51 protein-coding genes and 3 pseudogenes (1 of these 54 running past the window's edge) are annotated in these 55,763 nt (G+C 70.5%); 36 read left to right on the top strand and 18 right to left on the bottom strand.

The features are described 5' to 3' along the window. Positions 1-270 (top strand): annotated as a pseudogene (locus ACZ4RZ_RS34955) (glycine betaine ABC transporter substrate-binding protein) (its annotated part extends 228 nt beyond the left edge of the window); the annotation flags it as partial. Between the two features lie 330 nt (positions 271-600). Continuing rightward, positions 601-2,004, top strand: a complete 1,404-nt coding sequence (locus tag ACZ4RZ_RS34950; RefSeq protein WP_467750834.1) for a hypothetical protein — start codon at positions 601-603, stop codon at positions 2,002-2,004. Positions 2,005-2,272: 268 nt separating this feature from the next. Here the strand turns inward: ACZ4RZ_RS34950 and ACZ4RZ_RS34945 are convergent, their stop codons facing one another. Both ACZ4RZ_RS34945 and ACZ4RZ_RS34940 read right to left on the bottom strand, forming a co-directional pair. Then, positions 2,273-3,619, bottom strand: a complete 1,347-nt coding sequence (locus ACZ4RZ_RS34945; RefSeq protein ID WP_467750832.1) for a PH domain-containing protein — start codon at positions 3,617-3,619, stop codon at positions 2,273-2,275. Then, positions 3,616-4,110: a PH domain-containing protein gene (locus ACZ4RZ_RS34940; RefSeq protein ID WP_467750831.1), complete on the bottom strand. Its 495-nt coding sequence runs from the start codon at positions 4,108-4,110 to the stop codon at positions 3,616-3,618. Before ACZ4RZ_RS34940 ends, ACZ4RZ_RS34945 begins: the two co-directional genes overlap by 4 nt. Before the next feature lie 31 nt (positions 4,111-4,141). Here ACZ4RZ_RS34940 and ACZ4RZ_RS34935 point away from each other — a divergent pair, with 31 nt between their 5' ends. Then, the gene (locus tag ACZ4RZ_RS34935) at positions 4,142-5,293 is read left to right on the top strand and encodes an NADH-quinone oxidoreductase subunit D (RefSeq protein WP_467750830.1); all 1,152 of its coding nucleotides are present in this window, start codon (positions 4,142-4,144) and stop codon (positions 5,291-5,293) included. Here ACZ4RZ_RS34935 and ACZ4RZ_RS34930 read toward each other — a convergent pair. Beyond that, on the bottom strand, positions 5,258-6,313 hold the full coding sequence (locus tag ACZ4RZ_RS34930) for an SAM-dependent methyltransferase (RefSeq protein ID WP_467750828.1): 1,056 nt from the start codon (positions 6,311-6,313) through the stop codon (positions 5,258-5,260). The two genes, ACZ4RZ_RS34935 and ACZ4RZ_RS34930, sit on opposite strands and share 36 nt — an antisense overlap. A gap of 118 nt (positions 6,314-6,431) precedes the next feature. Here ACZ4RZ_RS34930 and ACZ4RZ_RS34925 point away from each other — a divergent pair, with 118 nt between their 5' ends. From ACZ4RZ_RS34925 to ACZ4RZ_RS34915, 3 genes are all read left to right on the top strand, one after another. Then, entirely contained in the window at positions 6,432-7,637 is a 1,206-nt protein-coding gene (locus ACZ4RZ_RS34925; protein ID WP_467750827.1) for a sensor histidine kinase, read from the top strand. Between the two features lie 94 nt (positions 7,638-7,731). Then, positions 7,732-8,403, top strand: a complete 672-nt coding sequence (locus ACZ4RZ_RS34920) for a response regulator transcription factor (protein WP_467750825.1) — start codon at positions 7,732-7,734, stop codon at positions 8,401-8,403. A 79-nt stretch (positions 8,404-8,482) separates the two neighbouring features. Next, positions 8,483-9,115: an AAA family ATPase gene (locus ACZ4RZ_RS34915; RefSeq protein ID WP_467750823.1), complete on the top strand. Its 633-nt coding sequence runs from the start codon at positions 8,483-8,485 to the stop codon at positions 9,113-9,115. A gap of 115 nt (positions 9,116-9,230) precedes the next feature. On the opposite strand, the pseudogene ACZ4RZ_RS34910 reads toward ACZ4RZ_RS34915, so the two are convergent. Continuing rightward, positions 9,231-9,433 (bottom strand): annotated as a pseudogene (locus ACZ4RZ_RS34910) (DUF5937 family protein); the annotation flags it as partial. Between the two features lie 191 nt (positions 9,434-9,624). On the opposite strand from ACZ4RZ_RS34910, the gene ACZ4RZ_RS34905 reads away from it, so the two are divergent. Then, positions 9,625-9,837: a hypothetical protein gene (locus ACZ4RZ_RS34905; protein WP_467750821.1), complete on the top strand. Its 213-nt coding sequence runs from the start codon at positions 9,625-9,627 to the stop codon at positions 9,835-9,837. Here the strand turns inward: ACZ4RZ_RS34905 and ACZ4RZ_RS34900 are convergent. Continuing rightward, positions 9,827-11,059 (bottom strand): threonine aldolase family protein, encoded by a 1,233-nt coding sequence (locus tag ACZ4RZ_RS34900; protein WP_467750819.1) that lies wholly within the window; start codon positions 11,057-11,059, stop codon positions 9,827-9,829. The two genes, ACZ4RZ_RS34905 and ACZ4RZ_RS34900, sit on opposite strands and share 11 nt — an antisense overlap. 171 nt (positions 11,060-11,230) lie before the next feature. Between ACZ4RZ_RS34900 and ACZ4RZ_RS34895 the strand changes: the two genes are divergently transcribed. The 10 genes and pseudogenes from ACZ4RZ_RS34895 (at position 11,231) to ACZ4RZ_RS34850 (ending at position 19,707) form a co-directional block, all read left to right on the top strand. Beyond that, positions 11,231-12,151, top strand: coding sequence for a Rossmann-like and DUF2520 domain-containing protein (locus tag ACZ4RZ_RS34895; protein ID WP_467750817.1), 921 nt, complete (start codon positions 11,231-11,233; stop codon positions 12,149-12,151). Next, positions 12,148-13,140, top strand: a complete 993-nt coding sequence (gene panC, locus ACZ4RZ_RS34890; protein ID WP_467750815.1) for a pantoate--beta-alanine ligase — start codon at positions 12,148-12,150, stop codon at positions 13,138-13,140. Before ACZ4RZ_RS34895 ends, panC begins: the two co-directional genes overlap by 4 nt. Continuing rightward, on the top strand, positions 13,137-14,930 hold the full coding sequence (locus ACZ4RZ_RS34885) for an L-aspartate oxidase (protein WP_467750813.1): 1,794 nt from the start codon (positions 13,137-13,139) through the stop codon (positions 14,928-14,930). The genes panC and ACZ4RZ_RS34885 overlap by 4 nt, the downstream gene beginning before the upstream one ends. A 5-nt stretch (positions 14,931-14,935) precedes the next feature. Beyond that, a pseudogene (gene nadC, locus ACZ4RZ_RS34880) lies at positions 14,936-15,907 on the top strand (carboxylating nicotinate-nucleotide diphosphorylase); the annotation flags it as partial. Between the two features lie 101 nt (positions 15,908-16,008). Beyond that, complete coding sequence (locus tag ACZ4RZ_RS34875; protein WP_189188525.1) at positions 16,009-16,806, top strand: type III pantothenate kinase; 798 nt, start codon at positions 16,009-16,011, stop codon at positions 16,804-16,806. A gap of 323 nt (positions 16,807-17,129) precedes the next feature. Then, positions 17,130-17,738: a hypothetical protein gene (locus ACZ4RZ_RS34870; protein ID WP_467750954.1), complete on the top strand. Its 609-nt coding sequence runs from the start codon at positions 17,130-17,132 to the stop codon at positions 17,736-17,738. Between the two features lie 14 nt (positions 17,739-17,752). Beyond that, complete coding sequence (locus ACZ4RZ_RS34865; RefSeq protein WP_467750812.1) at positions 17,753-17,932, top strand: hypothetical protein; 180 nt, start codon at positions 17,753-17,755, stop codon at positions 17,930-17,932. Positions 17,933-18,116: 184 nt separating this feature from the next. Next, positions 18,117-18,572 carry a BlaI/MecI/CopY family transcriptional regulator gene (locus ACZ4RZ_RS34860; RefSeq protein WP_467750810.1) on the top strand — a complete coding sequence of 152 codons (456 nt, stop codon included), beginning with the start codon at positions 18,117-18,119 and terminating at the stop codon, positions 18,570-18,572. Between the two features lie 9 nt (positions 18,573-18,581). After that, positions 18,582-19,145, top strand: coding sequence for an amino-acid N-acetyltransferase (locus ACZ4RZ_RS34855; RefSeq protein WP_467750808.1), 564 nt, complete (start codon positions 18,582-18,584; stop codon positions 19,143-19,145). Positions 19,146-19,371: 226 nt separating this feature from the next. Beyond that, the gene (locus ACZ4RZ_RS34850) at positions 19,372-19,707 is read left to right on the top strand and encodes a histone-like nucleoid-structuring protein Lsr2 (RefSeq protein WP_168529346.1); all 336 of its coding nucleotides are present in this window, start codon (positions 19,372-19,374) and stop codon (positions 19,705-19,707) included. On the opposite strand, the gene ACZ4RZ_RS34845 is transcribed toward ACZ4RZ_RS34850, so the two are convergent. Beyond that, positions 19,686-20,297, bottom strand: a complete 612-nt coding sequence (locus ACZ4RZ_RS34845) for an SCO3374 family protein (RefSeq protein ID WP_467750806.1) — start codon at positions 20,295-20,297, stop codon at positions 19,686-19,688. The two genes, ACZ4RZ_RS34850 and ACZ4RZ_RS34845, sit on opposite strands and share 22 nt — an antisense overlap. 430 nt (positions 20,298-20,727) lie before the next feature. On the opposite strand from ACZ4RZ_RS34845, the gene ACZ4RZ_RS34840 reads away from it, so the two are divergent. Together ACZ4RZ_RS34840 and ACZ4RZ_RS34835 are read left to right on the top strand one after the other, a co-directional pair. Continuing rightward, positions 20,728-23,253 (top strand): ATP-dependent Clp protease ATP-binding subunit, encoded by a 2,526-nt coding sequence (locus ACZ4RZ_RS34840; protein WP_467750804.1) that lies wholly within the window; start codon positions 20,728-20,730, stop codon positions 23,251-23,253. A 518-nt stretch (positions 23,254-23,771) separates the two neighbouring features. Beyond that, on the top strand, positions 23,772-24,398 hold the full coding sequence (locus ACZ4RZ_RS34835) for a M23 family metallopeptidase (RefSeq protein WP_467750802.1): 627 nt from the start codon (positions 23,772-23,774) through the stop codon (positions 24,396-24,398). Here ACZ4RZ_RS34835 and ACZ4RZ_RS34830 read toward each other — a convergent pair. Beyond that, complete coding sequence (locus tag ACZ4RZ_RS34830) at positions 24,395-24,991, bottom strand: TetR/AcrR family transcriptional regulator (protein WP_467750801.1); 597 nt, start codon at positions 24,989-24,991, stop codon at positions 24,395-24,397. The two genes, ACZ4RZ_RS34835 and ACZ4RZ_RS34830, sit on opposite strands and share 4 nt — an antisense overlap. 169 nt (positions 24,992-25,160) lie before the next feature. Between ACZ4RZ_RS34830 and ACZ4RZ_RS34825 the strand changes: the two genes are divergently transcribed. From ACZ4RZ_RS34825 to ACZ4RZ_RS34810, 4 genes are all read left to right on the top strand, one after another. After that, positions 25,161-26,762, top strand: a complete 1,602-nt coding sequence (locus ACZ4RZ_RS34825; protein WP_467750799.1) for an MDR family MFS transporter — start codon at positions 25,161-25,163, stop codon at positions 26,760-26,762. Positions 26,763-26,980: 218 nt separating this feature from the next. Next, a complete protein-coding gene (locus tag ACZ4RZ_RS34820; RefSeq protein WP_467750953.1) occupies positions 26,981-27,403 on the top strand; it encodes a helix-turn-helix transcriptional regulator in 423 nt (140 codons plus the stop codon). A 91-nt stretch (positions 27,404-27,494) separates the two neighbouring features. Continuing rightward, entirely contained in the window at positions 27,495-27,941 is a 447-nt protein-coding gene (locus ACZ4RZ_RS34815; RefSeq protein ID WP_467750797.1) for a VOC family protein, read from the top strand. A 145-nt stretch (positions 27,942-28,086) separates the two neighbouring features. Beyond that, complete coding sequence (locus ACZ4RZ_RS34810; RefSeq protein ID WP_467750796.1) at positions 28,087-28,503, top strand: glycosyl hydrolase; 417 nt, start codon at positions 28,087-28,089, stop codon at positions 28,501-28,503. Between the two features lie 115 nt (positions 28,504-28,618). On the opposite strand, the gene cseC is transcribed toward ACZ4RZ_RS34810, so the two are convergent. The 5 genes from cseC to ACZ4RZ_RS34785 all read right to left on the bottom strand — a co-directional run bounded on the left by cseC (position 28,619) and on the right by ACZ4RZ_RS34785 (position 33,065). Then, positions 28,619-30,118 (bottom strand): two-component system sensor histidine kinase CseC, encoded by a 1,500-nt coding sequence (gene cseC, locus ACZ4RZ_RS34805; RefSeq protein WP_467750952.1) that lies wholly within the window; start codon positions 30,116-30,118, stop codon positions 28,619-28,621. Continuing rightward, on the bottom strand, positions 30,007-30,711 hold the full coding sequence (gene cseB / locus ACZ4RZ_RS34800; protein WP_467750795.1) for a two-component system response regulator CseB: 705 nt from the start codon (positions 30,709-30,711) through the stop codon (positions 30,007-30,009). Before cseB ends, cseC begins: the two co-directional genes overlap by 112 nt. Positions 30,712-30,730: 19 nt before the next feature. After that, positions 30,731-31,378, bottom strand: coding sequence for a hypothetical protein (locus ACZ4RZ_RS34795; RefSeq protein WP_467750794.1), 648 nt, complete (start codon positions 31,376-31,378; stop codon positions 30,731-30,733). Further along, positions 31,366-31,917: a SigE family RNA polymerase sigma factor gene (locus tag ACZ4RZ_RS34790; protein WP_369248271.1), complete on the bottom strand. Its 552-nt coding sequence runs from the start codon at positions 31,915-31,917 to the stop codon at positions 31,366-31,368. Before ACZ4RZ_RS34790 ends, ACZ4RZ_RS34795 begins: the two co-directional genes overlap by 13 nt. Positions 31,918-32,156: 239 nt before the next feature. Further along, positions 32,157-33,065 (bottom strand): HhH-GPD family protein, encoded by a 909-nt coding sequence (locus ACZ4RZ_RS34785; RefSeq protein WP_467750793.1) that lies wholly within the window; start codon positions 33,063-33,065, stop codon positions 32,157-32,159. 297 nt (positions 33,066-33,362) lie between these two features. Here ACZ4RZ_RS34785 and ACZ4RZ_RS34780 point away from each other — a divergent pair, with 297 nt between their 5' ends. Continuing rightward, on the top strand, positions 33,363-34,178 hold the full coding sequence (locus tag ACZ4RZ_RS34780) for a hypothetical protein (RefSeq protein WP_467750792.1): 816 nt from the start codon (positions 33,363-33,365) through the stop codon (positions 34,176-34,178). A gap of 152 nt (positions 34,179-34,330) precedes the next feature. Here ACZ4RZ_RS34780 and disA read toward each other — a convergent pair whose 3' ends face one another. Next, positions 34,331-35,455 carry a DNA integrity scanning diadenylate cyclase DisA gene (gene disA / locus ACZ4RZ_RS34775; protein WP_467750791.1) on the bottom strand — a complete coding sequence of 375 codons (1,125 nt, stop codon included), beginning with the start codon at positions 35,453-35,455 and terminating at the stop codon, positions 34,331-34,333. Between the two features lie 68 nt (positions 35,456-35,523). Continuing rightward, a complete protein-coding gene (gene radA / locus ACZ4RZ_RS34770; RefSeq protein ID WP_467750789.1) occupies positions 35,524-36,933 on the bottom strand; it encodes a DNA repair protein RadA in 1,410 nt (469 codons plus the stop codon). Positions 36,934-37,556: 623 nt separating this feature from the next. Between radA and ACZ4RZ_RS34765 the strand changes: the two genes are divergently transcribed. Further along, positions 37,557-39,332 carry a BACON domain-containing protein gene (locus tag ACZ4RZ_RS34765; RefSeq protein ID WP_467750787.1) on the top strand — a complete coding sequence of 592 codons (1,776 nt, stop codon included), beginning with the start codon at positions 37,557-37,559 and terminating at the stop codon, positions 39,330-39,332. Between the two features lie 108 nt (positions 39,333-39,440). Here the strand turns inward: ACZ4RZ_RS34765 and ACZ4RZ_RS34760 are convergent, their stop codons facing one another. Beyond that, the gene (locus ACZ4RZ_RS34760; protein WP_467750786.1) at positions 39,441-40,289 is read right to left on the bottom strand and encodes a DUF3109 family protein; all 849 of its coding nucleotides are present in this window, start codon (positions 40,287-40,289) and stop codon (positions 39,441-39,443) included. Positions 40,290-40,360: 71 nt separating this feature from the next. On the opposite strand from ACZ4RZ_RS34760, the gene ACZ4RZ_RS34755 reads away from it, so the two are divergent. The 4 genes from ACZ4RZ_RS34755 to ilvD all read left to right on the top strand — a co-directional run bounded on the left by ACZ4RZ_RS34755 (position 40,361) and on the right by ilvD (position 44,992). After that, entirely contained in the window at positions 40,361-41,293 is a 933-nt protein-coding gene (locus ACZ4RZ_RS34755) for a Ppx/GppA family phosphatase (protein WP_467750785.1), read from the top strand. Positions 41,294-41,506: 213 nt separating this feature from the next. Beyond that, complete coding sequence (locus ACZ4RZ_RS34750) at positions 41,507-42,331, top strand: sugar phosphate isomerase/epimerase family protein (protein WP_467750783.1); 825 nt, start codon at positions 41,507-41,509, stop codon at positions 42,329-42,331. Then, positions 42,328-42,945, top strand: coding sequence for a TetR/AcrR family transcriptional regulator (locus ACZ4RZ_RS34745; RefSeq protein WP_467750781.1), 618 nt, complete (start codon positions 42,328-42,330; stop codon positions 42,943-42,945). Before ACZ4RZ_RS34750 ends, ACZ4RZ_RS34745 begins: the two co-directional genes overlap by 4 nt. A 193-nt stretch (positions 42,946-43,138) precedes the next feature. Beyond that, a complete protein-coding gene (gene ilvD / locus ACZ4RZ_RS34740) occupies positions 43,139-44,992 on the top strand; it encodes a dihydroxy-acid dehydratase (RefSeq protein ID WP_467750780.1) in 1,854 nt (617 codons plus the stop codon). A gap of 54 nt (positions 44,993-45,046) precedes the next feature. Here ilvD and ACZ4RZ_RS34735 read toward each other — a convergent pair whose 3' ends face one another. Beyond that, positions 45,047-47,182 carry a protein kinase domain-containing protein gene (locus tag ACZ4RZ_RS34735; protein WP_467750779.1) on the bottom strand — a complete coding sequence of 712 codons (2,136 nt, stop codon included), beginning with the start codon at positions 47,180-47,182 and terminating at the stop codon, positions 45,047-45,049. A 135-nt stretch (positions 47,183-47,317) separates the two neighbouring features. Between ACZ4RZ_RS34735 and ACZ4RZ_RS34730 the strand changes: the two genes are divergently transcribed. The 4 genes from ACZ4RZ_RS34730 (at position 47,318) to ACZ4RZ_RS34715 (ending at position 49,496) form a co-directional block, all read left to right on the top strand. Next, positions 47,318-47,638 (top strand): peptidase, encoded by a 321-nt coding sequence (locus tag ACZ4RZ_RS34730; RefSeq protein WP_467750778.1) that lies wholly within the window; start codon positions 47,318-47,320, stop codon positions 47,636-47,638. An 82-nt stretch (positions 47,639-47,720) separates the two neighbouring features. Then, positions 47,721-48,002 carry a peptidase gene (locus ACZ4RZ_RS34725; protein ID WP_467750950.1) on the top strand — a complete coding sequence of 94 codons (282 nt, stop codon included), beginning with the start codon at positions 47,721-47,723 and terminating at the stop codon, positions 48,000-48,002. Positions 48,003-48,056: 54 nt separating this feature from the next. Then, positions 48,057-48,557 carry an EamA/RhaT family transporter gene (locus tag ACZ4RZ_RS34720; RefSeq protein WP_467750777.1) on the top strand — a complete coding sequence of 167 codons (501 nt, stop codon included), beginning with the start codon at positions 48,057-48,059 and terminating at the stop codon, positions 48,555-48,557. A 147-nt stretch (positions 48,558-48,704) separates the two neighbouring features. Then, positions 48,705-49,496, top strand: coding sequence for a class I SAM-dependent methyltransferase (locus ACZ4RZ_RS34715; protein ID WP_467750775.1), 792 nt, complete (start codon positions 48,705-48,707; stop codon positions 49,494-49,496). On the opposite strand, the gene ACZ4RZ_RS34710 is transcribed toward ACZ4RZ_RS34715, so the two are convergent. Further along, the gene (locus tag ACZ4RZ_RS34710; protein ID WP_467750773.1) at positions 49,460-50,881 is read right to left on the bottom strand and encodes a SulP family inorganic anion transporter; all 1,422 of its coding nucleotides are present in this window, start codon (positions 50,879-50,881) and stop codon (positions 49,460-49,462) included. The two genes, ACZ4RZ_RS34715 and ACZ4RZ_RS34710, sit on opposite strands and share 37 nt — an antisense overlap. A 250-nt stretch (positions 50,882-51,131) precedes the next feature. Here ACZ4RZ_RS34710 and ACZ4RZ_RS34705 point away from each other — a divergent pair, with 250 nt between their 5' ends. From ACZ4RZ_RS34705 to proC, 3 genes are all read left to right on the top strand, one after another. Then, positions 51,132-52,052, top strand: coding sequence for an ABC transporter ATP-binding protein (locus tag ACZ4RZ_RS34705; RefSeq protein ID WP_467750771.1), 921 nt, complete (start codon positions 51,132-51,134; stop codon positions 52,050-52,052). Continuing rightward, the gene (locus ACZ4RZ_RS34700; protein ID WP_467750770.1) at positions 52,049-52,855 is read left to right on the top strand and encodes an ABC transporter permease; all 807 of its coding nucleotides are present in this window, start codon (positions 52,049-52,051) and stop codon (positions 52,853-52,855) included. Before ACZ4RZ_RS34705 ends, ACZ4RZ_RS34700 begins: the two co-directional genes overlap by 4 nt. A 300-nt stretch (positions 52,856-53,155) precedes the next feature. Beyond that, positions 53,156-53,965, top strand: coding sequence for a pyrroline-5-carboxylate reductase (gene proC / locus ACZ4RZ_RS34695; protein WP_467750768.1), 810 nt, complete (start codon positions 53,156-53,158; stop codon positions 53,963-53,965). A 209-nt stretch (positions 53,966-54,174) separates the two neighbouring features. Here the strand turns inward: proC and trpS are convergent, their stop codons facing one another. Further along, positions 54,175-55,176, bottom strand: a complete 1,002-nt coding sequence (trpS, locus tag ACZ4RZ_RS34690; RefSeq protein ID WP_467750767.1) for a tryptophan--tRNA ligase — start codon at positions 55,174-55,176, stop codon at positions 54,175-54,177. Between the last annotated feature and the right edge of the window lie 587 nt (positions 55,177-55,763).

Raw genomic sequence — 55,763 nt, 5'->3', positions numbered from 1 at the left:
GCCGAGCCGAAGGGCCTGAAGGTGCTGCCCGCCGGCGACGCGGTGACCAGAACGCGTTCGCGGTGAGCTCCGAATTCGCGAAGAAGCACAACCTCGAGGCCCTTTCGGATCTCGGGAAGTCGGGCCTCAAGGTCAAGATTCGCGGCCGGGGACGAATGCGAGACGAGGCCCTTGTGCGCGCCGGCTCTGAAGACGACGTACGGAATCGGTATCTCCGGAATCGACCTCACGGGTGTCGGTACGACGCAGGCCAAGCGGGCGGTCAAGAACCGCAGGGGCCGCGAGTGATCTTGTGGAACTCAACCGGAAGGTCGATCCGGAAGGTCGATCCGGAGCGCCAGAAGGAGGCGGATGTCGTCAAGGAGTATCCGCAGTCGCAGGGTTTGATCAAGGAGTGGCCGCACGTGGAAGGAGAAGTGGCCGCGTGTCGGGAGAAGGGGTCGACCATGTGGGAAGTGGTGACCGATGAGGGAAGAAGCGACCCTTCTGGGACGAGCGGCGGGCCTTGTGGACGGCCGGGGCGGTGTGAAGGCTGCGGGATGGCTGTGTTTTTACCGGGCGGGACACCAAGATTCGCCTACGCGCGGTAAGTTTCTGGCCATGCCACGTGGACGTCACCGCCATTCCCCGCCCTTGCACAGGCTGCTGCCTCCTTCGGCGATCGCAGGCGTCTCGCTCGTCTGCGCCGTGGGGCCCTGGCTTTTCACGGAGCCGCTGGTGCTCCGTGGGCTGGCCGCGGGTGCCGCGGTGACAGCGGTCGTCGGCGCGGTCGTCATGCGCCGCTGGGACACCGCGGCGGGCAAACGCGTCGCGGACCTCACGCGCGCGCGGGCGAGTGACGAGTGGCGTCACGAGGAGCGCGTCGCCGAGCTGGAGACCGACCTCGACGAGTCGCGCGAGCTGCGCACCAAGCTGGAGCACAAACTGCGCGCGAAGCGCGCGGAGTTGGCGGGCCTGCGCAACGAACACGCGGCGCTGCTGCGGCGGTATGCCACGGCGGAGACGGAGCGGGCGAGCGCCCTGGAAGGGCGTCGGCAGCTCGCGATAGGGGCGTCGACTCCGGCCCGTGCGCTGCCCGCCGCGCGGACGGCGTCGGCGGAGCCGGAGACTCCGGAAGCGTCGGCCTCTTCGGAGCCGGTGGCTTCTGCGAAGGCGGCCGAGGCGTCGCAGGGGTCCGAGGACACGGCCGCCGCGAGCGCGTCGACGGCCGCAGAAGCGGAGGCTGCCGCAGAAGCGGACGCTGCCGCCTCCGAGTCCTCGGAAGCCTCCGAGTCCGTGGCGACGGACGCTTCTGAGTCTCCCGAGGTCTTCTCCCCGGCCGGGTCGTCGCTCTTCCTGCGGGCCAACGCGGCGCTGAACCGGATCGTGACCGGCGCTGCGGGGGAGGAGGCCGCGGAGGCCTCGGTACCGGCCGGGGCGGTCGAGGCCGCCCCGGCGAAGTCCCACTCGGTGATGGACGAGTCCGTGAGTGGTGAGTTCGCGGAGGCCGAGGCCCCGAAGGGCGGTTCCGCCGAGGCGGGCCCCTCCTCGGACGCCACCGCGGAGGAGGGTGAGGCGCAGGGGAAGCCCGAGGCGGCCGGCGGGCATCAGCGCGCGGCCGCCGAGGCGAAGCCCTCCCTGCCGTCGCAGCCGTCTCGGTCCTCCAAGTCGCCGCAGGGTGCGAAGCCCGCGGCGTCCGCGACGCCGTCCGGGCACTTCACGGTGCCGACCGCGGTGGCCGTCGTACCGGCGGCGCCCGTGCGGCGGCCGTCGGTCGAGGGCGGGTTCGACTTCTTCGGTACACAGAAGGAGTCGTCCGCGGCAGCGCTGGAGGCCGTGCAGAACGAGGACCTCGCGGACGTGGTCGGCCAGGAGGCGCTCGCCCTCCACAAGGCCGAGGCCGAGGCCGGGTTCAAGCCCGCGGACGAGGGCTCCCGCGGCGTGGGCCACCAGGTCATCGACCTGACCGCCCATGACGAGACGGAACAGATCGACGTGGCGGGTTTGCGCAGCGCGGCTTCCTGACGGACTGACGGGGCGACAGCCGGCCCCCTAGCCGTCACAGCTGTGGGCAATCGTGCCGCTGGGGCGGCGCCCGTCCCGCGGAGAGCGGCACCTCGCGACCGCCGAGCGGCGGACGCACCCCGAGCTCAGCCCGCAACCCGGGCAACGGGGAAACGGGCGGCACCCGTCCCATAACGGAGCGGCACGCGTCCCACAGCGAGCGGCACCCGACAAGCGCCGTCGAGGGACCCGACCCGAGCCCCCACCCCAGGCGCCCGGGAATCACGCGTCACGCCATCCACCGATCGGGCCGGGCCTCCCGCCGCCCCGTACGGGACCGGTCGGCCTGGGCCCGAAGAAGCTCCGCCGCCTCGGAGGCGTCCCGCAGCCGCGCCGTCACCGTCTTGTCCGCACCCGTGTCGACATGCACGTCGGCGACCCCCTTGAACCGTGCCCAGGGCCCCTGCGTCAGCCGCACGCTCTGCACCTTCGCGTGCGGCACGAGCGAGAGGCTGCGGCGCAGCAGGCCGTGCCGCGCCGCGAAGACGGTGTCGGTTACGGCGAGCCCGTACCCCCGCCACCAGAACGGCACGCACCAGCCCGCCCGCCGCGGCGGGCGGGACAAGGACGCCGGCAAGGACGCCGGCACCGTCACTCCCGGCAGCACCCCCGCGATCACCGACTCGGCGACCTCGCGCGGAGCGACGGGCACGAGCACGGAGTTCGACGACCCGGCCACGTCCAGCTCGACGCGCACCCACCCGCGCCGCCGCCACAGCAGCGGCTCCACGATCCGTACGGTCTGCACGCGTCCGGGCGGCACCGTCTCGTGCGTACGGTCGAGAAGCCCGTGGTCGATGCGCAGCCCGTCCGGCGATTCGCCCACCGTCCAGTCGTACTCGCCGACGAACCGCCCCACACTGCTCGCGCCCGCCGCGCCGAGCAGCGGCACTCCGGTCGCGAGGACCGTCCACACGCTGTGGGTGGCGAGCCACAGAACCGGCGGCACCACGAGCGCGGCGGCCAGGGAGCCCCAGGTGGCGCCGGTGAGCACCAGGGAAACGGCCAGCACGCGCGCGGGGACGTGCAGCAGCTGCCGTACCGGCGCCTCGCCGACCTCGTGCGCGGTCTCCGGCGCGAAACCTGCCGCGCGGGCGAGGAGTTCGGCGCGCAGCGCGCGGGCCTCACCCTCACCCAAGTACGCCAGTTCGTCCTTCTTGTCCGTTCCTATGACGTCGAGTTTGAGCTTGGCGACACCCGCGACACGGGCCAGCAGCGGCTGGGTGACGTCGACGGCCTGGAGCCGGTCGAGCCGGATGTGCGCGGTGCGGCGGAACAACAGGCCGGTACGGATGCGCAGTTCGGTGTCGGTCACCGCGAAGTGCGTGAACCACCAGCTCAGGAAGCCGTAGACGGCGGCACCCGGGACGAACACGGCGAGCCCGACGAGCAGCGCGGTCGTCGTGAGCCTGGTGAGCTGCTCCTGCGCCTGGTTGGGGTCGTGCACCGCCCATCCGGCGATCACGGCGACGGGCGCCCAGGCGCGCCGGAACGGCGTCACCGGGTGCAGCCGCCGCTCCACCAGCGGCTTCTTCACCCGTATCGCGTCCTCGGCGCCCGGCGCCGGCGTCGTCACAGCCCCGCCGATCGTGCCTCGCCCAGCTCGGTCAGCCGGTCCCGCAGCCGCTCGGCCTCGGCCGGGTCGAGACCCGGGATGCACGCGTCGGTGGCCGCGGCAGCCGTGTGCAGCTGCACGCTCGCGAGCCCGAAGTGCCGCTCGACGGGCCCGGAGGTCACCTCGACCAGCTGCATCCGTCCGTACGGCACCACGGTCTCCTCGCGCCACAGCACACCCCGGCTGATCAGCAGGTCGTCCGCGCGCTCGGCATACCGCCAGGAGCGCCAGTTGCGCCCCAGCATGCGCCAGCCCCAGGCCATCAGGGCGAGCGGCAGCAGGGCGAAGGCCGCCCAGACCGGCCCCGCGAGCAGTCCGAGCACCAGCCCCACGGCGATCACCAGCAACCCCAGCCACACCACCAGCAACAGCCGTCGCATCCGCAGCAGCCCCGGGGGCAGTCCGCTCCAGACCGGCCCGGCGTCGGCGTTTTCCATGGTCCCCGTCTCCATGTGGCAAGCGTACGTACGAGAGACTGTCCCCATGACTCCTACGACGGAGACCATGGTCGGTATCGGCGGCGCCGCGGAGAACACCGACATGGTGCTCAACATCGGTCCCCAGCACCCGTCCACGCACGGCGTGCTGCGGCTGCGACTCGTGCTCGACGGCGAGCGGATCCAGCACGCGGAGCCGGTCATCGGCTATATGCACCGCGGCGCGGAGAAGCTCTTCGAAGCGCGCGACTACCGCCAGATCATCATGCTCGCCAACCGCCACGACTGGCTGTCCGCCTTCTCGAACGAGCTGGGTGTGGTCCTCGCCGTGGAGCGGATGCTCGGCATGGAGGTCCCCGAACGCGCGGTGTGGATGCGCACGCTGCTCGCGGAGCTCAACCGGGTCCTGAACCACCTGATGTTCCTGGGTTCATACCCCCTGGAGCTGGGTGGGATCACCCCAATCTTCTACGCCTTCACGGAGCGCGAGGAGCTCCAGCACGTCATGGAGGAGATCTCCGGCGGGCGCATGCACTACATGTTCAACCGGGTCGGCGGCCTCAAGGAGGACCTTCCGGCCGGATGGACCTCACGCGCGCGTGCCTCCGTCGCCGCCCTGCGCTCGCGGTTGGACGTCTACGACGACCTGGTGCTCGGCAACGAGATCTTCCGGGGGCGTACGCGGGGCGTGGGCGTCCTCGCACCGGAGACCGTGCACGCGTACGGCGTGAGCGGGCCCATCGCGCGCGCCTCCGGCGTCGACTTCGACCTGCGCCGTGACGAGCCGTATCTCGCGTACGGGGAGCTCCAGGACACCCTGAAGGTGGTCACCCGCCAGGAGGGCGACTGTCTGTCCCGCTTCGAATGCCTCCTGGAGCAGACGCACAACTCGCTCGACCTCGCGGACGCCTGCCTCGACCGGCTCGCCGGGCTGCCGCCGGGGCCGATCAACCAGCGCCTTCCCAAGGTCCTGAAGGCACCCGAGGGCCACACATACACGTGGACCGAGAATCCCCTCGGCATCAACGGCTACTACCTGGTCAGCAAGGGCGAGAAGACCCCGTACCGGCTGAAGCTGCGCTCGGCCTCGTACAACAACATCCAGGCGCTCACCGAGCTGCTGCCGGGCACGCTGGTCGCGGACATGGTGGCGATCCTGGGGTCACTGTTCTTCGTGGTCGGGGACATCGACAAGTAGCCCCCCAAGGGAAGCGTTCGGAATTCCAACCGGCTGGAGCAGCCAGCCGAAGTCGCCGAGGCCGCCGGGCGCGGTGAGTTCCGCCGCCGCGCCCGCGTTCGCGAGGGCGCGTACGTAGGCGCCGGGGTCCGTGGACGCGAGCGCGAGCGGAGGGCGTGCGCCGCTCACCCCCAGCGTGCGCAGTGCGGCGCGCTGGGTCATCACGCGCCCCCCGGGCAGCGTGCACGCGTCGAGCGCCACGTGCGCGGTGATGTCGCACGACCCGTCCGGCACCGGCACCGTCTCCCGGCCCGCCCGGAAGCCCGTGAGCGTCCCGAAGGGCGGCCGGGCGGCGGCGAAGTGCGCGTAGTCGACGGCGACGGCGAGCCCCCGGTCGAGCGTGGACACGGCGGAGGTCCAAGCGGTGTCCCTGGGGAGCCCGATTTCGGCGCGGGTCCCTTCGGACGGCACAGCCACGGTTGCCGAGGCCTCGGACGGCAGCGGCCACCACCTCCGCAGCCACTCCGCGTCCGCCCCCGCCACGGGCTCCCCGAGGCGTTCGGTCCCGTCCCCTCGTACGAGAACCAGACGTCGTACGCCGTCGGAGTCCACCTCGGCGACATCCACCGGCACGTTGTCCAGCCACTCGTTGGCGAACAGCAGGCCGGTGATCCCCTTCGGGGGCTCGGCGAGCCACTCGATCCGGTGATCAAGGCCGGCGGGGCGCTCGGCGCGCTCGACCGCGTACCCGCGCGCGCGGGAGGCCACAGCCGCGGGAAGCGCGGCGAGGACGCCGGTCACCAGCTCGCCGCGGCCCGCCGCCATGTCGACGAAGGCGAGCGAGGCGGGGCGGTCGAGCGCCTCGTCGAGGCGGCACAGCAGCCGGGCCACGGCCTGCGCGAAGAGGGGCGACGCGTGCACCGAGGTGCGGAAGTGGCCCGCGGGCCCCTCGGGCCTGCGGTAGAAGCCGGAAGGCCCGTACAGCGCCTCCTCCGTCGCCTCACGCCAACCCCGCCACTCGCCCGTCGCCTCACGTCTCACCGGGCCAGGCTAAGCGTCACGGAGTGCGCAGCCTCCACCTTGGGGAGTACGAGTGCCGGTTACGGATCGGCCCTCCGGTTGACCCCTGCACACTGCACGCTTCCCTACTCTGGGTTACGTGCAGCGCCTCTATGACTTTCTCCGCAGACACCCGACGTGGGTCGACACCGCCTGGGCCGTCGTCCTGCTCGGGCTCGCCGGCGTGAGTGCCTCGAGTGTCAACGGGGCCCCGGACCACCACGGATCGTTCGCCGAGGCGTTCGCGCTCTCCGCCGTCCTGTGCGTCGTCGTCGCGCTGCGCCGCCGTATGCCGGAGAAGATGCTCCTGCTGACCTGCGCGGTCGGGGCGGTCCAGCTGGTCCTGGACGTCGAGACGATGGTCGCCGACTTCGCCATGCTGGTGATCGTCTACACGGTCGCCGCGAACGGCGCGCGCTGGGCCTCCAGGCTCGCGCTGGCCGTCGGCCTGTGCGCGGCGACCCTCGCGGAGGTGCGCTGGCCGCAGGGGGGCACGAGCGCCCTGGGCCATGTCGCGATAGCGGTCTTCCAGACGGTGCCGTTCGCTCTCGCCTGGGTGCTCGGCGACTCCCTGCGCACGCGCCGCGCCTACTTCGCCCAGCTGGAGGAGCGCGCCGCCCGCCTGGAGAAGGAGCGCGAGGCGCAGGCCAAGGTCGCGGTCGCCGCCGAGCGCGCCCGGATCGCGCGCGAGCTGCACGACGTCGTCGCGCACAACGTCTCCGTGATGGTGGTCCAGGCCGACGGTGCCGCGTACGTCATGGACACCGCGCCGGACCAGGCCAAGAAGGCCCTGGAGACGATTTCCGGAACCGGCCGTCAGGCCCTGGCCGAGATGCGCCGCCTGCTCGGAGTACTGCGCACCGGCGAGCACCAGGAGAGCGGCGAGTACGTGCCGCAGCCCGATGTCGAGCAGCTCGACGACCTCATCGAGCAGTGCCGCACCTCGGGCCTCCCCGTCGACTTCAAGGTGGAGGGCACCCCGCGCCCCCTCCCCAGCGGCGTAGAACTCACGGCGTACCGCATCGTGCAGGAGGCGCTCACCAACACGCGCAAGCACGGGGGGCCGAACGCGGGCGCGAGCGTGCGCCTGGTCTACTTCGACGACGGCCTCGGGCTCCTCGTCGAGGACGACGGCAAGGGCGCACCCCACGAGCTGTACGAGGAGGGGGGCGCCGACGGCCAGGGGCACGGCCTGATCGGCATGCGCGAGCGCGTCGGCATGGTCGGCGGCACCCTGGACGCGGGGCCCCGGCCCGGTGGAGGCTTCCGCATCAGTGCCCTGCTGCCGCTGAAGCCCGCCCACTGACACCTGTAACGACACCTTTTGGCCGCTTTTACAGCTTTTTGACTTCTGGCAGAGCTTTACACAGAGCTTGTGACAGAGAGGGAAGAGGACCCCGATGGCGATCCGAGTCATGCTCGTCGACGACCAGGTGCTGCTGCGCACCGGTTTCCGGATGGTGCTCGCCGCCCAGCCGGACATGGAGGTCGTGGCCGAGGCGGGCGACGGCGTCGAGGCCCTCCAGGTGCTGCGCGCCACCGCGGTCGACGTCGTGCTGATGGACGTCCGCATGCCGAAGCTGGACGGCGTCGAAACCACCCGGCGCATCTGCTCCGAGCCCAACCCGCCCAAGGTGCTGATCCTCACCACCTTCGACCTCGACGAGTACGCCTTCTCCGGGCTGAAGGCGGGCGCCTCCGGCTTCATGCTCAAGGACGTGCCGCCCGGCGAGCTGCTCACCGCCATCCGCTCCGTGCACAGCGGTGACGCCGTGGTCGCGCCGTCCACCACCCGACGCCTGCTGGACCGTTTCGCGCCGATGCTGCCCAGCGCCGGCAAGGAGCCCCAGCACAAGGAGCTGGAGCGGCTCACCGGCCGTGAGCGCGAGGTCATGGTGCTGGTCGCGCAGGGCCTGTCGAACGGGGAGATCGCCGCGCGCCTCGTCCTGTCCGAGGCGACCGTGAAGACCCATGTCGGGCGCATCCTGACCAAGCTGGGGCTGCGGGACCGGGTGCAGGTGGTCGTGCTCGCGTACGAGACGGGGCTGGTGCGGGCGGGCGGCCACGGCTGACTCCGCGGCCCGGCACGGCGCGGGCGTGGAGCACCGGGGGCGTGACCGCGGCGTAACCGGCGCCCACTAGGGTCTGCGCATGCTCCTGTGGATCAACGGCCCCTTCGGGGGCGGCAAGACACAGACCGCACACGAGATCCAGCGGCGGCTGCCCGGCAGCGTCGTCTGCGACCCGGAACACGCCGGTTTCGGCCTGCGCCGCATGCTGCCGCCCGAACTGCGCGGAGATTTCCAGGACTTGGAGTCCTGGCGGCGGGGTGTCGTCGAGGTGCTCGACCTCGCCCTCGGCAAGCACGACGGCGTCGTCATCGCGCCCATGACGGTCACGAACCCGCGCTACTTCGAGGAGACCGTCGGGCGGCTGCGCGAACTGGGCCACGATGTACGGCACTTCGCGCTCCTCGCCGAGCGCGAGACCGTGCTGAAGCGGCTGCGCGAGCGTGGCTTCGGGCACCTCCTGCAGTACGTCGCCGGCAAGGACGCCCCGCTGCGGCGCGAGAGTTGGGCCGTGCAGCAGCTCGACCACTGCCTGGAGCGGCTGCGCGAACCGGAGTTCGCCGAGCATCTGTGGACGGACCACACGACGGTCGCCAAGACAGCCGACCGCATCGCTGTGTTGGCGGGTCTGACGCTCACGCCGAACAAGGACGGCGTGCTGCGCGGGCGCCTGCGGCGGGCGTGGACGGGTGCGAAGCACATTCGCTTCGACTGACGGCTTGGCTTGGGGCTGGCGATATAACTCGATCGTGTGATCGTCGCTCTCCGGCCTTGTGGTGCCCAGCGCAGGAGGCCGCCGCCGTGGCGGTTCGGCCGTCGGCCTATTCGCCGACGCTGATCCGTCCGGTGGCCTCGTCCAAGTCGCGCAGCGGCACCGTACTCAGTGCTGGACGAGGCCCTCGTGCCGGAGCGGGTCCGTCTTGCGGCGGGCCTCCGCGGCGAGCTGGTGACGCAGCCGGGACCAGGAACCGGCGAAGAAGGCCTCGTCGCAGTCCTCCAGGAACTGCCTCAGCCAGGCCCGCACGCGCGGCGGATGTGCACGCTCATGTCCCCCATGGTGCACTCCACCACTGACAACGCCGCCCCGATTGACGTCGGCCGTCAATCGGGGCGACAGGCGCCGTGAGCAGGCGCAACCTGGGATGACCGGTCCGCGGCGGAGCCGCTGACGGATGAGGCCGCGGGCCCACCGGATCCCATCCCCGTCCCGAGAGGCGAACCGCCATGAGCATCACCCAGCAGTACTTCCTCGACGCCTACCGGGCCGCGCAGCACGGCGAGCCCGCCCCGCCCACACCCGGAAGCCGCGACTGGCAGCTCGCGCGCGAACTGCGTGACCACCGGCAGTTCCGGGCGGTCGTGGCGGGGCACCCGGCCCACGGCCGGATACGGGAGGCCCTGGGCGGGTGGCTGCACGGGCGCCGTGTCAGCTGCTGACGTCGGGCAGCCGCGCCACGAAGTCCCGTACCGCCGCCTTGACGTCGTCGGCCGTCCACTCCAGGCCGGGCGCCGCCACCGTGACCTCGGTGAAGGCCAGCCCCGGGCCGCCACGGACCCAGCTCTGCGCGAACAGGCCGGTCTTCGTCTCCTCGGCCTGCCGCAGCCCCGCGTTCGTGAGGGCGTCGGGGTCGTACGGCAGCCAGACCTGGAACTGGTGGGTGTGCGGCTCCTCGGGGTGGACGCGCGCCCACGGGACTCCGGCCTCCGCGAGCCCCTCACGCAGCGCGGCGGCGACCACGCGCGCGTGGGCCACATATTCCGGCAGCCGGGGCAGCTCCTGCTCCAGGCCGATGAGCGCGGCCAGGGCCGTCGGGAACTGCTGGAGGATCATGCCGCCGTACCGGTGCCGCCAGGCCTTCGCCTCGTCGATGAGGGTCTTCGGGCCCACGATCGCCGCCCCGCCGAAGCCGCCGAGCGACTTGTAGAACGACACGTAGACGCTGTCGGCGAGACCCGCGATCTCATCCAGGGAGCGGCCGAAGTGCGTGGAGCAGTCCCACAGCCGGGCCCCGTCGAAGTGGACCACCGCGTCGCGTTCCCGGGCGGCCTCCGTGACCTCGGAGAGCTCCTCCCAGGAAGGCAGAACGAAACCGGCGTCCCTGAGCGGCAGTTCCAGCATCAGTGCCCCGAAGGGCTCGTCGAAGTCCCGTATCTCCTCGGCGGTCGGGAGCCGGGGCAGGTCGGTCACACGGACCGGACGCAAGCCGCTGACCTGGCTGAACGCATGACGCTCATGGACCTCGGGATGGCCGAGCGCATGCACCGCGACGGTCGCGTTCCCGGTGCGCCCCGCCCAGCAGCGCAGGGCGACCTGCTGGGCCATGGTGCCGGTGGGGAAGAAGGCGGCGGCCTCCTTGCCCAGCAGATCCGCGACCCGCTCCTCCAGCGTCTCGACGATCCCGTCGCCGTACATGTCCGCCCGCCGGTCGAGGTCGTACACGCCCTCGGCGCTCTCGTTCAGCCAGGCCAGACGCTCGCGGATCGTCTGCTGGTAGCTGGGCCTCCACAGCACCCGTTCCGCTGCCCTCCAGACGACAGCACGCCGTTCGAATCGCTGCTCCGGGGACAGCTGCGCCGTCTCCTGCGTGACCTGCTCGGCCGTCCCGCCCACGGGCTGTTCCGCGGGCTCTTTCTCGGTCTCTGCCGCCCTGTCGCTCATCCCTGGATGATGTCGCGAGCCCACCCGACCGGTCACCCCGATTTCCGCACCCCCACGACCTGCGGAAACCCACAGCCTGTGGACAGCACAACTGCCGTCGAACCAATCGCGTTAACATGACGAGAAATCGTCCGGTACCCCGAGCGGACTGGAACGGAAGGCCGCCGTCGAGTGAGTACATTCCCACCGCCAGACCCCAAGGACCGCCCCGCGCGGCTCACCGTCGGCGTTGTCGGCGCCGGCCGTGTCGGCCCCGCGCTCGCCGCGGCCCTCCAGCTGGCCGGGCACCGCCCGGTGGCCGTCTCCGGGGTCTCCGACGCCTCCAGGCGGCGGGCCGCGGAGCTGCTGCCCGACGTGCCGCTGGTGTCACCGGCACAGGTCCTGGAGCGCGCGGATCTGGTGCTGCTGACCGTCCCGGACGACGCCCTGCCCGGGCTCGTCGAGGGACTCGCCGAGACGGGGGCCGTGCGGCCCGGCCAACTGCTGGTGCACACCTCCGGGCGCTACGGCGCGCGCGTGCTCGACCCGGCGCTCAGGGCGGGCGCGCTGCCCCTCGCGCTGCACCCCGCGATGACCTTCACCGGCACCCCCGTGGACGTACAGCGGCTTGCCGGATGCTCCTTCGGGGTCACGGCGCCCGAGGAGCTGCGGCTGGCCGCCGAGGCTCTGGTGATCGAGATGGGCGGCGAGCCCGAGTGGATCGCCGAGGAGAGCCGGCCGCTCTACCACGCGGCACTCGCGCTCGGCGCCAACCATCTGGTGACCCTGGTCGCCGAATCCATGGAGCTGCTGCGCGTCGCGGGCGTGGAGGCCCCCGACCGGATGCTGGGCCCGCTGCTCGGCGCCGCCCTGGACAACGCCCTCAGGTCGGGCGACGCGGCCCTCACCGGGCCCGTCGCGCGCGGGGACGCGGGCACGGTCGCCGCGCACATCGCCGAGTTGCGCAGGCATGCCCCGCAGACCGTCGCCGGCTATCTCGCGATGGCCCGGGCGACCGCCGATCGCGCGCTCGCCCACGGACTGCTCAAGCCGGAACTCGCCGAGGACCTGCTCGGGGTACTCGCCAACGGCACCGAGGGAGATGCCGGATGACCACCGCCCTGCTGCGCACCGCCGACGAACTGCACGCCCGCACGCGTGCGGGCCGCCGCGCCGCCGTGATGACCATGGGCGCCCTCCACGAGGGTCACGCCACGCTGATCCGCACCGCCCGCGAGATCGCCGGGGACCAGGGCGAGGTGGTCGTCACGGTCTTTGTGAACCCGCTTCAGTTCGGCAAGGGCGAGGACCTCGACCGCTATCCGCGCACTCTCGACGCCGACCTCAAGATCGCCGAACAGGCGGGCGCGGATGTCGTGTTCGCCCCTTCCGTGGACGAGGTCTACCCGGGCGGCGAGCCCCAGGTCCGCATCTCAGCGGGCCCCATGGGCGAGCGTCTGGAGGGGGCCGTGCGCCCCGGCCACTTCGACGGCATGCTCACCGTCGTCGCCAAGCTGCTGCACCTCACCCGCCCCGACGTGGCGCTGTACGGGCAGAAGGACGCCCAGCAGCTCGCCCTGATCCGGCGCATGGTGCGCGACCTGAACTTCGGCGTGGAGATCGTCGGCGTGCCCACCGTGCGCGAGGAGGACGGACTCGCCCTCTCCAGCCGCAACCGCTACCTCTCGACCGAGGAGCGGCGCACGGCTCTGGCCCTCTCGCAGGCCCTGTTCGCCGGCCGCGACCGGCACGCCGCGCAGGAGGCACTTCGCGCGCGTGCCCGCGAAGTGCCCGCCACGCGCGCGCGTGCCGAGGCCCTCAGCGCCATAGGCGAATCCCGCGCGGCGGCCGACGCGCACGCGGTCGCCAAGGCCGCCCCCGGCGGCCCCACGGGCGTACGCGCGGCCGCCCGGCTGATCCTCGACGAGGCGGCCCGTATGCAGCCGCCGCTGGTCCTGGACTACCTGACGCTGGTCGACCCGTCCGACTTCACGGAGGTCGAGGACGACTTCACCGGCGAGGCGGTTCTCGCCGTCGCCGCCCGGGTCGGGACGACCCGGCTGATCGACAACATCCCCCTCACCTTCGGAGCCGCCTCGTGACCGGCAATGGCACAGGTACAGGTACTGGCATACGACTGCACGCGCCCGCCCCCGGCTGGGCCCTCACCGCGGATGTCGTGGTCGTCGGCTCCGGGGTCGCGGGACTCACCGCGGCCCTGCGCTGCGAGGCCGCGGGCCTGAAAACGGTCGTGGTCACCAAGGCGCGCCTCGACGACGGCTCCACGCGCTGGGCGCAGGGCGGCATCGCCGCGGCCCTGGGCGACGGCGACACCCCCGAGCAGCACCTCGACGACACCTTGGTGGCGGGCGCGGGCCTGTGCGACGAGGAGGCCGTACGCATCCTCGTCACCGAGGGCCCCGACGCGGTCCGCCGCCTGATCGCGACCGGCGCCCACTTCGACGAGTCCACCGAGGGCGAGCTGGCACTCACCCGCGAGGGCGGCCACCACCGCCGCCGCATCGCGCACGCGGGCGGCGACGCGACAGGGGCCGAGATCTCCCGCGCCCTGGTCGAGGCGGTACGCGCGCGTGGCTTGCGCACGGTGGAGAACGCGCTCGTCCTGGACCTCCTCACGGACGCCGACGGCCGCACCGCGGGCGTGACCCTGCACGTCATGGGAGAGGGCCAGCACGACGGCGTGGGAGCCGTACACGCCCCCGCCGTGGTCCTCGCGACCGGCGGCATGGGCCAGGTCTTCTCGGCGACCACCAACCCGTCGGTCTCCACGGGCGACGGCGTGGCGCTCGCCCTGCGCGCGGGCGCCGAGGTCTCCGACCTCGAATTCGTGCAGTTCCACCCGACGGTGCTGTTCCTGGGCCCGGACGCGGAGGGCCAGCAGCCGCTGGTCTCCGAGGCGGTGCGCGGCGAGGGCGCCCACCTGGTCGACGCGGACGGCGTGCGCTTCATGGTCGGGCAGCACGAGCTGGCCGAGCTGGCGCCCCGGGACATCGTCGCCAAGGGCATCATGCGCCGCATGCAGGAGCGGGACGCCGAGCACATGTTCCTCGACGCCCGGCACTTCGGCGCCGACATGTGGGAGCACCGTTTCCCGACGATCCTGGCCGCCTGCCGCGCCCACGGCATCGACCCGGTCACCGAGCCCGTCCCGGTCGCCCCGGCCGCGCACTACGCCTCCGGAGGCGTCCGCACGGACGCGCGGGGCCGCACCACGGTGCCGGGCCTGTACGCGTGCGGCGAGGTCGCCTGCACCGGCGTCCACGGCGCCAACCGGCTCGCTTCGAACTCCCTCCTGGAAGGCCTCGTCTACGCCGAGCGCATCGCCGTCGACATCGCGGAGAGCCAGGCGGAGAACGGCCTTCACGCGCGCGTGCCCGTACCGGTCCCGCACCCCGAGAAGCCCGCGCACCCGTTGCTCGCCCCCGAGTCCCGGTTCACGATCCAGCGGATCATGACGGACGGCGCGGGCGTGCTGCGGTCGGCCGAGTCCCTCGCTCAGGCGGCCGACCGCCTCCAGCAACTGCACACCGACGCGCGCGACGCCCTCGACGAGAACGGCAAGACCTCCGAGCCCGGCGTCGACACCTGGGAGGCCACCAACCTTCTGTGCGTGGCCCGGGTCCTGGTCGCCGCCGCCCGCCGGCGTGAGGAAACCCGCGGCTGCCACTGGCGCGAGGACCACGCCGACCGGGACGACACCGACTGGCGCCGCCACATCGTCGTACGGCTGAATCCCGACCGGACGCTCGCCGTACACACCACCGACACAGCAGACTTCCCCCCGACCGTCCCCCAAGGCCTCGGCTTCGCTCGAGCAGGGGGGACCCCCATGCCCCAGCCGGCGCTCGAGCCCCGTCCCCAGGAGCAGTGACAGCAGTGAGCACCCCCGACCTTCCCCTCGCCCAGAGCGACGGCTGCGGCGACGGCTGCGGCTGCGGCGCCGACATGGACGACGCGTACATGGAGTGCGGCCTCGACCCCGCGCTCGCCCAGCTCCTCGCCGACGCCGGTCTCGACCCCCTCGAGGTCGAGGACATCGCCAACGTGGCCATTCAGGAGGACCTCGACCACGGCGTGGACGTGACGACCGTCGCGACCATCCCCGAGGACGCCGTCTCCACCGCCGACTTCACCGCCCGGGACGCGGGCGTCGTCGCGGGGCTGCGGGTGGCCGAGGCGGTCATCTCCGTGGTCTGCACCGATGAGTTCGCGGTCGAGCGGCACGTCGACGACGGCGACCGCGTCGAGGCGGGCCAGAAGCTCCTCAGCGTCACCACCCGCACCCGCGACCTGCTGACGGCCGAGCGCAGCGCGCTGAACCTGCTCTGCCGCCTGTCCGGCATCGCGACCGCCACGCGCGCGTGGGCGGACGCTCTGGAGGGCACCAAGGCCCGCGTGCGCGACACCCGCAAGACGACGCCGGGCCTGCGCTCCCTGGAGAAGTTCGCGGTGCGCTGCGGCGGCGGCGTCAACCACCGCATGTCCCTCTCGGACGCCGCGCTGGTGAAGGACAACCACGTGGTCGCCGCGGGCGGCGTGGCGCAGGCCTTCAAGGCCGTACGGGAGTCCTTCCCGGAGGTTCCGATCGAGGTCGAGGTCGACACCCTGCACCAGCTGCGCGAGGTCGTGGACGCGGGCGCCGACCTGATCCTTCTGGACAACTTCACACCCGTCGAGTGCGAGGAGGCCGTCGCCCTCGTCGACGGCCGCGCCCTCCTGGAGGCCTCGGGCCGCCTCACCCTGAGCAATGCGGCGGCGTACGCCGCGACGGGCGTCGACTACCTGGCCGTGGGCGCCCTCACGCACTCCTCGCCGATCCTGGACATCGGCCTCGACCTGCGTGAGGCCGCGCCGGACGAGGTATCGGCGCACGACGCATCGGCGCACGACGCATCGGCGCACGACGCATCGGCGGACGTGGCCTCGACGAACGAGGCGGAGTAGGGCAGATGCTGCTCACGATCGACGTCGGCAACACCCACACCGTCCTCGGCCTCTTCGACGGGGAGGAGATCGTCGAGCACTGGCGCATCTCCACGGACGCCCGCCGCACGGCCGACGAACTCGCCGTGCTCCTCCAGGGCCTCATGGGCATGCACCCGCTGCTCGGCGAGGAGCTCGGCGACGGCATCGACGGCATCGCCATCTGCTCGACGGTCCCGTCCGTCCTGCACGAGCTGCGCGAGGTCACGCGTCGCTACTACGGCGACGTCCCCGCCGTACTGGTCGAACCCGGCATCAAGACCGGCGTACCGATCCTGATGGACAACCCCAAGGAGGTCGGCGCCGACCGCATCATCAACGCCGTGGCCGCCGTCGAGCTCTACGGGGGCCCCGCCATCGTCGTCGACTTCGGTACGGCGACGACGTTCGACGCGGTGTCCGCGCGCGGGGAGTACGCGGGTGGTGTCATCGCGCCCGGTATCGAGATCTCCGTGGAGGCGCTCGGTGTGCGGGGTGCTCAGCTTCGCAAGATCGAGCTGGCCCGGCCGCGGGCGGTGATCGGGAAGAACACCGTCGAGGCGATGCAGGCCGGCATCGTGTACGGGTTCGCCGGGCAGGTCGACGGGGTCGTCAACCGGATGGCCCGCGAGCTCGCCGACGATCCCGACGACGTCACCGTCATCGCCACGGGCGGCTTGGCCCCGATGGTCCTCGGCGAGGCCTCGGTCATCGACGAACACGAGCCGTGGCTGACGCTGATCGGGCTGCGGCTGGTGTACGAGCGGAACGTGTCGCGTACGTAGGGTTTTCGCCCCTCCGCCCCTGCCCGTCCCGTACCTGGGGGCTTCGCCCCCAGACCCCCTATCGCGCTGACGCGCTCGTCCTCAAACGCCGGACGGGCTGAAAATCTCCAGCCCCGGCCGGCAAAAGTTCAGCCACTTTGGCGTTTGAGGAGCGGGGGTTCGCGGGCGGAGCCGCCGAGGTCGGGAATGGGTGGGGGCGGCGGGGGCGAAAACCCTTCCGCGCCGCCCGATGGGAGACGCGCCACGCTCGCTGGCTATGCGGATTTTGTCTGATTAGCGCGTATCGTCGGCGCATGCCCACGCCATACGGATCCCGCGGCGGCATGGCGTTCGGTGCGGAGGAGCTGCGTGTGCTCCGTCGCGCTCTCGCCCTCGCCCTGCACCCCAGCCCCGCCTCGGCCGAGGACGTCCAGGAATGCCTCCGTCTCGCCGAGTCCGTCGACGAGGCGTCCCGCGAGGGAGCCAGGCTCCGGGCCTTCCTGCTGGCCGACCTCGCCCGGTACCGCGCCGCCCTGCCGGGTGCCACCGGCGGCTACCTCGCCCTCCTGGAGGAGGCGCTCGGCGTCGGCTACCGGCCGCACCCCGACGACCTCGCCGCGCTCCGGGCCCTGCGCGGAAACCCCACCGCGGCCGCACTCCTGGACCGCTGCAGGGCCCTCGCCGAACGAGACGTACGCGCCCGCCTGGCGGGCCGCACGACCCAGATGATGCCCCCGTCCCGCACCCGGCTGCTGGCCCTCCCCGGGGGTCTGGCCTCCGAGGAGCCCGCCAAGAAGCCGGCGGAGAAGCCTGCCGCCGAGCCGAAGCCGCAGCCTCCGGTCAAGACCCCGCGCCCGGACCGGCCCATCCCCACACCGGGCGAGGTGTTCCCGCCGAAGCGCAAGGCCGCGCCGCCACCGGCGAACCCCCCTCAGCAGCTCGCGGCGGGCTAGCTACTCTGGAGGGCATGGACTATGTCTCCGCGCTCGTGCCCCCCGTAGTGATGGCCGTGTTCTTCATCGGGCTGATCGTGACGATCGTGAAGACCCAGGGCGGGGCCAACAAGGCCAAGGAGGACGCGGTCGTCGACGCCGCCCTGGCGCGCGCGGAGAGCGCCCGCCAGGCCTCCCGCGACACCGAGGCCTGAGCCCGGCCGGCAGACCCGCAGGCGGACAGACCCGCAGGCGGACGGGCAGGCAGGCCGACCGGGACCGCGGGGGCGGCCCCACTGGCCCTTCCGCACCCTCATCCGCGTAAGACAGCGTACGACTCATATGTTTTTCGAGTCGTACGCCCTTTTTGTTGGTGATCTCCCACTATTGTTCTGAGCTGTGCCTCGCCCATTGGGAGAACTCGAAGACGCGGTCATGACGCGGGTGTGGAAGTGGAACCGCCCGGTGACCGTTCGAGAAGTCCTGGAAGACCTTCAACAGGAACGGTCCATCGCATACACCACGGTGATGACCGTTTTGGACAATCTCCATCAGAAGGGCTGGGTGCGCCGTGAGGCGGAAGGCCGGGCCTATCGATATGAGGCGGTCTCCACACGTGCCGCCTACGCGGCCGCACTGATGAACGATGCCTGGTCGCAGAGTGACAACCCCGCCGCCGCTCTCGTCGCCTTCTTCGGCATGATGTCCCCGGAACAGCGCGAAGCTCTGCGCGATGCCGTACGTATGGTCCAGGGACCGGAAACCCCCGCTGCCGAAACGCCCGCGTCGGAGAACCCGAACGGGAACCCGGTGGACGAGAACCCCGCCGCCGCCGAGGGTGACGCCGGGCGATAGCGTCCGCTCATGCCAGCAGAGCATCCCGCAGAGGTTCCCTCAGAGCATCCCGAAGTCGCCGCAAAAGCCATCACCGTCCGCCGGGCCAGGACCAGCGATGTCCCGGACGTACGCCGCCTCCTTGATGCGAACGTCCGGCGCCGCATCCTGCTCGACAAAGCGACGGTGACGCTTTACGAGGACATCCAGGAGTTCTGGGTCGCGGAACGCGGCGTCGGCTCAAGTACTGAGGTGGTCGGCTGCGGTGCGCTGCACGTGATGTGGGAAGACCTCGCGGAAGTCCGCACGCTCGCGGTGAACCCCGTGGTCCAGGGCCTCGGTGTCGGTCATCAGTTGCTGGAGAAGTTGCTGGAGACCGCCCGTTGGCTCGGTGTTCGACGAGTTTTCTGTCTGACCTTCGAAGTCGAGTTCTTCGCGAAGCACGGCTTCGTGGAGATCGGCGAGACACCCGTCGACACCGATGTCTACGCCGAGCTCCTGCGTTCCTATGACGAGGGCGTGGCGGAGTTCCTCGGTCTCGAACGAGTGAAACCGAACACCTTGGGCAACAGCCGGATGCTTCTGCATCTGTGATCGCCGACAACTATTCCGGCGGACCGCCTTGCCCAGGTTCCCTATGTCCGAAACGCGTACGTTTCCGGTCGGCCAGTGCCCTGTGAGTCTCCCCCAGGGGTTTGTGTTTTTCCAGCAAAAGCGGTTTGCTTTCCGACGTACTGCAGTACTGCATATAACAGGGGACGGCGAAACGGCAGACGCCGCAGACCTCCCGGCCCTGAAGTTATCGATGAAAGGAAATCCGGTGGCACAGAAGGTTCAGGTCCTTCTTGTCGACGACCTCGACGGTGGCGAGGCGGACGAGACCGTGACGTTCGCGCTGGACGGCAAGACGTACGAAATCGATCTCACGACCGCCAATGCGGACAAGCTCCGTGGCCTTCTCGACGCCTACGTGAAGGGTGGTCGTCGTACTGGAGGCCGCGCTTCGGGCGGACGCGGAAAGGCACGCGTCGCTTCCGGTGGCAGCCAGGACACCGCGCAGATCCGCGCGTGGGCTAAGGAGAACGGCTACGAGGTCAACGACCGTGGTCGAGTTCCCGCGTCCATTCGTGAGGCCTACGAGAAGGCCAACGGCTGAGCGCACGCACGCCGCAGCCTCACTCGATGGCACTGCGTTGCCATCGTGTCCACGAGGCGTACGAGATCGGGGGCGCCCCCACCGCCCCCCACGGCCGACAGTGTCGGCAGCGAGGCTTCGACCTCGCGCCCGAATTCGGGGGGCCGCAGCCACACGGCGGCCCCCTGTGAGTTTTCCGGAACCGTCGACAGTGCGGGCATTCCCGAAGGGCGGGGAGCCCCGGCGGTTCCCGGTGGCGGCGGAGCCTCGATGCTCCCGCCCGCGCCGATCGCCGTGAGATCCAGTGCGAGGGCGCCCCACTCCAGCCAGTCGAGCAGCCCCGGCAGTTCGTCCGCGCTGCCCGTGGCCACGAGGAGCCGCATCCGGTTCCCCTGCAGGGCCACCGGAGACGCCGGGCCCAGATGCCGCAGCGCCGCGCGTCCCGCCTCCTCCGGCACCTCCAGCACGTCGAAGCGCAGGCCTGTGACGAGCCGCAACGGCGGCCCGGGCACTGCCGCCCAGCCCAGTTCGTTCTCGTACCACCGCTGTACCGGATCACTCGAGTCGAGCGGCCGACGTGGGAGAGGGACGATGGGAACTGTGGGAACCATGCCAGGAGCAACAGCCGGAAGAGCTCCAGAGTTACGCTGAGTATTCCGGCGATTGCACAGAGTGCCGAAAAGGGGGGCGTGCGGAGGTGTTCAGCGGCGCAAGGATGTTCGCCCATAGCGGAGGGAACCGGTGCGCGCCGCATGGAGTGTCAGTGCGTACGGGTAAGACATCCCTAGTGGGAGGGGCGACACGCATGGATCGGGCATCTCACGTTCGCCATCGGCGTACAGATGGTGAGGGTATCTGCCTGGCCTGCGGGAACATCGTCTCGCACCATCAGGTTGGAGCAGATGTCGGCGTTCGGGGTCAGGAGGCCAAGGACGGTGTCGGCAGTTGGAATGAGCGGTCCCCGCTTGCGGGACTAAGCTGCGGAAGGACAGCGAGGGGAGCGTCCCCTCACTGCCTGACCGCTCTGAGGAGCGATTAACGATGTTCGAGAGGTTCACCGACCGCGCGCGGCGGGTTGTCGTCCTGGCTCAGGAAGAAGCCCGGATGCTCAACCACAACTACATCGGCACCGAGCACATCCTCCTGGGCCTGATCCACGAGGGTGAGGGTGTCGCCGCTAAGGCCCTGGAGAGCCTCGGGATTTCGCTCGAGGCGGTCCGCCAGCAGGTGGAGGAGATCATCGGCCAGGGCCAGCAGGCGCCCTCGGGCCACATTCCCTTCACCCCTCGTGCCAAGAAGGTCCTGGAGCTGTCGCTCCGCGAGGCCCTTCAGCTGGGCCACAACTACATCGGCACGGAGCACATCCTGCTCGGCCTGATCCGTGAGGGCGAGGGCGTCGCCGCCCAGGTCCTGGTCAAGCTGGGCGCAGACCTCAACCGGGTGCGGCAGCAGGTGATCCAGCTGCTCTCCGGATACCAGGGCAAGGAGACCGCCGCCGCCGGCGGTCCTGCCGAGGGCACCCCCTCCACGTCCCTGGTCCTCGATCAGTTCGGCCGGAACCTCACCCAGGCCGCTCGTGAGTCCAAGCTCGACCCCGTCATCGGGCGCGAGAAGGAGATCGAGCGGGTCATGCAGGTGCTGTCCCGCCGGACGAAGAACAACCCGGTCCTGATCGGTGAGCCCGGCGTCGGCAAGACCGCCGTCGTCGAGGGCCTCGCTCAGGCCATCGTCAAGGGCGAGGTGCCCGAGACCCTGAAGGACAAGCACCTCTACACCCTGGACCTCGGCGCACTGGTCGCCGGCTCCCGCTACCGCGGTGACTTCGAGGAGCGCCTGAAGAAGGTGCTCAAGGAGATCCGCACCCGCGGCGACATCATCCTGTTCATCGACGAGCTCCACACGCTGGTCGGTGCGGGTGCCGCCGAGGGCGCCATCGACGCGGCTTCGATCCTGAAGCCGATGCTGGCCCGTGGCGAGCTGCAGACCATCGGTGCGACGACGCTCGACGAGTACCGCAAGCACCTCGAGAAGGACGCGGCCCTCGAGCGCCGCTTCCAGCCGATCCAGGTGGCGGAGCCCTCGCTCCCGCACACGATCGAGATCCTCAAGGGCCTGCGCGACCGCTACGAGGCACACCACCGCGTCTCCATCACGGACGAGGCTCTGGTCCAGGCCGCGACGCTCGCGGACCGCTACATCTCGGACCGGTTCCTCCCCGACAAGGCGATCGACCTGATCGACGAGGCGGGCTCCCGGATGCGCATCCGTCGGATGACCGCTCCGCCGGACCTCCGCGAGTTCGACGAGAAGATCGCGGGTGTGCGCCGCGACAAGGAGTCCGCGATCGACTCGCAGGACTTCGAGAAGGCCGCCTCCCTCCGCGACAAGGAGAAGCAGCTCCTGGCCGCGAAGGCCAAGCGGGAGAAGGAGTGGAAGGCCGGCGACATGGACGTCGTCGCCGAGGTCGACGGCGAGCTGATCGCCGAGGTGCTCGCGACCGCCACCGGCATCCCGGTCTTCAAGCTGACCGAGGAGGAGTCCTCGCGTCTGCTGCGCATGGAGGACGAGCTCCACAAGCGGGTCATCGGCCAGAAGGACGCCATCAAGGCGCTCTCGCAGGCGATCCGTCGTACGCGAGCGGGTCTGAAGGACCCGAAGCGCCCCGGTGGTTCGTTCATCTTCGCGGGCCCGTCGGGTGTCGGTAAGACCGAGCTGTCGAAGACCCTCGCCGAGTTCCTCTTCGGTGACGAGGACGCGCTGATCGCCCTCGACATGTCGGAGTTCAGCGAGAAGCACACGGTGTCGCGTCTCTTCGGTAGCCCGCCCGGATACGTGGGTTACGAGGAGGGCGGCCAGCTGACCGAGAAGGTGCGCCGCAAGCCGTTCTCCGTCGTCCTCTTCGACGAGGTCGAGAAGGCCCACCCGGACATCTTCAACTCGCTGCTGCAGATCCTGGAGGACGGTCGTCTGACCGACTCCCAGGGCCGGGTCGTGGACTTCAAGAACACGGTCATCATCATGACGACCAACCTCGGCACCCGGGACATCTCCAAGGGCTTCAACCTCGGCTTCGCCGCCGCGGGTGACACGAAGTCCAGCTACGAGCGGATGAAGAACAAGGTCAACGACGAGCTGAAGCAGCACTTCCGCCCGGAGTTCCTGAACCGTGTCGACGACACGGTGGTCTTCCACCAGCTCACCGAGGAAGACATCATCCAGATCGTCGACCTCATGATCGCCAAGGTGGACGAGCGCCTGAAGGACCGCGACATGGGCCTGGAGCTCAGCCCGAGCGCCAAGTCGCTGCTCGCGAAGAAGGGTTACGACCCCGTCCTGGGTGCCCGGCCGCTGCGCCGGACCATCCAGCGCGAGATCGAGGACGCGCTCTCGGAGAAGATCCTCTTCAGCGAGCTGCGTCCGGGCCACATCGTGGTCGTCGACACGGAGGGCGAGGGCGAGGCCAAGACCTTCACCTTCCGGGGTGAGGAGAAGTCGGCACTCCCCGACGTCCCGCCGGTCGAGCAGGCCGCGGGTGGGGCCGGTCCCAACCTGAGCAAGGAGGCGTAGGCGCCACGGCGCTCGCCTGAACAACAGAGGGGCTGCCCCAGGACTTCGGTCCTGGGGCAGCCCCTTTTTTGGGTTGGGAGAGGTCCTGGTTTCACGTAGCCCGCGTCACATTCCCGGGGGCCCGGATCCGTCCCGTCGGTGACATGACGCACAGGCGTTTTGTCCGGTACTAGGCTGAATAGTGGACTGGCAAGAACGGGCAAAAGGGACCTTTGACCCGTAACCCTCAGGGCGGCTTCAGCGTCGCGGGGGCGGGGAGGTCGATGCGGCGTTTCCCAAGGGGGTTGATGCCCCGAAGTGCGGCTAAACCTGGGTTCTCGCAATAAATCCGGAAGATCCCTTATGAGGATGTCGGCGCTGTCAAGGTTCGCCAAATTTTGGGGTGAAGTACGACCGAACGTCGTAGATGGCTGTTTTGGGCGTTTGTGGGGTTGCGGGTTACCAAGGTATGGCCCACTCGGTGGCCGGCTGTGTGCCGGGTGGTGATTGGCCCTTGTCTCCGTCCCCGTGAGGTCCCTATGTCGAAGCGCGTCACGTTCCGTCTCTCCCGTACGTCCATCCGCTCACGGGCGGCCGTTCTGGCCGTCGGTCTCGGCGCCTCGGTCGTGCTGGGCGCCGGAGTCGCGACCGCCGACACCCTCGCCACCGGCGGAGCCGTCACCGCGGCGAACGCCGTGCAGACGCAGGCCGCCGCTCAGGCCAAGGCCGCCGCCGCCAAGACGGCCGCCTCCTGGGTCGACCCGGTGAAGAAGTACACGCTGTCCGCCAGCTTCAACCAGGCCGGTGGCATGTGGGCCCACAAGCACTCCGGCCAGGACTTCGCCGTGCCGCAGGGCACCGAGGTCCTCGCCGCGCACGGCGGCACCGTGGTGAAGGCCGGCGGCAATGGGGCCGGCGACGGTCCCGCCTACGGCAACGCCGTCGTCATCAAGCACGGCAACGGGACCTACTCGCAGTACGCCCACCTGTCGCGGATAGACGTCAGGGCCGGCCAGGTCGTCGCCACCGGCCAGCACATCGCGCTGTCCGGCAACACCGGCAACTCCAGCGGGCCGCACCTGCACTTCGAGATCCGTACGACCCCCAACTACGGGTCCGCCATCGACCCCGTCGCCTTCCTGCGCACCAAGGGCGTGACCGTCTAAGACGGCGTCGCGCCTCCGTGCGCCTGCGTCACCAGATCGATCGCGACCTCCAGGACCGCCTTGCGCTTGTCCTCGGGGTCGCCTTCGACGTCTTTGAGGACGAACATCCCGGCGTGCATCGTGAAGAGCGCGCTGATGCAGCGGACCTGGTCGGTCAGCGGCGCCTCCGGCTCCTTGATGATGTCGAGCATGCTGAGCATGCGGTCCTTGAAGGTCTCGCCGATGCTCAGCTCTCGCACCGTCGCCTGGTTCTCCTGCATGAAGCGGAAGAGCGGGGCCGCGCCGGTGAGGGCCTCGCTGTAGCGGCGCAGCACCTCCTGCTTGGTCTCCAGGGTGTGCGGCTGCTGCCTGCCCCACTCGATCAGCTCGTCGAGCGGCCTCGTCAGATCCTCGAAGAGGCTGATGAGGATCTCTTCCTTGGTCTTGAAGTGGTAATAGAGCGCCGCCTTGGTGACGTCGAGGTGCTCGGCGATCTCGCGCAGCGAGGTCTTCTCGTAGCCCTGCTCGGAGAAGAGTTCGAGGGCCACGTCCTGGATGCGCTGGCGGGTGTCCCCGCGGCGCTGTCGCTTGGTGCCGTCCATGGTGCCGCCCATCCTCGTACTCCTTGCGCTCCCTGAAAACTTACCTGTCGCCCGGCTAGTAGAACTAAACTTACTTGACGCCCGGCTAGTTACGGGTCTAGTTTTCCCGAGTGTAGTCAACTTGCCGGTCGGCAAGTAAGTGGTCGGCCCGGCGGCAGCGGTACCTAGGGGAGTGGAAACGATGGCGGACATCACCGACGCGGTCGCGCAGACCGAGAAACAGCCAGTGGAGCAGACCGAGAAACAGCCACGCAGCGTACGCGTCGTGCTGCTCGCGCTCATGATCGCGATGCTGCTGGCGATGCTCGACAACATGATCGTGGGCACGGCGATGCCGACGATCGTCGGCGAACTGGGCGGCCTGGAGCACCTCTCGTGGGTGGTCACCGCGTACACGCTCGCCACCGCCGCCTCCACCCCGATCTGGGGCAAGCTCGGCGACATGTACGGGCGCAAGGGCGCCTTCATGACCTCGATCGTGCTCTTCCTGATCGGCTCCGCGCTGAGCGGCATGGCCCAGGACATGGGTCAGCTCATCGGGTTCCGCGCCATTCAGGGCCTGGGCGCCGGTGGTCTGATGGTCGGCGTCATGGCGATCATCGGCGACCTGATTCCGCCGCGGGAGCGCGGCAAGTACCAGGGCATGATGGCCGGCGTGATGGCGTTCGCCATGATCCTCGGCCCGCTGGTCGGCGGCACCATCACCGACCACTGGGGCTGGCGCTGGTCCTTCTACATCAACCTGCCCCTCGGCGTCGTCGCGCTCCTCGCGGTCAGCGCCGTGCTGCACCTGCCGAAGAAGCGGGTCGAGGCGAAGATCGACTACCTCGGTGCGGGACTGCTGGCCCTCGGTATCTCGGCCATCGTGCTGGTCACCACCTGGGGCGGCTCCGAGTACGCCTGGGGCTCCGCCCGCATCATGGAGCTGATCGGGATCGGCGTCGCCGCGCTCGTGGGCTTCGTCTTCTGGCAGACCAAGGCCGCCGCGCCGGTCGTGCCGCTGCACATCTTCAAGAGCCGCAACTTCACCCTGATGTCGATCATCGGCTTCATCACCGGCTTCGTGATGTTCGGTGCGGTGCTCTTCCTGCCGCTGTACCAGCAGTCCGTGCAGGGCGCGTCCGCCACCAACTCCGGGCTGCTGCTCCTGCCGATGCTCGGCGCGATGCTCGCCGTCTCGATGGTCGCGGGGCGGGTCACCACCAACAGCGGCCGCTACAAGGTCTTCCCGCTCGTCGGCAGTGTGCTCATGATCGTGGGGCTGTTCCTGCTCGCGCAGATGGACACCGAGACGACCCGGCTGACGTCCGGGCTGTACATGGCGGTGCTCGGTGCGGGCATGGGCTGCCTGATGCAGATCACCATGCTGGTCGCGCAGAACAGCGTCGAGATGAAGGACATGGGCGTCGCGTCCTCGTCGACCACCCTGTTCCGGACGCTGGGGTCCTCCTTCGGTGTCGCCATCATGGGCGCGCTGTTCAACCACCGGGTGCAGGACGTGATGGCCGAGCGGGCCGGGGCGCTCGGGTCCAAGGTGACCGAGCAGTCCGCGCAGCTCGACGCGGCCAGCCTGGCGAAGCTGCCGGCGGTGGCCCGGGAGGCCTACCAGCACGCGGTGTCCTCGGGCACGCACTCCGCGTTCCTGCTCGGTTCCGTGGTGGCTGTGGTCGCGCTGGTCGCGGCGGTGTTCGTGAAGGAGGTTCCGCTGAAGGGGGCGGGGCCGGCCGCGCCGAAGCCTGCGGGTGACGTGCAGTCCGAGGAAACCGTGGCTGAGACGGTCTGACCTCTTTTGGTCCGAAGGCCCCCGGCGTTGTCCGCCCCGGGGGCCTTCTTCGTGGGTGCGGGTGTACGGGGCTGGGGGCGGGATGATTTCGCCCCCTCCGCCCCTACCCGTCCCGTTCCTGGGGGGCTCCGCCCCCAGCCCCCCGTATCGCGCTGACGCGCTTGTCCTCAAACGCCGGACGGGCTGAAAGACATGCCACCATCTGAACCGTGGACAAAATGCGGCAGCTGCGGCTTGCCAAGGACGCGATGGACCGGGACTGGGCCGAGCCCGGGCTCGATCTCGACGCGGTGGCCGCGCATGCCGGTTACTCGCGCTATCACTTCATACGGGCCTTCAAGGCGGCGTACGGCGAGACGCCGGGCCAGTATCTGACCCACCGGCGTATCGACCGGGCCGAAGACCTGCTGCGCACCGCGAACCTGTCGGTGACCGAGATCTGCAACATGGTCGGCTTCAGCAGTCTCGGTACGTTCTCGGCGCGCTTCAAGGCATGGACCGGGCTGACTCCGAGCGAGTACCGGGCGAAGCATGTGGGGCGGGGGACCGCACTCATACCGGGGTGCTACGCGATGCTCTGGGCCGGCGGCTTCCGGCCGGGGCCCGGTGCGCGAGAGCGCAATTCCGAAGAAGCACCGTGAGCCCGTCGCTGCCTACCGTGGCAGGGCAAGGACCGCGGACGACACCCCCGTGGGGCCGTCCGCACGACCACCCGCACACCTGGAGCGCACCATGATCAAGGGACTCGCCATTTCGACCGTCTGGGTCCTCGACCAGGACCGGGCCAAGGAGTTCTACACCCAAAAGCTCGGCCTCGAAGTCCGTACGGACATGACGATGGGCGACGGCGGCATGCGCTGGATCACTGTCGGTGCCGAGAACCAGCCCGACGTCGAGCTGACGCTCATGGTGCCCGGACCGCCCGCGATGGACCCCGAGTCCGCCGAGATGATGAAGAAGCTCGTGGCCAAGGGTGTGCTCGGCGCGGGCGCGCTGACTACCGACGACATCCAGGGGGACTACAAGAAGCTCAAGGACCGCGGCGTGGAGTTCCTGCAGGAGCCGCAGGAGCGCCCGTACGGGACGGAAGCGGTGTTCCGCGACGACTCCGGGAACTGGTTCTCGTTCAACCAGCCGCGCGAGGGCGGGCTCGACCTGGAGAAGGACTGGGGCTGCTGACCCACCTTCCAAGGGGCGAGAGCTGACACGCATGTCGCGCGCGCGTCAACCTCTGTTGTCCAGGATGGTCTGTCCCCCGCCGGCTGCCCAGAATTCAGGCATCGACCACGAGAAAGTGCCTCAGGGCTTCTAGGGGGAACAGCACATGCGCGTGAACAAGAAGGTCGCGGCCACGGCCTCGGCGTTGATGATGACCACCGGCCTGCTGGCCATGGCCGGCTCCACCACCGCCAGCGCCGCGGACGGCTGCAACAACAACGGCGGCAGGACCGTCCAGGAAGTGATCGGGGCGCGCGGCCAGGGCATCGAGCTGCGGGTGAACGGGTCCGGGGACGGCACCTGCGCCTGGGGCCGGATCGTCGTCGGCGCCGTCGGGATGCACGTCTGGGTCGACCGCAGCAGCGACGGCGGGCGCACCTGGGAGCCGCAGCTGGGCCGGCGGGAGATCGAGAGCGGCGGCAGCGTCTGGACCGAGGCCTGGCGCGACCGCAACGGCCAGCTGATGCGGGCCTGCGGCGACTCGGGCTACAACACGACGATCCACTGCACCAAGTGGTACTAGGACCAAGTGCCGTGTCGGGCTCCTGAGTCCTCCTGTTGGGGCCTCCTGATCGGGCCCGCATGCGCGAGGGGCGTGGCCCGGAATTCTCCGGCCACGCCCCTCCCGTGTCAGCCCGCTACTTCGCCGAGGCCGGCAGCATCGGATAGCTCCCCGTGTTCGTCGGCGCGTGCTCCGGCAGCCACAGCACCGCGACCGCGCCCTCGGCGGGTACGTCGTCCGGCGCGCCCGCCGGGCGTACGTTGCGGAAGGTCAGCCGGGCGCCGAGCACCCGGGCCTGGCCCGCGGCGATGGTCAGGCCCAGGCCGTGGCCGTGGCCCGCGCGGTCGGTGCTGCCCGTGCGGAAGCGGCGCGGGCCCTCGGCGAGGAGTGCCTCGGGGAAGCCGGGACCGTGGTCGCGGACGCGGATGACGCGGCCCTCCACGGTGACCTCGATGGGCGGCTTGCCGTGCCGGGAGGCGTTCGCGAGGAGGTTGAACAGGACGCGCTCCAGACGCCGCGGGTCCGTCGTGACCTCCGACTCATGCACCACGCGCACCTCGACGTCGGCGTCCTTGGCGGCCACGCGGCGCGACACGAACTCGCCGAGCATGATGTCCTGCAGTTCGGCCCGCTCGGACGCGCCGTCGAGCCGGGCGACCTCCAGGACGTCCTCGACGAGGGTGCGCATGGCCTGCGCCCGGTCCCGGACGAGCTCGGTGGGACGGCCGGGCGGCAGCAGCTCCGCCGCCGTCAGCAATCCGGTCACCGGCGTACGCAGCTCGTGCGCGATGTCCGCGGTCACCCGGCGCTCGGCCTCGATGCGCTGCTGGAGCGCGTCCGCCATGGCGTCCACGGCGCGCGCGAGGTCGTCGGTCTCGTCGCGCACGACACCGCCGATCGCCTCCCGTACCCGTACGTCGGTCTCGCCCTTTGCGACCTGGTTCGCCGCGGACGCGGCCTTGCGCAGCCGGCGCGACAGCTGGCCGCCGATGAGCACGCCGAGCGCGCTGCCGCCGAAGACGACCGCGATGGAGCCGATGATGAGCGCCTGGTCGAGGTCCTTCATGACGTCCGCGTTGCGGTCCGTGAACCGCTCGTGCCAGGACAGCACCCGGCCGTCCCTGAGCGGTACGGCGGCCCAGATATCGGGCGCGCCGTTCGGGCCGTCGGACACGTAGGTGGCCCGCCGTCCCTCCGTGACCTTCGCCAGCAGGTCCGCCGGGATCGCCGGATCGTCGACCTTGGCCCCGAAGGCGATCGGCCGGCCGGGCCTGTACATGTGCTGCGCGAGCTGGATGCGCTCGTCCGCCAGGTCACGCGAGTTGTCGAGCATCGACACACGCGCCGCGTTGTGCACGACCAGGCTCAGTGCGATCGCGACCAGGGCGCCGACCAGGGCGATGGCTGCGCTGAGCTTCCATCGGATGCCGGTGCGGATGCTCACGCCGTCACCCGTTTCCCGGTCGAGGCCGATGCCCGCACCGCCTCGAGCCGGACGCTGAAAAATCCCCCGCATACTCCCGCTCAGGCCTTCAACTTGTAGCCGAAGCCGCGGACCGTCTCGATCCGGTCCTGGCCGATCTTCGTGCGCAGCCGCTGCACATGGACGTCGACGACCCTGGTGTCTCCGCCCCAGCCGTAGTCCCACACACGTTCGAGCAGCTTGTCGCGGCTGAGCACCGTACCCGGCGCGGACGAGAACTCCAGGAGCAGCCGCATCTCGGTGGGCGTGAGCGCCACCGGCGTACCGCCCTTGAGCACTTCCATGCCCTCGGTGTCGATCTCCAGGTCGCCGAAGGCGAGCACCCCGCCGTCGGCGGACGAGGCGACCTCGGGCGCCTGGGCGCCGCCGTTGGCGTGCCCGAAGCGGCGCAGCACGGCGCGGATGCGGGCGACCAGGACGGCGCCGTCGAAGGGCTTGGTCACGTAGTCGTCGGCGCCCGCCTCCAGGCCCAGCACGACGTCGATGGAGTCGGCGCGCGCGGACAGCATGATCACGGGGACGGTCGACTCGTCACGGATACGGCGGCACAGGGAGACACCGTCGAGTCCGGGCACCATGACATCCAGCAGGGCGATGTCGGGGCGGTCGGCGCGGAACGCCTCCAGACCGGACAGTCCGTCGGGCATGGCGGTGACCGCGAAGCCGTCGCGCTCCAGGGCGAGCTGCGTAGCCTCGCGGATGACGTCGTCGTCCTCGACGAACAGGACGTGGGTCTGCTCTGCCATCCGGCTGCTCCGTGTGCTCTCAGTTCGAGGGGGCGGGGGTGTCGGTGCCGCCCACCGCGTTGCTGTAGTCGTTGCGGATCCGGGACCGCTCGACGAAGCGGGTCGCGGACCAGCCGTAGGTGATCACTTCTTCGCTGGAGGGATACGACAACGGGTCGCCCTTCTTGTACAGCTGCTGGGTGACCACCAGATCGCCGCGGTCGATCTCGGCGTAGACAGGCGGCTCTTCGGCGGCGAAGACATTCTCGTACCTGCCGTTTTCCTCGCGGTACACATACGAGCCGACGCCGACGGCATCGCCGCAGGTCATCACGTTGACCACGACATCGTCCGAGGTGCCGCCGGTGAGATCCCCGTAGGACACGTCGACCGGATACTCGTCGCCGACGCACGGCTTCAGATCGTGCTTGACCGACGCGCTGACCTGCGGGTCGTCCTTGACGAGCTGGACCGCGTCCACCCGCTTGTCCGCCTTGCCGGGCGAGGCGGAGGCGGTGGGCGTGGTGGCGCCCTTGGCCACCGCCTCACTGCCCGCCGGACCCTCGTCGCGGGCGCCCGTACCGCCCGTGGCGCAGGCGGTCACGAAAAGGCTGAGGGCGGTGAGCACGGCCGCTGCCGTACTTCCCGCCTTCAGGACCTCACTGGCCCGGGTTCCTAGGCCGCGCAACGCTCCCGCTCCTCACTCGGTTCGAGCGCGCGGGCGCCGCGCTCCTCGTAGTCCCGGCTCTCCAGCTCCTCGCGGAGCCGGGCCAGCGCCCGGTGCAGCGTGCTCTTGACCGTTCCGGCCGACATGCCAAGCGCGGCGGCCGTCTCCTCCGTGGACATCTGCTCCCAGTGTCGCAGCACCACGACACTGCGCTGCTTGGGTGCGAGCACCTTCATGATGTCCATCAGGAGCGCGCGGTCCGCGTGCTGCTCGGTGGAGTCGTCGACGGACGCGTCCGGCAGCTGCTCCGTCGGGACCTCCTCCAGCTTCCGGGCCCGCCACCACTCGGTGCGCGTGTTGATCATCACGCGGCGCAGGTATGCGTCGGCCAGCCGCTTGTCCGCGATGCCGTCCCAGCGGCCGTACGTCCGTACGAGCGCGGTCTGCAGCAGGTCCTGGGCGTCGACCGGGTCGGGGACCAGGCGGCGGGCACTGCGCAGCAGCGCGTCCTGCCGAGTGCGGACGTACTCTTCGAATTCGAGCACCTCGCCGTGCGCCATGATCAACCGCCTCCATCCCCGTTTCCGACCTGCCTGCTGCCGGTTGTCCGTTGCCTCTGTGCCGCACTGTGTGCGGTACGCAAATGAAGCTACGGAGGTGTTGTCACGGGGTTGTCCGAGCCAGCCTGCGGCAAGCAATCGGCTGTCCGTCGGTTGTGTAACGGATGTAGGTGCTGGGTAAGGCGAGGCGGTTGTACGTCCTATTTGATCTGCATTTGCTCTGCGGATCGTCTCAACTGCTATGTCAGCGGCAGCTGATACAGACCGCCCGGGAGCGGTTCCACGAGTCCGTCGGCGACGAGACCGTCGAGCGCGCGGGCCCGTTGTACCGGTTCGTTCCATACGCGGTCCAGGGCGGCCTGGGGAACGGGCGTGACGGCCTCTCTGAGTACGGCGAGGAGTTTCCCGCGGACCTGCCGGTCCGTACCCGCGTACGTCTGTCCGCGCCTCGGCGGCCCGTCGTGCTCCGGCTTGCCCGCCAGCCGCCACGCGCACTGCGCGGCGATCGGGCAGCGGTCGCAGGTCTCGTTCTTCGCCGTGCAGACGAGCGCGCCGAGTTCCATGGACGCGGCGGCCCAGCGGGAGGCCGTGCGCTCGCTCTCGGGGAGCAGCGCGCGGGCGAGCTTGCGTTCGGCGGCGGTGGTGGCGTTCGGCGGGTACTGCACGCCGCTGACGGCGCGCGCGAAGACCCTTCTGACATTCGTGTCGAGCACGGCGTGCCGCTGCCCGTACGCGAACGACGCCACCGCCGCGGCCGTGTACTCCCCGATGCCGGGCAGCGCGAGCAACTGGGCGTGCTCGGTGGGTACGTCGCCGCCGTGTCGCTCCGTTATGGCCACCGCTGCGCCGTGCAGGCGCAGCGCGCGCCGCGGATAGCCGAGCCGGCCCCAGGCGCGGACGGCCTCGCCCGGGGCTTCCTTCGCCAGGTCGGCGGGACGGGGCCAGCGGGCCAGCCACTGTTCGTACACGGGCAGGACGCGGTTCACCGGGGTCTGCTGCAGCATGAACTCGCTGACCATCACTCCCCAGGGGCCGGCGTCCGGGCGCCGCCAGGGGAGGTCGCGGGCGTGCTCCTCGAACCAGGCGATGACGGGGGTGTGCAGGGGCTCGCCGGAGGCGTTTTGGGTGGGCTTGGTGGGTGCAGTCATGGCGTAGCCGATCCTGCCATGCGGGGGTTGGGGGTGCGCGTTCGACGCCGGGTGCGTACGGGGTGGTTTTTCGCCCTGCCGCCCTGCAAAGGGCGCGGGGAACTGCGCGACAAGCCCCCACTCACCGCACCCGAGGAACAACCCGGGAGTCTGGGGGCAGAGAGCCCCCAGGAATGGGACGGGTAGGGGTGGAGGGGGCGAACAACCGCCCGGCGCCGGGATGATGATCCGGAAAAGTTGAAGTCGGGGCGGCGGGTGGGGCAAGCGGCGGGGCGGATCTCTCGTACAGTTTGCGCCGTGGGATCTCTGCGCAATCCGGTCGGGCCGCTTCCCTCCACCATCTACTGGCGTCGGAGGGCCGTTCTGCTGTCTGTGGTCGCCCTGTTGGCGCTGCTCATCGTGTGGGTGGTCGGCTCCGGCGGCGGAGGCGGCAAGAACAGCGCCGACGGGTCCAACGGCAAGAATCCCGCGCCCTCGATCACTCCGGGTCCCTCCGGCTCCGGTCCCGCGATCAGCCAACACCCGGGCGGCCGCGACGAGTCGAGCGGCAGCGACAGCAGCGGTGGAAGCGGTGGAAGCGGGACCGGCGACGGGTCGGGGTCCGCATCCGGGGGCTCCAGCGGCAGCGGCGGCGCGTCCAGCGGCGGGTCCGACGACGGATCCAACGGCGCCGCAGGTGCGGGGGAGCAGCTTCCCGCCGGGTCCAGCGTCCCCAACTGCACCGCCGGCGCGGTCAAGTTGACCCTGCGCAGCGTGCACAACACGTACGCCCCCGGCGAGAAGCCCACGTTCGAGCTCATCGCCAAGAACTCCTCGGGCAGCTCCTGCAAGGTCGATCTCGGCCCGAAGAACGCCGTGCTGACGATCACTCAGGCAGGCAGCGACACCGACATCTGGTCCTCGGCCGACTGCCCGAAGAGCGCCGGCAGCCTCCTCTTCCGCGTACCGGCCGACGGGCAGGTGACCCACACGGTGGAGTGGGACCGCAAGGGCAGCGCCCCCGAGTGCGCCACGCCTCCGGCCGGTTCGGCGTCCGCCGGTACGTACTTGGTGGAGGCGAAGGCACCGGGGCTCACGAAGGCCCAGACGTCGTTCGTACTGTCGAAGGACTAGGGCCCAGCGGGTCCCCGGCCCTGGCAGCCGCGCCGGTGAGTCGCGAGCCGTGAGCCCGTGCGCGACGCCGGACGTCCGGCTCCAGCGCCAGCCCCGGCGCCGCAGCGCCGCGTCGGGACGCTGCCCCAGGTCGGCCGCGGAAACCGTAGACGCTAGACGTACCGCTCCAGAATCGAGGACTCCGCCAGCCGCGACAGCCCCTCACGGACACTGCGCGCCCGCGCCTCGCCCACCCCGTCGACCGTCTGCAGGTCGTCCACGCTCGCGGCGAGCAGCTTCTGCAGCCCGCCGAAGTGCTCCACGAGCCGGTCGATGATCGCGCCGGGCAGGCGGGGCACCTTGGCGAGGAGGCGGAAGCCACGCGGGGAGACGGCCGAGTCGAGGGCCTCGGGGGAGCCCGTGTAGCCCAAAGCCCGTGCCACGGTGGAGAGTTCGAGGAGCTCCGCGTGGCTGAGCGCGTCCAGTTCCGAGAGTGCCTCGTCGACCGTGCGGGAGCGCTTGGCGGTCGGCTCGGGCACGTAGTCACGGACCACGAGTTCCCGCTCGGGCTCGACGCCCGCGATCAACTCGTCCAGCTGGAGGGCGAGAAGACGCCCGTCGGTGCCCAGTTCCACCACGTACTCGGCGATCTCGGTGGCGATGCGCCGCACCATCTCCAGACGCTGGGCGACCGCCGAGACGTCCCGGACGGTGACCAGGTCCTCGATCTCCAGCGCCGACAACGTTCCCGCGACCTCGTCGAGGCGGAGCTTGTAGCGCTCCAGGGTCGCGAGTGCCTGGTTGGCGCGGGACAGGATCGCGGCGGAGTCCTCCAGGACGCGGCGCTGACCGTCCACGTACAGGGCGATCAGGCGCATCGACTGGGATACGGACACCACCGGGAAGCCGACCTGCTTGCTCACCCGGTCCGCGGTGCGGTGCCGCGTGCCCGTCTCCTCCGTCGGGATCGTCGGGTCGGGCACCAGCTGCACGCCCGCCCGAAGGATCTTGGTGATGTCCTTGTCGAGCACGATGCCGCCGTCGAGCTTGCACAGCTCACGCAGACGGGTTGCGGTGAACTCGACATCCAGGACGAATCCGCCCGTACACATCGCTTCGACGGTCTTGTCGGAGCCGAGCACGATGAGTCCGCCCGTGTTGCCGCGGAGAATCCGCTCAAGCCCGTCGCGCAGCGCCGTGCCGGGTGCCACGGCGCTCAGTGAGGCGCGCATCAGGCCATCGGCACCGGAGCTCCCACCGGATTTTCCGGGAGCTGCTGCCCGGTCGTTGGCTGCCACTGCACTCCTCCGGTCGCAGGTTTCCGGTCGCCCTCGGTTCGTACGGACGGGCGAGACCAGGGCAAAGTCTACCGGCGGTCCTCGGCCTCCCGTGGGGCCTCTCTGTGACGGGAGCGCGGAAGGACGCGCAGCGCGTCGCCCATGTCGGCGACTTCCAGGACCTTCATACCGGGAGGGATCTTGCCCGGGTCGGTCGGTACGAGGGCGTGCGTGAAGCCCAGGCGGTGCGCCTCGGCGAGCCGGCGCTGGACGCCCGTGACCCGTCTGACCTCGCCCGCGAGCCCCACTTCGCCGATCGCGACGAGGTTCTTGGGGAGCGGGGTGTCACTCGCCGCGGACGCGAGGGCGAGCGCGATCGCGAGGTCCGCCGCGGGCTCGGAGAGCTTCACGCCGCCGACCGTCGCGGAGTAGATGTCCCGCTTTCCGAGGGCGCTGATCCGGCCCCGCTGCTCCAGGACGGCGAGCATCATCGAGACGCGGGAGGTCTCCAGGCCGGAGGTGGTGCGGCGGGGGGAGGGGATCTGCGAGTCGACGGTGAGGGCCTGGACTTCGGCGACCAGCGGGCGGCGGCCTTCCAGCGTGACGGTCAGGCAGGTGCCGGGGACCGGCTCGGCACGGCGGGTCAGGAACAGGCCGCTCGGGTCGGCCAGGCCCGTGATGCCCTCGTCGTGCAGCTCGAAGCAGCCGACCTCGTCCGTCGTCCCGTACCGGTTCTTGACCCCTCGTACGAGCCTGAGGCGTGCGTGCCGGTCGCCCTCGAAGTGCAGGACGACGTCCACGAGGTGTTCGAGGAGCCGCGGGCCCGCGATCGCGCCGTCCTTTGTGACGTGGCCCACGAGGAGCGTGGACATGCCGCGCTCCTTGGAGGCGCGGATCAGGGCGCCCGCCACTTCGCGGACCTGCGCCATGCCGCCGGGCGCGCCGTCGATCTCCGGGGAGGCCACTGTCTGGACCGAGTCCAGGATCAGCAGGGACGGCTTCACCGCGTCCAAGTGGCCGAGGACGGCGGCCAGATCGGTCTCCGCGGCGAGGTAGAGGTGGTCGTCGATCGCCTTGATGCGGTCGGCTCGGAGCCGGACCTGGCTGGCGGACTCCTCACCCGTCACGTACAGCGTGCGGTGTTCGTCGCTCGCCGACTTCGCCGCCACGTCGAGGAGGAGCGTGGACTTGCCGACGCCCGGCTCGCCCGCGACCAGGACGACCGCGCCGGGGACCAGCCCGCCGCCCAGGACGCGGTCCAGCTCGGGCACGCCGGTCGTGCGCGCCGTGGCCTGGCGGCCGTCGACCTGGCCGATGGGCACCGCGGACGTGGTGACGCGGCCGGGCGTCGTCGTCCGCACCGCGGGCGCGCCGTACTCCTCGACCGTGCCCCATGCCTGGCACTCGGGGCAGCGGCCGAGCCACTTGGCCGTCTGCCAGCCGCACTCTGTGCAGCGGTAGGACGGTCGGTCCTTCGCGGTTTTCGTACGGGCAGCCATGCACGGAACCGTAGCCGAGGGCACTGACAGTGCGGGGCCGCCCTGTGGGGCCCGGGCCCGGGGGCTGTCGCTGCTGTGGGCATGCGCGCCGCCACGGACGGCACGCATGGGCGCTGCGGCGCCCCGTCGGCGTCAGGTTTCGAGATCCACCCGCAGCCCCGGTGACGGGACCAGTCCGGTCGGTCCGGTTCCGGATCAGCCCGTCACGGCCACCGCGACTGCGTCGTCCGCATCCGTCTTGGGCCGGCCGACCCCCGGCGGTGCTGTTTCACGACCCGGAACCGCAGATGCGTGACCTCGGGCGACTCGATCACCTGGAAGCGCTCCAACTCCTGCGGTGACGAAGCCGTCGAGGGACATGGAGATGGCGGATGCGATGTAGGTCATGCCATGAAGACTCCGGCGCGGGGCGGAACTCGTCGCGGCGGCGCCGGGCCTTCGGGAGGTCCCCGTGATGGTGTCCGGCAAGGCATCTGCCATGGTCTGCCATCGCCGCCCGTGAAGGCCTGGGCCATGGAATCGGAGGCTCCTGTCCCCTTATGAGGGATCGTTTCACCCGTACGGATTAAATGTGCTCAAGGGGGAGGAAGGGGCCACCCTGGGCGTCTACGGTCGCACAGGTGATGAGCAGCAGTACGGAGACCTCCACGCACACGACCGGCGCGCATCGGGCGCAGGGAGACGCGCGCAAGCGGGTGACCGCGCCTCGTGGCGCGCACACCCGCGCCATGGCTCAGCGCCCTCCCGCGCGCTACGAGCCCTATCTGGACGGCCTGTTCACCTACTGCCTGTCCGTGCTGTGCGACCACGACGCGGCCACCGCCGCCCTCGGGGAGGCCCTCGCGCTGGCCGAGCGACGGAGCCCGCGCGGCCCCGAGTCCGTGGACGTCCGCAGGGCCTGGCTGTACGCGCTCGCCCGGTGGTCCTGTCTGCGCAAACTCGCGGAGGCCCGGCGCAGGCACCAGGCGACGCACGCCTCCGGCCGGCGCGCGACCCGCAAACGCGACCCCAAAGGCGCCTCAAGAGGCGCTCACAGCGGCGCCGCCGACCGGCGCGCGGCCGAGGCGCCGAGCGCCCCCGTCTCCGCGGAAGCCCAGGCGCGGCACCAGCGCGAACTCGCCCTGCTGGCCTGGCCGGAGGCCGCCGGCACCACGCCCGAGCAGCGCGAAGCGCTCGAACTCGCCGTGCGCCATCAGCTCGCCGCCCACGAGGTCGCCGCCGTCCTCGGTATGGACCTCGCCCTCGCGCGCGAGCTGCTCGCCTCCGCCGCCTGCGAGGTCGAACGCACCGGTGCGGCGCTCGCCGTCGTCGAGACCGGCAGCTGCCCGAGCGTCGCCCGCCTCACCGGCGACAACCAGCTCGTCCTGAGCACCGCCCTGCGCCGCGAGCTGGTCCGGCACGTCGACGACTGCCCGCGTTGCCGCCGCACCGCCGAGCGGGCGGTCCCCGGGGCCTGGCCCGGCACCAGCGTCACGCCGGCCGCGCTCCCCGTCCTGGAGGCCCCGCGCGGCGCCCTGCACGCCGCGATGGCGCATGCCCCCCGCGCGCGGGGCAGCGCTCCACGCTTCGACCGGCGCGGCTTCCCGATGGACCCCAAGGACCACGCCGCGCGAAGGGACCGGCTCCGCGCGCGTGCCGTCACGACGACCGTCGTCGCCACGGTCGTCGCCGCACCCGTCCTCGCCCTCTGGGCGGCCTACCGCGGCGCACCCCTCACCAGCGAGGGCACCGACGGCCGTCCGGTCACCGCGAGCGAGGCGCGCAGTCCCGACGGCATCAACGGCGAGGAGGTGGGCGGCTACGAGAACGCCGGCAACGCCAGCACGAAACCCGACGCCCGCTTCACCAAGGGCAGCCGCTCGCCCGATGTCTCCGTGGAGGTCGTCAGCGCCCCCGGAAGCACCTCGGAACCGGGCGCCGGACACCTTTCCGTGGCGGCGGGCAACAGCGGCGACACGACCCTCGTCACGCTGACCGCGTCCGGCAGTTCACCCGTGCACTGGGCCGTGTACGCCGGAGCATCCTGGCTCTACCTGAGCCAGTCCTCGGGAACCCTCGAACCCGGCGAGTCGTTGACGATCAAGGTGTACGTCGATCATCTTCGCGAGCCGGTGGGCCACTGGAGCGCACGGCTGTCGATCGCACCGGCGGGCGCCATGGTCACGATCGACGGGTACGGGAACGCGGGCCCGTCCGCCCCGGGCAGCCACGACCCCGACCCGACGCCCAGCGACCCGACCCCCTCGGACCCCGGCCCGACGCCGAGCGACCCGACGCCGACGCCCAGCGATCCGACCCCGTCCGACCCCCAGCCCACCCCCACGGACTCGGCCCCCTCCGAACCGGGCGGTTCGACGCCACCGCCCAGCAACAGCGGCGACCCGAGCCCGTCCTCGTAGCGCCGACAAAGCGCCGACAAGCGCCGACAAGCGCCGAAAAATGGGGGACCGGGCAGCGCCGACCCATGGTGGACCGGGTGGCGCCGGAAGATGCGGGACCAGGAGAGGTCAGGCCACCGGATCCGCCGGATGCGGTGCCAGCAGCGGCAGCTGCGAGGCCAGCCGTTCCTCGCAGAGCTCGACCAGGCGGTCGTACCCCTCCTTGCCCATCAGCTCGATCAGCTCCGGGCGGTACGAGACGTACACCGGGTCGCCCGCGCCGTGCGCGGAGGTCGCCGACGTGCACCACCAGTGCAGGTCGTGGCCCCCGGGACCCCAGCCGCGGCGGTCGTACTCGCCGATGGAGACCTGGAGCACCCGGGTGTCGTCGGGCCGGTCGATCCACTCGTACGTCCGGCGCACGGGCAGCTGCCAGCAGACGTCCGGCTTGGTCTCCAGCGGCTCGCGGCCCTCCTTCAGGGCGAGGATGTGCAGCGAGCAGCCCGCGCCGCCGGCGAAGCCGGGACGGTTCTGGAAGATGCACGAGCCCTGGTACGGGCGAGTCTGGCGGTCGCCGTCCTCGTCCTCGGAGACCCAGCCGGTCGCCACGCCCACGTCATGGTGCTGCCAGATGTCCGGCGTGAGCCTCGCCACGTGCTCGGCCACTCGCTTCTCGTCGTCCTCGTCCGAGAAATGGGCGCCCAGCGTGCAGCAGCCGTCGTCGGCGCGGCCCGCCTGGATGCCCTGGCAGCCGCTTCCGAAGATGCAGTTCCAGCGAGAGGTCAGCCATGTCAGATCGCACCGGAAGACCTGCTCGTCATCGGCCGGATCCGGAAATTCCACCCATGCGCGAGCGAAGTCGAGTCCCTTCTCGTCGGACACGGAGGTCTTCTTCGGGGACTTCTTGGACTTGGGGGCCGTCGCCTGCGAAGAACCCTTGGCCGATTTGTCGGGCTTCGCCTTTTTCGTCTTTGGCACCCGTCCAGGGTAAGTCGCTTCAGCCCGCTCCGGGGACGGTCGATCGCCGTAAGCGCAGTAGCGTTCCGTATATGAGACTCGGTGTCCTCGACGTGGGTTCGAACACGGTGCACTTGCTGGTGGTGGACGCCCACCCCGGCGCACGCCCGCTTCCCGCGCATTCGCACAAGGCCGAATTGCGGCTTGCCCAACTTCTCGACGGGACGGGGGCGATCGGCCCCGAAGGCGTCGACAAACTGACCGCGACGGTCCAGGACGCGCTGGAGGCCGCCGAGGACAAGGGCGTCGAGGCCCTGCTGCCGTTCGCGACCTCCGCCGTGCGCGAGGCCAGCAACGCCGATGACGTACTGGCCCGGGTGCAGGCCGAGACCGGCGTCGAGCTCCAGGTCCTCACCGGCGCGGAGGAGGCCCGGCTCACATTCCTGGCCGCCCGCCGCTGGTTCGGCTGGTCCGCGGGCAAGCTGCTCGTCCTCGACATCGGCGGCGGTTCCCTGGAGATCGCGTACGGCATAGACGAGGAGCCGGACGCTGCCGTGTCGCTGCCGCTCGGAGCCGGACGACTCACCGCGGGCTGGCTCCCCACCGATCCGGCCGACCCTGCCGATGTCAAGGCGCTGCGCCGCCACGTGCGGGCGCAGATCGCCCGGACGGTCGGCGAGTTCAGCCGCTTCGGCGCACCCGACCACGTGGTCGCCACCTCCAAGACCTTCAAGGCGCTCGCCCGCATCGCCGGCGCCGCGCGCTCCACGGATGGCCTGTACGTCCAGCGCGAGCTCAAGCGCCGCTCCCTGGAGGACTGGGTCCCCCGCCTCACCTCGATGACCGCCGAGGAGCGCGCCGAACTCCCCGGCGTCTCCCCGGGCCGTTCCGGCCAACTCCTCGCCGGCGCCCTCGTGGCCGAGGGTGCGATGGACCTCTTCGGCGTGGAAAGCGTCGAGATCTGCCCGTGGGCGCTGCGGGAGGGCGTCATCCTGCGGCGCCTGGACCACATGGCATCGGAATAGGGCAGGGGGACACACCCGCGGCCCGAAGGGGCGGGGCTGCGACATCATGCGGCTCCGCCGCGCGGGCGCGACCAGCCACAGCAAGCCCGCAGCCGCCCCGCGGCGAATCCCGCCACGGCGAACAGGCGCTCCGGCCGGGGGGTCACCAGAACCCCCCGGCCAACGCCCACCACCCTCGGCAAACCGCCGGAGGCAACCCGTACTCTGTCCCTCGTGGCAGAACCAGTGGTGCGCATCCCGGATGCGAAGGTCGCGCTGTCCACGGCCTCCGTCTACCCGGAGTCGACGGCGACGGCCTTCGAGATCGCCGCGCGCCTCGGCTACGACGGTGTCGAGGTCATGGTGTGGACCGACCCGGTCAGCCAGGACATCGAGGCACTGCGCAGACTCAGCGACTACCACCAGATCCCGATCCTCGCCGTTCACGCCCCCTGCCTGCTCATCACCCAGCGCGTCTGGTCCACCGACCCGTGGGTCAAGCTCCAGCGCGCCCAGGCTGCGGCGGAGAAGCTCGGCGCGTCGACCGTGGTCGTCCACCCCCCGTTCCGCTGGCAGCGCCAGTACGCGCGCGACTTCGTCAGCGGCATCTGGCGGATGGCGAACGAGACGGACGTACGGTTCGCCGTCGAAAACATGTACCCCTGGCGCTACCGCGACCGCGAGATGCTCGCGTACGCCCCCGACTGGGACGTGACGAAGGACGACTACCGCCACTTCACGATCGACCTCAGCCACACCTCGACGGCCCGCACCGACGCCCTGCAGATGATCGACCGCATGGGCGACCGCCTCGGCCACGTCCACCTCGCCGACGGCAACGGGTCCAACAAGGACGAGCACCTGGTCCCGGGCCGCGGCACCCAGCCCTGCGCCGAGCTCCTGGAGCGCCTCGCGCACTCCGGCTTCGACGGCCATGTCGTCATCGAGGTCAACACCCGCCGCGCGATGTCGAGCGCCGAACGCGAGGCCGACCTGGCGGAGGCCCTGGCCTTCACCCGGCTCCACCTCGCCTCCGCGGTGAAGGTGCCCCGCCGGTGACGGACGCCGCACCCCGCAGAGGCCGGGGACGCCCCTCCCGTACGCAGACGGAGGCGGCCCCCGCCACCCGTGACCGCATCCTGGAGGCGGCCCGCGAGGAGTTCTCCGAGCGCGGATACGAGAAGACATCGGTCCGCGGCATCGCCAAGGCCGCCGGCGTGGACTCCGCGCTCGTGCACCACTACTTCGGCACCAAGGAGCAGGTCTTCGAGGCGGCCATCGAGGTGGCCTTCGCGCCCGCCCTGGACGCCCCGGCCGCGGTCGAGGAGGGTCCCCTCGAAGGTGTCGGCGAGCGTCTGACCCGTTTCATCTTCGGCATCTGGGAGAACCCGGCCACCCGTACGCCACTCCTCGCGATCGTCCGCTCCGCCGTGAACAACGAGGCCGCTGCCGCCGTCTTCCGCCGCCTCATCGCCACCCAGCTGCTGCGCCGCATCGCCGGGCAGCTCGACCTCCCGGACGCGGAGCTGCGCGCGGAGCTGGCCGCCGCCCAGCTCGTCGGGGTCGCGATGCTGCGGTACGTGATCAAGGTGGAGCCGCTGGCTTCGGCGGACCCGGAGCGGATCATCGGGCGGGTCGCACCGGTCGTACAGGGGCACCTGACGAACCCGTGAGCGATCGGGAGCACCGGCGGCGGACAGCTGCTTCACCGGAGGGCCGCTGACGAGGGCGTATGCCGTGAGACGGTAGCCGCTTGTCGAGACGTGCATCCCGCATTCCGGACGGCCTGTCCGGATCCTGGAGCACCGGCGTACGCTCGACATCAGCCATAACTCTCCTCATGCCTCCCCGAAGGAGCGAGCGACGATGCCCGAGCTGAGGTCCCGCACAGTCACCCACGGCCGCAACATGGCGGGCGCACGCGCCCTTATGCGCGCCTCCGGTGTACCGGGCGCGGACATCGGACGGAAGCCGATCATCGCGGTCGCCAACTCCTTCACGGAGTTCGTGCCGGGCCACACCCACCTGCAGCCGGTCGGCCGCATCGTCAGCGAGGCGATCACGGCGGCCGGGGGCATCGCGCGCGAGTTCAACACGATCGCCGTCGACGACGGCATCGCGATGGGCCACGGCGGCATGCTGTACTCCCTCCCCTCCCGCGACCTGATCGCGGACAGCGTGGAGTACATGGTCGAGGCGCACTGCGCAGACGCCCTGATCTGCATCTCCAACTGCGACAAGATCACCCCGGGCATGCTGATGGCGGCGCTCCGCCTGAACATCCCGACGGTCTTCGTCTCCGGCGGACCCATGGAGTCCGGCCGCGCCACCCTGGTCGACGGCACGGTCCGCACCCTCGACCTGGTCGACGCGATCTCCGACGCCGTGAACGACAAGATCTCGGACGAGGACATCCTCCGTATCGAGGAGAACGCCTGTCCGACCTGCGGCTCCTGCTCCGGCATGTTCACCGCCAACTCGATGAACTGCCTGACCGAGGCGATCGGCCTGTCCCTCCCGGGCAACGGCTCGGTCCTCGCCACGCACACGGCCCGCAAGGGTCTGTACGAGGACGCGGCCCGCACGGTCGTCGACATCACGCGCCGCTACTACGACCAGGACGACGAGTCGGTCCTGCCCCGCAACATCGCCACCTTCGAGGCCTTCGAGAACGCCATGGCCCTCGACATCGCGATGGGCGGCTCCACCAACACGATCCTGCACCTGCTGGCCGCCGCCCAGGAGGCGGGCGTCCCCTTCGGCCTGGAGGAGATCAACGAGGTCTCGCGCCGGGTGCCGTGCCTCGCCAAGGTCGCCCCGAACGTCGCCAAGGACCGCACGTACTACATGGAGGACGTGCACCGCGCGGGCGGCATCCCGGCCCTGCTGGGCGAGCTGCACCGCGCCGGCCTGCTGAACGAGGACGTGCACTCCGTCCACAGCCCGTCCCTCTCCGACTGGCTGAAGACGTGGGACGTGCGGGCGGGCTCCCCGTCCCCCGAGGCGATCGAGCTGTGGCATGCCGCCCCCGGCTGCGTCCGCTCCGCCGAGGCCTTCTCCCAGTCCGAGCGCTGGGAGGCCCTCGACGAGGACGCCGAGAACGGCTGCATCCGCTCCGCCGAGCACGCGTACTCCAAGGACGGCGGCCTGGCGGTCCTGAAGGGCAACCTGGCGGTCGACGGCTGCGTCGTGAAGACGGCCGGCGTCGACGAGTCGATCTGGACCTTCGAGGGCCCGGCGGTCGTCTGTGAGTCGCAGGAAGAAGCCGTCGAGAAGATCCTCAACAAGCAGGTCACGGACGGCGACGTCGTGGTCATCCGCTATGAGGGCCCCAAGGGCGGCCCGGGTATGCAGGAGATGCTCTACCCGACCTCCTTCCTCAAGGGCCGCGGCCTCGGCAAGACCTGCGCCCTGATCACCGACGGCCGCTTCTCCGGCGGCACGTCCGGCCTGTCCATCGGCCACGCCTCCCCCGAGGCGGCCTCCGGCGGCACCATCGCCCTGGTCCAGGACGGCGACCGCATCCGCATCGACATCCCCAACCGGTCGATCGAGCTGCTCGTGTCGGACGAGGAACTGGCCGCGCGCCGGGACGCCCTCAACGGCGTCTACGCCCCGGCCGACCGCGAGCGCAAGGTCTCGGCCGCGCTGCGCGCGTACGCCGCGATGGCCACGAGCGCGGACAAGGGCGCGGTGCGGGACGTGTCGAAGCTGGGCTGACGTCTTGGGTCGGGGGCCGCTCCTTCGGGAGCGGCCCCTTTCCGTTTTTCCGCCTCACCAGGCCGAGGGGTCGCGGGCGTCCACTGCGAAGAGGGTGCCGTCGGGGGCGGTTGAGTAGATCTTGTTGTTGGCGGGGACCGGGGCGGGGAAGGTGCTGACGAGCGAGCCCCGGTCGTTGCCGAGCCGTGGCTTCGTCTGCCCGAGCAGCGTGCCTCGATCGGCGTCGACGGCGAGGAGCCGACCGTCCACCGCGGTGAGGTAGAGCCGATGTCCGGCCACGACGGGAGCCGAGGCCTTGCTTACGGAGGTCTCCACGCGCCAGAGCTGGTTCGACGTCGTGGCGTTGACGGCCACCAGCGTGCCGTCGCCGCCCAGCAGATATGCCGTGTCCCCCCGTACGACGGTCTGCGTCGTCGGCAGTGGATGACGCAGTGCGACACGGTGAGCCGTGCGGCGCGCGATGTCGTATCGCACGATGGAGTCTGTGTACTGGTCGATTGTGGTCGAGGTGAACCAGACCGCTCCGTCCTGGGCGCCCACGAGGCTCAGCGCTCCGTCCAGGCGCTGCTGCCAGGACATGGCACCGGTCTGCGGGTCCACCGCGGCCACCCGTGTGTCGTTTCCGCTCGGCGTGACCGCGTAGGCGACCCCGTCTTCGTACGAGAGGAATTGAGGCAAGGCCTGCCCCGGGATCGCATGGCGCCACTTCTCCTCGCCCGTCGCGGCGTCCAGCGCGACGACCTTGGAGTCGGGTCCGGTGAGCAGGACGACGCCGCCGACGTGGGCGACCCGGCCGTCGTAGCGAGAGATGTCGCGACTCCAACGGGTCACGCCTGTCGCGGGGTTCAGCGCCGTCAGGCGCTTTCCGTTCCGACTCTCGACGTGCAGGAGTCCACCGGACAGTACCGGCGGGGGCGTGGAGTAGGAACTCGCCCGCCCTGTGTCGCTCCGGGACCACAGCACATGGCCGTCCGCCGGATCGACTGCGGCGGCCAGGACGCCGGGACGGACGCAGTACAACTTCCGGGACCCGTAAGTGCATTGCGGCAGCCCGTCGGCTTTGGCGCCGGAGGCGCGCAAGTCGGCATCCCACGGCTGGAAGCTGCTCTTCGCCTGCTTTGGGTCGTGCTTCTTCGGGGCCTGGGCGTCCGGGCCGCTGAGGAGAGTGACGGCGCCGACGGCTGCCACGAGCGCGGCAGCGGCGATGGCGGCGCGAAGTCGCCAACGTCGTTGCGCAGGTGCCTTTTTCGCAATCGAGTCGGGTCGGTCGCGCCTCGGCTCCGGGGTAATCCCCTTCCCGGACCGTGCCGACTCCCCGTTCCCGGTGCGCTGTTCGGGTATGAACGCCTGGGTGTCGTACGAGGCCGAAACCGACCGCAGTGCCGTCATCAGTTCGTCCGGCGTGGGCCGGTCCTCGGGCTCCTTGGCGAGACAGCGGGAGACGAGGTCGACCAAATCCTCGGGTACGCCTGTCAAGTCCGGCTCGTCGTGAACGACTTGATACGCGACGAGATACGGACTGTCGGAGTCGAAGGGTCCGCTCCCGGTGGCCGCGTGCACGATCACCGAGCCCAGAGCGAAGACGTCGGCGGCCGGACCGACCTGCCGTGGCCTGCGGAATTGTTCGGGAGCCATGAACGGCGGAGTGCCGATCAACTTGCCTGTCTCCGTACGCAATTCACTGTCGGAGGGCCGCGAGATACCGAAGTCGATGACTTTCGGCCCGTCGTCGGCCAGCAAAACGTTGCTGGGTTTGAGATCACGATGTACGACCCCGGCCCTGTGAATGTCGCGCAGGGCCTCGGCGAGGCCCGCCATGAGATGGCGCAGCCGCGCGGGCGGCAGCGCACCATTCCGCTTCACGTGCTCGGCGAGCGTCGGCCCGGGGATGAACAGTGTTGCCATCCACGGATGGGCGGCCTCGGGGTCGGCGTCCACGACGGGCGCGGTGAAGGCACCGCTCACGCGCCGGGCGGCCGCGACTTCCTGCCTGAACCGCCCCCGGAACTCGGGGTCTTGGGAAAACTCGGCGTGCACGACTTTGACGGCGAGCCGCAACCCGGAGGCGGACCGTGCCAGATGCACGATGCCCATGCCACCGGAGCCGAGTTCCGCCTCCAGCAGGTACTGCCCGGCGTAGCGCGGATGTTCCGCTTCCGGGTCCGTACCGGTGCTGCGCTGTGGCGGCATCACTCACCCCCGTGTGGTCCGTCCGCATACGCGACGCGCAGAGCCTAGTCGATGCTTCGTGCGAAACCTCGGCGGCTTGCTAGCCTCGGCGCTCAGCACGATTTTGGCGTGAACTATTCAACGGGGGAGGCCAGAATGGCCACGGAAGACATAGAGATCACGGGCGCCGGAGCGACGGCGGCTGCCGAGTCCCTGAGCGCCGAGGCGCTGCGCACGTACCCGATCGCGCCGGGGTACAACGTCAACGTCCGCAGCGGCCCGGGTACCCACTTCAGCATCGTCCGCATTCTGCCCGCGGGCTCGCGCGTCCCGATCTACTGCCAGTGCCCCGGAGAGACCGTCAGCGGTCCGTACGGGACGACAAAGATCTGGGACAACATCTCCAACGGGCAGTTCGTGTCGGACGCGTACGTACAAACGGGCAGCGATGGCTACGTTGCCCCGCGCTGCTCCTGAGGACGAGGGGAAAACGACAGCGAAGACCGGGTCCGGGAGACGGGGCATGCTCGTCGGAGGGCTCGTGACAACGCTCCTGGTGATGGCGGGGGCCGCGTCTCAGGCAGCAGCCGCCCCCCGGACCTACCCGATCGCGCTGGGCCACAGCGTCAACGTTCGGAGCGGCCCGGGCACGCACTACCGGGTCGTCCGCACGCTGCCGGCGGGTTCCAGCATTCCCATCCGCTGCCAGAACCCGGGGGAGACGGTCACTGGTCCGTACGGAACCTCTGACATCTGGGACAACATCGCCAACGCGCAGTTCGTGGCCGATGCGTACGTGAATACGGGCAGCGATGGCTATGTCGCGCCGCGCTGTGCGTGATCGACTCGCCATGGCCAAGGACCCCGCGACAGCCACCGGAGCGATAATCGTCGGGTGAGCGACGAGACCGAGAACGGAACCGGTACCCCCGCGGGGCCCCAGCCCGAGCCCCTGCGTTTCTTCGGGACGAGCTGGGTGGAGCACGACGGCGGCTACACGGGCCGCCGTATCGGCGTCGCCGTGGGCGCCCTGGCGGCGGCGGTGGCCGCCTGCTTCGTCCTCCGCTTCGCCTACCAGGGCCTGGCGATCGCGGATGTGGGCAAGCCCGTGACCGTCCTGGTCGTGGTCATGTTCGCGGTCTGCAGTGCCCTCGCGTTCCGGCACACCTGGGACGCGTTCGGCAAGCGCCCCGACCCTGACCGCCAGGCCTCCCTGCGCGGCCTCCTGGCCATCGGCTTCATCGGCTCCCTCCTCGCCTACTTCTTCCGCTCCCTCACCGAGGCCCCGGGCGAGAGAATCCACCGCGAGGAGTACGAGACGGCACGGGAGCAGTACGAGCGCCGCACCAAGCGCCGCACGGGCAACCCGTCCCGCAAGCGAGGCCGCCGCTCCTAGCCGGCAGTAGCCCGTCCGGCGTTCGAGGACGAGCGCGTCAGCGCAAAAGCGGGGGCCTGGGGGCGGCAGCCCAGGTACGGGACGGACAGGGGCGGAGGCGGCGAAACCCCCTACCCCCACCCCCGACCCACCCTCCACCATGACCGTATGACGACGCCCCCTCCCCAGCCCCCCACGCCCACCCGAGCCCACTCCTTCAACACCGCCGCAGCCCAATACGCCGCAAACCGCCCCTCCTACCCGCCCGCCCTCTTCGACGCGATCGAAGCCCTCGCGACCCGCCCCCTCACCGGCGCGAAGGTCATCGACGTAGGCGCAGGCACCGGCATCGCCACCGCACTCCTCCACGAAAGGGGCGCGGACGTCCTCGCCGTCGAACCCGGCGACGGCATGACCGCCGAATTCCGCCGCACCCTCCCCCACATCCCGATCGTCCGAGGCGATGGCAACGCCCTGCCCCTCGCCACCGCCTCCGCCGACTTCCTCACCTACGCCCAGTCCTGGCACTGGACCGACACGGCCCACTCCGTGCCGGAGGCCCTGCGCGTCCTGCGCCCGGGCGGCGCCCTCGCGCTCTGGTGGAACACCCACGCCCTGGACGTCCCGTGGATCGCCGAGGCCGCCGACCGCGCGGAGCGCTATCTCGGCATCGACCAGGTGGCCGAAAAGAGCGGCAGCGGCGCAAGGGCAGCGTCCACCCTCGCCGCCGATCCGAGCGGCCGACTCGCCTTCGACCGCCGCCAAGTCCGCTGGAGCCGCCGCGTCGCCGTGGACACGCACCTCGCCAACATCGGCAGCCACTCGCAGTTCCTGGTCCTCGGCGAGGAACGCACCGCGGAATTCCTCGCCGAGGAGAGGGGGCACCTCCTCCGGAGCTTCCCGGACGCAATCGTGGAGGAGACCTACGTCGTGGACCTGCTGGTGGCGACCTGTTCGTGATCCCGCCCGGCGGCCCATCCCTCCAGGGCCGCCGCACAGGCGTGGTCCACGTGCCGCAGCCCGCCCAACTCCAGCCGTACGTCCCGGTCGTGCGGCAACGCCTCCAAGGCGTCCAGCAGCTTGGGCAGCCGCAGGAAGGTCGCGTTGCCGACCACTCGTACGACCATTCCGGAGGCTCCCCGGTCCTCGGTCTCGATGTGCACATGGCTGATGTCCCACGCGGTCTTGGCCACGGCGAGCGCGAGCCCGACCAGCACGCCCTCGAACAGGTTCCCGGCCACGATGGCCACCGCCGTCACGGTGAGCACCACCAGTTCCCCCCGATGCGCCCGCCACAGCGGCCCCAACTCCCGTACCGGCACCAGCTTGCAGCCCGCGTGCACGAGCAGCCCCGCCAGCGCCGCCACCGGAATCAATCCGAGGACGCCGGGCACCAGGGCAGTGAAGACCAGCAGCCACACCCCGTGCAGCACGCGCGACACCTTCGTCCGCGCCCCGGCCTGCACATTCGCCGCACTCCGCACGATCACCGCGGTCATCGGCAGCGCCCCGAGCACCCCGCACACGGCATTCCCCGCGCCCTGCGCGATCAACTCCCGGTCGTAGTCGGTCCGCGGCCCCCGGTGCAGCCGGTCCACGGCCGCCGCGCTGAACAACGACTCGGCCGACGCGATCAGCGCGAACGCCAGCACCGTCCCGATCACGCCCACTTCCGTGAGCCGCCCCAAATCCCCCGCGGACGGCAGCCGTACGGCATCGAGCAGCCCGCGCACCTCGACCCGCCGCACGGACAGGTCGAACACCCCGGTCACGGCCGACGCGAGCGCCACCGCCAGCAGCGGTGCGGGCACCACACGCGCCCCCCGCCGCCAACGCGGCCACAGCACGAGTACGACCACGGTGGCACCGCCGAGCACCAGCGCCACCGGGTCGGCGGCGCCCGGCAGCGACACCAGCCCGACGATCTTCCCGAGCCCGCTCGCAGGCGCGGGCGCGTCGCCCATCGCGTACACCTGGCCCGCGATCAGCACGAGCCCGATCCCGGCGAGCATCCCTTGCACCACGGCCACGGACACGGCCCGGAACCACCGTCCCAGCCGCAGCACCCCGAGCCCGAGCTGCACCAGCCCGGCCGCGAGCACCAACACACCCAGCGCCCGCACGCCGTACGACTGCACCGCCTCGTACACGAGCACGGTCAGCCCGGCCGCGGGCCCGCTGACCTGCAGGCTGCTGCCGGGCAGTATCCCGGCGACCAGCCCGCCGACGATCCCGGTCACCAGCCCCAACTCGGCGGGCACACCGGAGGCCATGGCGACCCCCACGCACAGGGGCAGCGCGACGAGAAATACGACGAGGGACGCGAACAGATCCGCTTTACGCATGACAACGGCACCTCCCATGGGGAGCGGGAGATGCGTGGGTGCCGAGCCGGGGGAGGGCACGGCGGACGTACGACGCGACGCACAGACCCAACACGGGTGTTTGACCGCGCGCACTGAAATCCATTGTCGGTAACGGAAGTTGATCGCGCAGCCCTTCCGTGTAACCGCCGCGTGAAGACGGGAGTGCGCCACCCCGCTACGCGCCGGAGCGCCCCCTTCCGATCACGCCGACGCGCGCCTGCGCCGCCTGATGCGACGGGGCTTGACCAGTCCGCCCCGCAGGAGGAATATTCATCGCGTGATGATTATAAATGAGCGTCCACCCGACCCCGCGGGTTCACCCGACCCCGCGCAGTCGCCCGCCGTCCGTGCCGAATGCCTCACCGTCGTACGCGGCACACGCACCGTCCTGCGAGGCCTCGACTTCGCCGTACCGCGCGGCCAGATCACCGGCCTGCTCGGCCCCTCCGGCTGCGGCAAATCGACCCTGATGCGCTCGACAGTCGGCACCCAGGCCAAAGTCGCCGGCACACTCGAAGTCCTCGGTCACCCCGCCGGTCACGCGACCCTCCGCTCCCGCATCGGCTACGTCACCCAAGCCCCCTCCGTCTACGACGACCTGACCGTCCGCCAGAACCTCGACTACTTCGCCGCGATCCTCGACCCGGGCCGCGCCGCCGCCGAACGCCGCCATGCCAACGTCACCCAGGCCATCGCCGACGTCGACCTCGCTTCCCACGCCGACTCTCTTGCCGGCAACCTCTCCGGCGGCCAGCGCAGCCGCGTCTCCCTCGCGGTCGCCCTGCTCGGCACCCCGGAACTCCTGGTCCTCGACGAACCCACCGTCGGCCTCGACCCGGTCCTGCGCCGCGACCTGTGGAACCTCTTCCACGCCATCGCCGCTGAGCGGCAGGCGACTCTCCTGATCTCCTCCCACGTCATGGACGAGGCCGAGCGCTGCCACCGCCTCCTCCTGATGCGCGAGGGCGAGATCCTCGCCGACGACACCCCCGACGCCCTGCGGGACAGCACCGGCTCCGACACCGTCGAAGCCGCCTTCCTCCACCTGGTCGACGAGGCGATCGCGGCGGGCAACCGGTCCGCGGCGGGCAACGCGGCCGACACCGGCTCAACGTCCGGTGAGCACCCCCGCAAGGAGACCGTCCGATGAGCACCACCGCATCCACGAGCGTCAGCACAGGCAGGCCCGCGACCCCGACGCCACGCCCGAGCGCCCTCAACCTCTCCCGCACCACCGCCACCGCGACTCGCGTGCTGCGCCAACTCCGCCACGACCCGCGCACCATCGCGCTGATGATCCTCATCCCGTGCGTGATGCTCGTACTGCTCCGCTACGTGTTCGACGGCAGCCCGCGCACCTTCGACTCCATCGGCGCCTCCCTCCTCGGGATCTTCCCGCTCATCACGATGTTTCTGGTGACCTCGATCGCCACCCTCCGCGAGCGCACCTCGGGCACCCTCGAACGCCTCCTCGCCATGCCCCTCGGCAAGGGCGACCTGATCGCCGGCTATGCCTTGGCCTTCGGCGCCCTGGCCATCGTCCAGTCGGCCCTGGCCACCGGCCTGGCGGTCTGGTTCCTGGGCCTGGACGTGGTCGGCTCCCCCTGGCTGCTCCTGCTCGTCGCCCTGCTCGACGCGCTTCTCGGCACCGCCCTCGGCCTCTTCGTCTCGGCCTTCGCCGCCTCCGAATTCCAGGCGGTCCAATTCATGCCGGCCGTGATCTTCCCCCAACTCCTCCTCTGCGGCCTCTTCACCCCCCGCTCCAACATGCACCCCGCCCTCGAAGCGATCTCCGACGTCCTCCCCATGTCCTACGCCGTCGACGGCATGAACGAAGTCCTCAAACACACCGACATGACAGCCAACTTCGTCCGCGACGCACTGATCGTGGCGGGCTGCGCCCTACTCGTACTGACCTTGGGCGCAGCAACACTGAGGCGCCGAACGGCATGACGCAGCCGACGCCCGTAGCCCCAGCTGCGGGCAGTCGTGTCGCTGGAGCGCCTGCCCCCCGGCATCGGCACGGTGCTGTCGCCGTGATTGCTCTGGCTGCGGGCATGCGTGCCGCTGGCGGCGGCACGGCTGGGCGCACCGGCACCCTGCAAGCGCCGGTAAGCGAACGCACACCGCCCCCAGCCCCGACCCTGGGCAACTGGACAACCGGCGTCCCGCCCAACGGACACCCCCACCCAACCAGCACCCCCGGTGCGAGGATGGACCCCGGACGACGCACCCCCCGGAGGGCACCGCACCATGACCCAGAAAGTCGCAGTCCTAGGCACCGGCAAGATCGGCGAAGCGCTGCTCAGCGGAATGATCCGAGCCGGCTGGGCCCCCACCGACCTCCTGGTCACCGCCCGCCGCCCCGAGCGAGCCAAAGAACTCCACGAACGCTACGGAGTCATCCCGGTCACCAACCCGGAGGCAGCGAAGACCGCCGACACCCTGATCCTCACGGTCAAGCCGCAGGACATGGGAACCCTCCTCGACGAACTCGCCCCGCACATCCCCGCCGACCGCCTGGTCATCAGCGGTGCGGCAGGCATCCCCACCTCCTTCTTCGAGGAGCGCCTGGCCACAGGCACCCCAGTCGTCCGTGTCATGACGAACACCCCCGCCCTCGTCGACGAGGCCATGTCCGTCATCTCCGCCGGCAGCCACGCCACCGCCGAGCACCTCGCGCACGCCGAGGAGATCTTCGGCGCCGTCGGCAAGACGCTCCGCGTCCCCGAGTCCCAGCAGGACGCCTGCACCGCCCTCTCCGGATCGGGACCGGCGTACTTCTTCTACTTGGTCGAGGCCATGACGGACGCGGGCATCCTGCTCGGCCTGCCCCGCGACAAGGCGCACGACCTGATCGTCCAGTCCGCGATCGGCGCCGCCGTGATGCTCCGCGACAGCGGGGAGCACCCCGTGAAGCTCCGCGAGAACGTCACGTCCCCCGCGGGCACCACGATCAACGCGATCCGCGAACTGGAGAACCACGGGGTGCGTGCCGCGCTCATCGCCGCGCTGGAGGCGGCCCGTGACCGCAGCCGCCAGCTCGCCTCCGGCAACAGCTGACCCGTACCCGGCGCTGGGCTCGCCCTTGCCCGGCGCCGGGGCCAGGCCCCGCTCAACACGGCCCCCGGCGCTGCAGGGTGTGCCCGCCCTCCCTCCAGCTCTCAACTTCATTCGAGCAGGAGGGACCCCCATCGCCCTGCGGGACGATGGCCCACAGTGGTAACAGCGGTGGCCCAGCGCAGCAGCCGTAGCAGCGTGACGGCGGTCAGCTACTCCGTCGCCGGCAGCAAGCCGATTGCCGTGTATGCCGCGTCCACCCTTGGCCTGGCCATCTCCCTGGCCTTCTCCGCACCGTCTCGCAACACCCCCTCCACGTAAGCAGGATCCGCGCACAACTGCTTGTGCCTTTCCTGTACGGGCCTGAGGAGCTCGACCACGGCCTCTGCGGTGTCCTTCTTCAAAGCGCCGTACGACTCATATACACCGCTCAAGGCTTCGGGGTTCCTACCCTCGCAGGCAGCGAGAATCTCCAGCAGATTCGAGACCCCAGGCCGCCCCTCCCGGTCGTACTCGACATCCCGCCCGCTGTCCGTCATGGCCCGCATGATCTTCTTCCGCACGACATCCGGCTCGTCGAGCAGATAGACGACTCCGGGTCCGACGTCGTCGCTCTTCCCCATCTTCGACGTCGGCTCCTGCAGATTCATGACCCGCGCAGCCACCTCCGGACGCGTGGCCCGAGGCACCACGAACGTGTGCCCATAACGCTGGTTGAACCGCACCGCCAGATCCCGGGTCAGCTCGACATGCTGCGTCTGATCGTCACCGACCGGCACCTCATCGGTCCCGTACGCCAGGATGTCCGCCGCCATGAGCACCGGATAGGTCAGCAGCGACAGCCGCACACTGCCGCCCCGATCCCGCTCGCGCGCGGCCTTCTCCTTGTACTGGATCATCCGCCGCATCTCGCCGTCGGTCGCGACGCACTCCAGCAGATAGGACAGCCGCGCGTGCTCGTCCACATGACTCTGTACGAACACGGTGCACAGCTGCGGATCGAGCCCGGACGCAAGCAACAGCGTCGCCGCCTGCCTACTGAGCCTGCGCACCCGCCCGGGATCGTGGTCCACCGTCAGCGCGTGCAGATCGACGATGCAGAACAGGGCGTCGGCCCGGTGCTGATCGACGTCTGCCCACCGCCGCACGGCCCCCAGGTAGTTCCCCAGCGTCAGATGCCCGGTCGGCTTGACCCCACTGAAGATCCGCGTCATCTCTCCACCTCCTGGTCGAGGCCGCCGCGCCCGCCGGCCGGCTCTCCAGGAGGGAGACACAGAAACGGCCGCCGAGGCGGCGGCCGTTGAGTACATACGTGAGTACGGCCGCCGTCAGGCGGCCCACCACTGCTGGGCGCACGTATGCGTAGTCATGGATGCGAGGGTACGCCGCCGGGACGGCTCCCGGAGTGAAGTTGACACACCCCTGCCCGCTACGTAATGTTCTCCGAGCTGTCCGACGTGAGCGTCGACTCCGGTCGGTCCCCGGACAGCCATTCCGCAACAAGCACTCAACGAACGACGATCCGTCGTCGGTTCGTTTTCATGCGTGTTTGCGAAATGAGGAATCCGCGTTCGAAAGGACGCCACCCCGATTAGCTCGGGAGCCAGGAATCCGCTAAAGTCTCACTCGTCGGAACGGCCCAACAGCTGCGAAGACAAGCCCCGCTGACTGGGAGTCAGGCCCGAAAGGATCTGATAGAGTCGGAACCGCCGGAAAGGGAAACGCGGAAGCGGAAACCTGGAAAGCACCGAGGAAATCGGACCGGAAAACGATCTGATAGAGTCGGAAACGCAAGACCGAA

This window comes from Streptomyces sp. NPDC027189 (genome assembly GCF_055566975.1).
This window is presented reverse-complemented; position numbering and strand designations above follow the sequence as displayed.

What these genes read in the sequence shown, in the direction of transcription:
- ACZ4RZ_RS34950 (WP_467750834.1), top strand. Translation starts at nt 601, where the DNA reads ATGCCACGTGGACGTCACCGCCATTCCCCGCCCTTGCACAGGCTGCTG.
- ACZ4RZ_RS34940 (WP_467750831.1), bottom strand. Translation starts at nt 4,110, where the DNA reads ATGGAGACGGGGACCATGGAAAACGCCGACGCCGGGCCGGTCTGGAGC.
- ACZ4RZ_RS34935 (WP_467750830.1), top strand. Translation starts at nt 4,142, where the DNA reads ATGACTCCTACGACGGAGACCATGGTCGGTATCGGCGGCGCCGCGGAG.
- ACZ4RZ_RS34920 (WP_467750825.1), top strand. Translation starts at nt 7,732, where the DNA reads ATGGCGATCCGAGTCATGCTCGTCGACGACCAGGTGCTGCTGCGCACC.
- ACZ4RZ_RS34915 (WP_467750823.1), top strand. Translation starts at nt 8,483, where the DNA reads ATGCTCCTGTGGATCAACGGCCCCTTCGGGGGCGGCAAGACACAGACC.
- ACZ4RZ_RS34905 (WP_467750821.1), top strand. Translation starts at nt 9,625, where the DNA reads ATGAGCATCACCCAGCAGTACTTCCTCGACGCCTACCGGGCCGCGCAG.
- ACZ4RZ_RS34900 (WP_467750819.1), bottom strand. Translation starts at nt 11,059, where the DNA reads ATGAGCGACAGGGCGGCAGAGACCGAGAAAGAGCCCGCGGAACAGCCC.
- panC (WP_467750815.1), top strand. Translation starts at nt 12,148, where the DNA reads ATGACCACCGCCCTGCTGCGCACCGCCGACGAACTGCACGCCCGCACG.
- ACZ4RZ_RS34875 (WP_189188525.1), top strand. Translation starts at nt 16,009, where the DNA reads ATGCTGCTCACGATCGACGTCGGCAACACCCACACCGTCCTCGGCCTC.
- ACZ4RZ_RS34870 (WP_467750954.1), top strand. Translation starts at nt 17,130, where the DNA reads ATGGCGTTCGGTGCGGAGGAGCTGCGTGTGCTCCGTCGCGCTCTCGCC.
- ACZ4RZ_RS34865 (WP_467750812.1), top strand. Translation starts at nt 17,753, where the DNA reads ATGGACTATGTCTCCGCGCTCGTGCCCCCCGTAGTGATGGCCGTGTTC.
- ACZ4RZ_RS34855 (WP_467750808.1), top strand. Translation starts at nt 18,582, where the DNA reads ATGCCAGCAGAGCATCCCGCAGAGGTTCCCTCAGAGCATCCCGAAGTC.
- ACZ4RZ_RS34845 (WP_467750806.1), bottom strand. Translation starts at nt 20,297, where the DNA reads ATGGTTCCCACAGTTCCCATCGTCCCTCTCCCACGTCGGCCGCTCGAC.
- ACZ4RZ_RS34840 (WP_467750804.1), top strand. Translation starts at nt 20,728, where the DNA reads ATGTTCGAGAGGTTCACCGACCGCGCGCGGCGGGTTGTCGTCCTGGCT.
- ACZ4RZ_RS34835 (WP_467750802.1), top strand. Translation starts at nt 23,772, where the DNA reads ATGTCGAAGCGCGTCACGTTCCGTCTCTCCCGTACGTCCATCCGCTCA.
- ACZ4RZ_RS34830 (WP_467750801.1), bottom strand. Translation starts at nt 24,991, where the DNA reads ATGGGCGGCACCATGGACGGCACCAAGCGACAGCGCCGCGGGGACACC.
- ACZ4RZ_RS34825 (WP_467750799.1), top strand. Translation starts at nt 25,161, where the DNA reads ATGGCGGACATCACCGACGCGGTCGCGCAGACCGAGAAACAGCCAGTG.
- ACZ4RZ_RS34820 (WP_467750953.1), top strand. Translation starts at nt 26,981, where the DNA reads ATGCGGCAGCTGCGGCTTGCCAAGGACGCGATGGACCGGGACTGGGCC.
- ACZ4RZ_RS34815 (WP_467750797.1), top strand. Translation starts at nt 27,495, where the DNA reads ATGATCAAGGGACTCGCCATTTCGACCGTCTGGGTCCTCGACCAGGAC.
- ACZ4RZ_RS34810 (WP_467750796.1), top strand. Translation starts at nt 28,087, where the DNA reads ATGCGCGTGAACAAGAAGGTCGCGGCCACGGCCTCGGCGTTGATGATG.
- cseB (WP_467750795.1), bottom strand. Translation starts at nt 30,711, where the DNA reads ATGGCAGAGCAGACCCACGTCCTGTTCGTCGAGGACGACGACGTCATC.
- ACZ4RZ_RS34790 (WP_369248271.1), bottom strand. Translation starts at nt 31,917, where the DNA reads ATGGCGCACGGCGAGGTGCTCGAATTCGAAGAGTACGTCCGCACTCGG.
- ACZ4RZ_RS34785 (WP_467750793.1), bottom strand. Translation starts at nt 33,065, where the DNA reads ATGACTGCACCCACCAAGCCCACCCAAAACGCCTCCGGCGAGCCCCTG.
- radA (WP_467750789.1), bottom strand. Translation starts at nt 36,933, where the DNA reads ATGGCTGCCCGTACGAAAACCGCGAAGGACCGACCGTCCTACCGCTGC.
- ACZ4RZ_RS34765 (WP_467750787.1), top strand. Translation starts at nt 37,557, where the DNA reads ATGAGCAGCAGTACGGAGACCTCCACGCACACGACCGGCGCGCATCGG.
- ACZ4RZ_RS34755 (WP_467750785.1), top strand. Translation starts at nt 40,361, where the DNA reads ATGAGACTCGGTGTCCTCGACGTGGGTTCGAACACGGTGCACTTGCTG.
- ilvD (WP_467750780.1), top strand. Translation starts at nt 43,139, where the DNA reads ATGCCCGAGCTGAGGTCCCGCACAGTCACCCACGGCCGCAACATGGCG.
- ACZ4RZ_RS34735 (WP_467750779.1), bottom strand. Translation starts at nt 47,182, where the DNA reads ATGCCGCCACAGCGCAGCACCGGTACGGACCCGGAAGCGGAACATCCG.
- ACZ4RZ_RS34730 (WP_467750778.1), top strand. Translation starts at nt 47,318, where the DNA reads ATGGCCACGGAAGACATAGAGATCACGGGCGCCGGAGCGACGGCGGCT.
- ACZ4RZ_RS34725 (WP_467750950.1), top strand. Translation starts at nt 47,721, where the DNA reads ATGGCGGGGGCCGCGTCTCAGGCAGCAGCCGCCCCCCGGACCTACCCG.
- ACZ4RZ_RS34715 (WP_467750775.1), top strand. Translation starts at nt 48,705, where the DNA reads ATGACGACGCCCCCTCCCCAGCCCCCCACGCCCACCCGAGCCCACTCC.
- ACZ4RZ_RS34710 (WP_467750773.1), bottom strand. Translation starts at nt 50,881, where the DNA reads ATGCGTAAAGCGGATCTGTTCGCGTCCCTCGTCGTATTTCTCGTCGCG.
- ACZ4RZ_RS34705 (WP_467750771.1), top strand. Translation starts at nt 51,132, where the DNA reads ATGCGACGGGGCTTGACCAGTCCGCCCCGCAGGAGGAATATTCATCGC.
- ACZ4RZ_RS34700 (WP_467750770.1), top strand. Translation starts at nt 52,049, where the DNA reads ATGAGCACCACCGCATCCACGAGCGTCAGCACAGGCAGGCCCGCGACC.
- proC (WP_467750768.1), top strand. Translation starts at nt 53,156, where the DNA reads ATGACCCAGAAAGTCGCAGTCCTAGGCACCGGCAAGATCGGCGAAGCG.
- trpS (WP_467750767.1), bottom strand. Translation starts at nt 55,176, where the DNA reads ATGACGCGGATCTTCAGTGGGGTCAAGCCGACCGGGCATCTGACGCTG.